Source organism: Arthrobacter cavernae, from assembly GCF_017368795.1.
GTDB classification, from domain to species: Bacteria; Actinomycetota; Actinomycetes; order Actinomycetales; family Micrococcaceae; genus Arthrobacter; species Arthrobacter cavernae.
The window spans coordinates 55,708-112,320 of the sequence record NZ_JAFNLL010000012.1; the positions used below are offsets into that span (position 1 = coordinate 55,708).

54 protein-coding genes and 5 pseudogenes (2 of these 59 cut by a window edge) are annotated in these 56,613 nt (G+C 66.2%); 38 read left to right on the forward strand and 21 right to left on the reverse strand.

Annotation, left to right across the window (positions count from 1 at the left end; translation table 11 throughout):
* The 3 genes in view from J1902_RS06615 to J1902_RS06625 are tightly spaced (at most 60 nt apart) and all read right to left on the reverse strand, a layout consistent with a single transcriptional unit that may run on beyond the window.
* Positions 1-312 carry the 5' portion of an AMP-binding protein gene (locus J1902_RS06615; RefSeq protein ID WP_207615458.1) on the reverse strand. The gene continues 819 nt to the left of window position 1, outside the view, so 312 of the gene's 1,131 nt are visible here — the first part of the coding sequence; its start codon is at positions 310-312; the stop codon falls past the left edge of the window.
* Between the two features lie 9 nt (positions 313-321).
* Positions 322-1,275: a 1,4-dihydroxy-2-naphthoyl-CoA synthase gene (locus J1902_RS06620; RefSeq protein WP_207615459.1), complete on the reverse strand. Its 954-nt coding sequence runs from the start codon at positions 1,273-1,275 to the stop codon at positions 322-324.
* A 60-nt stretch (positions 1,276-1,335) separates the two neighbouring features.
* Positions 1,336-2,082, reverse strand: coding sequence for a CPBP family intramembrane glutamic endopeptidase (locus J1902_RS06625; protein WP_207615460.1), 747 nt, complete (start codon positions 2,080-2,082; stop codon positions 1,336-1,338).
* 51 nt (positions 2,083-2,133) lie between these two features.
* Between J1902_RS06625 and J1902_RS06630 the strand changes: the two genes are divergently transcribed.
* The 3 genes from J1902_RS06630 to J1902_RS06640 are packed head-to-tail and all read left to right on the forward strand — an operon-like array spanning position 2,134 to position 4,687.
* Positions 2,134-3,078 carry a metal ABC transporter substrate-binding protein gene (locus J1902_RS06630; RefSeq protein ID WP_207615461.1) on the forward strand — a complete coding sequence of 315 codons (945 nt, stop codon included), beginning with the start codon at positions 2,134-2,136 and terminating at the stop codon, positions 3,076-3,078.
* Positions 3,075-3,809: a metal ABC transporter ATP-binding protein gene (locus J1902_RS06635; protein ID WP_207615462.1), complete on the forward strand. Its 735-nt coding sequence runs from the start codon at positions 3,075-3,077 to the stop codon at positions 3,807-3,809. Before J1902_RS06630 ends, J1902_RS06635 begins: the two co-directional genes overlap by 4 nt.
* A gap of 5 nt (positions 3,810-3,814) precedes the next feature.
* Positions 3,815-4,687, forward strand: coding sequence for a metal ABC transporter permease (locus tag J1902_RS06640; protein WP_207615463.1), 873 nt, complete (start codon positions 3,815-3,817; stop codon positions 4,685-4,687).
* Positions 4,688-4,718: 31 nt separating this feature from the next.
* On the opposite strand, the gene J1902_RS06645 is transcribed toward J1902_RS06640, so the two are convergent.
* Genes J1902_RS06645 through J1902_RS06660 form a run of 4 tightly spaced genes read right to left on the reverse strand, consistent with a single transcriptional unit; the run spans position 4,719 to position 7,899 of the window.
* Entirely contained in the window at positions 4,719-5,507 is a 789-nt protein-coding gene (locus tag J1902_RS06645) for an ABC transporter permease (RefSeq protein WP_207615464.1), read from the reverse strand.
* Positions 5,504-6,466, reverse strand: a complete 963-nt coding sequence (locus J1902_RS06650) for an ATP-binding cassette domain-containing protein (protein WP_207615465.1) — start codon at positions 6,464-6,466, stop codon at positions 5,504-5,506. The genes J1902_RS06645 and J1902_RS06650 overlap by 4 nt, the downstream gene beginning before the upstream one ends.
* A 51-nt stretch (positions 6,467-6,517) precedes the next feature.
* Positions 6,518-7,381 carry a DUF4097 family beta strand repeat-containing protein gene (locus J1902_RS06655; RefSeq protein WP_207615466.1) on the reverse strand — a complete coding sequence of 288 codons (864 nt, stop codon included), beginning with the start codon at positions 7,379-7,381 and terminating at the stop codon, positions 6,518-6,520.
* On the reverse strand, positions 7,381-7,899 hold the full coding sequence (locus J1902_RS06660) for a histidine kinase (protein ID WP_207615467.1): 519 nt from the start codon (positions 7,897-7,899) through the stop codon (positions 7,381-7,383). The genes J1902_RS06655 and J1902_RS06660 overlap by 1 nt, the downstream gene beginning before the upstream one ends.
* Positions 7,900-8,133: 234 nt before the next feature.
* Between J1902_RS06660 and J1902_RS06665 the strand changes: the two genes are divergently transcribed.
* The 12 genes and pseudogenes from J1902_RS06665 (at position 8,134) to J1902_RS06720 (ending at position 20,245) form a co-directional block, all read left to right on the forward strand.
* Complete coding sequence (locus J1902_RS06665; RefSeq protein ID WP_207615468.1) at positions 8,134-8,481, forward strand: molybdopterin oxidoreductase; 348 nt, start codon at positions 8,134-8,136, stop codon at positions 8,479-8,481.
* A pseudogene (locus tag J1902_RS06670) lies at positions 8,481-9,410 on the forward strand (NAD(P)/FAD-dependent oxidoreductase); the annotation flags it as partial. The gene J1902_RS06665 and the pseudogene J1902_RS06670, both read left to right, overlap by 1 nt.
* Positions 9,411-9,614: 204 nt before the next feature.
* Positions 9,615-11,072, forward strand: a complete 1,458-nt coding sequence (locus tag J1902_RS06675; protein WP_207615469.1) for an amino acid permease — start codon at positions 9,615-9,617, stop codon at positions 11,070-11,072.
* Positions 11,073-11,222: 150 nt separating this feature from the next.
* Positions 11,223-11,681, forward strand: coding sequence for an SRPBCC family protein (locus J1902_RS06680; protein WP_207615470.1), 459 nt, complete (start codon positions 11,223-11,225; stop codon positions 11,679-11,681).
* A complete protein-coding gene (locus J1902_RS06685; protein WP_207615471.1) occupies positions 11,681-12,337 on the forward strand; it encodes a pentapeptide repeat-containing protein in 657 nt (218 codons plus the stop codon). Before J1902_RS06680 ends, J1902_RS06685 begins: the two co-directional genes overlap by 1 nt.
* Before the next feature lie 370 nt (positions 12,338-12,707).
* On the forward strand, positions 12,708-13,652 hold the full coding sequence (locus J1902_RS06690) for an AraC-like ligand-binding domain-containing protein (protein WP_207615472.1): 945 nt from the start codon (positions 12,708-12,710) through the stop codon (positions 13,650-13,652).
* A gap of 128 nt (positions 13,653-13,780) precedes the next feature.
* Positions 13,781-15,211, forward strand: coding sequence for an aldehyde dehydrogenase family protein (locus J1902_RS06695; RefSeq protein WP_207615473.1), 1,431 nt, complete (start codon positions 13,781-13,783; stop codon positions 15,209-15,211).
* Positions 15,212-15,280: 69 nt separating this feature from the next.
* Positions 15,281-16,847 (forward strand): annotated as a pseudogene (locus J1902_RS19985) (GMC family oxidoreductase).
* 100 nt (positions 16,848-16,947) lie between these two features.
* Positions 16,948-17,128: pseudogene (locus J1902_RS06705) on the forward strand (IS630 family transposase); the annotation flags it as partial.
* Between the two features lie 224 nt (positions 17,129-17,352).
* A complete protein-coding gene (locus tag J1902_RS06710) occupies positions 17,353-18,576 on the forward strand; it encodes a thiolase family protein (RefSeq protein ID WP_207615474.1) in 1,224 nt (407 codons plus the stop codon).
* The gene (locus J1902_RS06715) at positions 18,576-19,385 is read left to right on the forward strand and encodes an enoyl-CoA hydratase/isomerase family protein (RefSeq protein WP_207615475.1); all 810 of its coding nucleotides are present in this window, start codon (positions 18,576-18,578) and stop codon (positions 19,383-19,385) included. Before J1902_RS06710 ends, J1902_RS06715 begins: the two co-directional genes overlap by 1 nt.
* Positions 19,382-20,245: a 3-hydroxyacyl-CoA dehydrogenase family protein gene (locus J1902_RS06720; RefSeq protein ID WP_207615476.1), complete on the forward strand. Its 864-nt coding sequence runs from the start codon at positions 19,382-19,384 to the stop codon at positions 20,243-20,245. The genes J1902_RS06715 and J1902_RS06720 overlap by 4 nt, the downstream gene beginning before the upstream one ends.
* Positions 20,246-20,348: 103 nt before the next feature.
* Here J1902_RS06720 and J1902_RS06725 read toward each other — a convergent pair whose 3' ends face one another.
* Positions 20,349-21,179, reverse strand: a complete 831-nt coding sequence (locus tag J1902_RS06725; RefSeq protein ID WP_207615477.1) for an SGNH/GDSL hydrolase family protein — start codon at positions 21,177-21,179, stop codon at positions 20,349-20,351.
* Positions 21,180-21,277: 98 nt separating this feature from the next.
* The gene (locus J1902_RS06730; RefSeq protein WP_307794388.1) at positions 21,278-22,045 is read right to left on the reverse strand and encodes a nuclear transport factor 2 family protein; all 768 of its coding nucleotides are present in this window, start codon (positions 22,043-22,045) and stop codon (positions 21,278-21,280) included.
* A gap of 125 nt (positions 22,046-22,170) precedes the next feature.
* On the opposite strand from J1902_RS06730, the pseudogene J1902_RS06735 reads away from it, so the two are divergent.
* From J1902_RS06735 to paaZ, 3 genes and pseudogenes are all read left to right on the forward strand, one after another.
* Positions 22,171-22,754 (forward strand): annotated as a pseudogene (locus J1902_RS06735) (GNAT family N-acetyltransferase).
* A gap of 168 nt (positions 22,755-22,922) precedes the next feature.
* Positions 22,923-23,651, forward strand: coding sequence for a tyrosine-protein phosphatase (locus J1902_RS06740; RefSeq protein WP_207615479.1), 729 nt, complete (start codon positions 22,923-22,925; stop codon positions 23,649-23,651).
* A 171-nt stretch (positions 23,652-23,822) separates the two neighbouring features.
* Positions 23,823-25,922: a phenylacetic acid degradation bifunctional protein PaaZ gene (gene paaZ, locus J1902_RS06745; protein WP_207615480.1), complete on the forward strand. Its 2,100-nt coding sequence runs from the start codon at positions 23,823-23,825 to the stop codon at positions 25,920-25,922.
* 150 nt (positions 25,923-26,072) lie between these two features.
* Here the strand turns inward: paaZ and mscL are convergent, their stop codons facing one another.
* On the reverse strand, positions 26,073-26,546 hold the full coding sequence (mscL, locus tag J1902_RS06750; RefSeq protein WP_207615481.1) for a large conductance mechanosensitive channel protein MscL: 474 nt from the start codon (positions 26,544-26,546) through the stop codon (positions 26,073-26,075).
* A 119-nt stretch (positions 26,547-26,665) separates the two neighbouring features.
* Between mscL and J1902_RS06755 the strand changes: the two genes are divergently transcribed.
* The gene (locus J1902_RS06755) at positions 26,666-27,073 is read left to right on the forward strand and encodes a VOC family protein (protein ID WP_207615482.1); all 408 of its coding nucleotides are present in this window, start codon (positions 26,666-26,668) and stop codon (positions 27,071-27,073) included.
* Positions 27,074-27,196: 123 nt separating this feature from the next.
* Here the strand turns inward: J1902_RS06755 and J1902_RS06760 are convergent, their stop codons facing one another.
* The 3 genes from J1902_RS06760 to J1902_RS06770 all read right to left on the reverse strand — a co-directional run bounded on the left by J1902_RS06760 (position 27,197) and on the right by J1902_RS06770 (position 29,686).
* Positions 27,197-27,799: a TetR/AcrR family transcriptional regulator gene (locus J1902_RS06760; protein ID WP_207615483.1), complete on the reverse strand. Its 603-nt coding sequence runs from the start codon at positions 27,797-27,799 to the stop codon at positions 27,197-27,199.
* Positions 27,800-27,879: 80 nt separating this feature from the next.
* Complete coding sequence (gene paaK, locus J1902_RS06765; protein ID WP_207615484.1) at positions 27,880-29,217, reverse strand: phenylacetate--CoA ligase PaaK; 1,338 nt, start codon at positions 29,215-29,217, stop codon at positions 27,880-27,882.
* A 7-nt stretch (positions 29,218-29,224) separates the two neighbouring features.
* Complete coding sequence (locus J1902_RS06770; protein WP_207615485.1) at positions 29,225-29,686, reverse strand: hotdog fold thioesterase; 462 nt, start codon at positions 29,684-29,686, stop codon at positions 29,225-29,227.
* Positions 29,687-29,834: 148 nt separating this feature from the next.
* On the opposite strand from J1902_RS06770, the pseudogene J1902_RS06775 reads away from it, so the two are divergent.
* A pseudogene (locus J1902_RS06775) lies at positions 29,835-30,146 on the forward strand (GNAT family N-acetyltransferase); the annotation flags it as partial.
* A gap of 19 nt (positions 30,147-30,165) precedes the next feature.
* On the opposite strand, the gene J1902_RS06780 reads toward J1902_RS06775, so the two are convergent.
* The 3 genes from J1902_RS06780 to J1902_RS06790 form a co-directional block, all read right to left on the reverse strand.
* Positions 30,166-31,398 (reverse strand): S8 family peptidase, encoded by a 1,233-nt coding sequence (locus J1902_RS06780; RefSeq protein ID WP_207615486.1) that lies wholly within the window; start codon positions 31,396-31,398, stop codon positions 30,166-30,168.
* A gap of 261 nt (positions 31,399-31,659) precedes the next feature.
* Positions 31,660-33,849: a S9 family peptidase gene (locus J1902_RS06785; RefSeq protein WP_207615487.1), complete on the reverse strand. Its 2,190-nt coding sequence runs from the start codon at positions 33,847-33,849 to the stop codon at positions 31,660-31,662.
* 77 nt (positions 33,850-33,926) lie between these two features.
* Positions 33,927-35,048: an LCP family protein gene (locus J1902_RS06790; RefSeq protein WP_207615488.1), complete on the reverse strand. Its 1,122-nt coding sequence runs from the start codon at positions 35,046-35,048 to the stop codon at positions 33,927-33,929.
* 177 nt (positions 35,049-35,225) lie between these two features.
* On the opposite strand from J1902_RS06790, the gene J1902_RS06795 reads away from it, so the two are divergent.
* Positions 35,226-35,543 (forward strand): hypothetical protein, encoded by a 318-nt coding sequence (locus tag J1902_RS06795; RefSeq protein ID WP_207615489.1) that lies wholly within the window; start codon positions 35,226-35,228, stop codon positions 35,541-35,543.
* A gap of 11 nt (positions 35,544-35,554) precedes the next feature.
* Here the strand turns inward: J1902_RS06795 and J1902_RS06800 are convergent, their stop codons facing one another.
* Positions 35,555-36,157 carry an arsenate reductase/protein-tyrosine-phosphatase family protein gene (locus J1902_RS06800; protein WP_207615490.1) on the reverse strand — a complete coding sequence of 201 codons (603 nt, stop codon included), beginning with the start codon at positions 36,155-36,157 and terminating at the stop codon, positions 35,555-35,557.
* Between the two features lie 208 nt (positions 36,158-36,365).
* Between J1902_RS06800 and paaA the strand changes: the two genes are divergently transcribed.
* From paaA to galU, 7 genes are all read left to right on the forward strand, one after another.
* Entirely contained in the window at positions 36,366-37,361 is a 996-nt protein-coding gene (gene paaA, locus J1902_RS06805; protein ID WP_207615491.1) for a 1,2-phenylacetyl-CoA epoxidase subunit PaaA, read from the forward strand.
* On the forward strand, positions 37,358-37,711 hold the full coding sequence (gene paaB, locus J1902_RS06810; protein WP_207615492.1) for a 1,2-phenylacetyl-CoA epoxidase subunit PaaB: 354 nt from the start codon (positions 37,358-37,360) through the stop codon (positions 37,709-37,711). The genes paaA and paaB overlap by 4 nt, the downstream gene beginning before the upstream one ends.
* Complete coding sequence (gene paaC, locus J1902_RS06815; RefSeq protein ID WP_207615493.1) at positions 37,708-38,625, forward strand: 1,2-phenylacetyl-CoA epoxidase subunit PaaC; 918 nt, start codon at positions 37,708-37,710, stop codon at positions 38,623-38,625. Before paaB ends, paaC begins: the two co-directional genes overlap by 4 nt.
* On the forward strand, positions 38,622-39,170 hold the full coding sequence (gene paaD / locus J1902_RS06820; protein WP_207615494.1) for a 1,2-phenylacetyl-CoA epoxidase subunit PaaD: 549 nt from the start codon (positions 38,622-38,624) through the stop codon (positions 39,168-39,170). The genes paaC and paaD overlap by 4 nt, the downstream gene beginning before the upstream one ends.
* An 8-nt stretch (positions 39,171-39,178) precedes the next feature.
* Entirely contained in the window at positions 39,179-40,384 is a 1,206-nt protein-coding gene (gene paaE / locus J1902_RS06825; RefSeq protein ID WP_207615495.1) for a 1,2-phenylacetyl-CoA epoxidase subunit PaaE, read from the forward strand.
* 25 nt (positions 40,385-40,409) lie between these two features.
* Positions 40,410-41,189 carry an enoyl-CoA hydratase/isomerase family protein gene (locus tag J1902_RS06830; protein ID WP_207615496.1) on the forward strand — a complete coding sequence of 260 codons (780 nt, stop codon included), beginning with the start codon at positions 40,410-40,412 and terminating at the stop codon, positions 41,187-41,189.
* A 99-nt stretch (positions 41,190-41,288) separates the two neighbouring features.
* Positions 41,289-42,170, forward strand: a complete 882-nt coding sequence (gene galU / locus J1902_RS06835; RefSeq protein ID WP_242701701.1) for a UTP--glucose-1-phosphate uridylyltransferase GalU — start codon at positions 41,289-41,291, stop codon at positions 42,168-42,170.
* A 21-nt stretch (positions 42,171-42,191) separates the two neighbouring features.
* On the opposite strand, the gene J1902_RS06840 is transcribed toward galU, so the two are convergent.
* Positions 42,192-43,250, reverse strand: coding sequence for an LCP family protein (locus J1902_RS06840; RefSeq protein ID WP_207615498.1), 1,059 nt, complete (start codon positions 43,248-43,250; stop codon positions 42,192-42,194).
* A 37-nt stretch (positions 43,251-43,287) separates the two neighbouring features.
* Positions 43,288-43,722 (reverse strand): VanZ family protein, encoded by a 435-nt coding sequence (locus J1902_RS06845; RefSeq protein WP_207615499.1) that lies wholly within the window; start codon positions 43,720-43,722, stop codon positions 43,288-43,290.
* A gap of 596 nt (positions 43,723-44,318) precedes the next feature.
* Here J1902_RS06845 and J1902_RS06850 point away from each other — a divergent pair.
* Genes J1902_RS06850 through J1902_RS06895 form a run of 10 tightly spaced genes read left to right on the forward strand, consistent with a single transcriptional unit; the run spans position 44,319 to position 54,791 of the window.
* Positions 44,319-45,299 (forward strand): GDP-mannose 4,6-dehydratase, encoded by a 981-nt coding sequence (locus J1902_RS06850; RefSeq protein WP_207615500.1) that lies wholly within the window; start codon positions 44,319-44,321, stop codon positions 45,297-45,299.
* A 3-nt stretch (positions 45,300-45,302) separates the two neighbouring features.
* Positions 45,303-46,310 carry a GDP-mannose 4,6-dehydratase gene (locus J1902_RS06855; RefSeq protein WP_207615501.1) on the forward strand — a complete coding sequence of 336 codons (1,008 nt, stop codon included), beginning with the start codon at positions 45,303-45,305 and terminating at the stop codon, positions 46,308-46,310.
* Positions 46,311-46,323: 13 nt separating this feature from the next.
* Complete coding sequence (locus J1902_RS06860) at positions 46,324-47,466, forward strand: glycosyltransferase (protein ID WP_207615502.1); 1,143 nt, start codon at positions 46,324-46,326, stop codon at positions 47,464-47,466.
* 10 nt (positions 47,467-47,476) lie between these two features.
* Positions 47,477-48,013 (forward strand): acyltransferase, encoded by a 537-nt coding sequence (locus J1902_RS06865; protein ID WP_207615503.1) that lies wholly within the window; start codon positions 47,477-47,479, stop codon positions 48,011-48,013.
* Positions 48,014-48,064: 51 nt separating this feature from the next.
* On the forward strand, positions 48,065-48,598 hold the full coding sequence (locus J1902_RS19795; protein WP_207615504.1) for an acyltransferase: 534 nt from the start codon (positions 48,065-48,067) through the stop codon (positions 48,596-48,598).
* An 11-nt stretch (positions 48,599-48,609) separates the two neighbouring features.
* A complete protein-coding gene (locus J1902_RS06875; RefSeq protein ID WP_207615505.1) occupies positions 48,610-49,761 on the forward strand; it encodes a glycosyltransferase family protein in 1,152 nt (383 codons plus the stop codon).
* Entirely contained in the window at positions 49,758-50,966 is a 1,209-nt protein-coding gene (locus tag J1902_RS06880) for a polysaccharide biosynthesis C-terminal domain-containing protein (RefSeq protein WP_207615506.1), read from the forward strand. Before J1902_RS06875 ends, J1902_RS06880 begins: the two co-directional genes overlap by 4 nt.
* Positions 50,963-52,069, forward strand: a complete 1,107-nt coding sequence (locus J1902_RS06885; protein ID WP_207615507.1) for a glycosyltransferase — start codon at positions 50,963-50,965, stop codon at positions 52,067-52,069. Before J1902_RS06880 ends, J1902_RS06885 begins: the two co-directional genes overlap by 4 nt.
* A complete protein-coding gene (locus tag J1902_RS06890; RefSeq protein WP_207615508.1) occupies positions 52,066-53,460 on the forward strand; it encodes a hypothetical protein in 1,395 nt (464 codons plus the stop codon). Before J1902_RS06885 ends, J1902_RS06890 begins: the two co-directional genes overlap by 4 nt.
* Entirely contained in the window at positions 53,457-54,791 is a 1,335-nt protein-coding gene (locus J1902_RS06895; RefSeq protein WP_207615509.1) for an acyltransferase family protein, read from the forward strand. The genes J1902_RS06890 and J1902_RS06895 overlap by 4 nt, the downstream gene beginning before the upstream one ends.
* A 98-nt stretch (positions 54,792-54,889) precedes the next feature.
* Here J1902_RS06895 and J1902_RS06900 read toward each other — a convergent pair whose 3' ends face one another.
* Positions 54,890-55,294, reverse strand: coding sequence for an LPXTG cell wall anchor domain-containing protein (locus tag J1902_RS06900; RefSeq protein WP_207615510.1), 405 nt, complete (start codon positions 55,292-55,294; stop codon positions 54,890-54,892).
* Positions 55,295-55,638: 344 nt separating this feature from the next.
* A protein-coding gene (locus J1902_RS06905) for a DUF4012 domain-containing protein (RefSeq protein ID WP_207615511.1) crosses the window boundary here: on the reverse strand, positions 55,639-56,613 show its 3' portion. The gene runs 900 nt beyond the window's last position; the window shows 975 of its 1,875 coding nt (coding positions 901-1,875); its start codon lies off the right edge, out of view — the gene reads right to left on this strand; its stop codon occupies positions 55,639-55,641.

The window sequence follows — 56,613 nt, forward strand, 5'->3', positions numbered from 1 at the left end:
GCCGAAGAGGGAGCGCACCAGGACCTGGACGCCGGCCACGTACTGCAGGGGGAGTGCCAGCAGCCACTGGCCTTCGCCGCGCAGGGCCAGCGCCGTGGCCACGGAGGACGCCGCGAGGGCATCGACCGTGAGCACCGTCGCCTTGGGAGCGCCAGTGGAGCCGGACGTCCGGACCACGACGGCGGCATCCTCGACGCCGGTCTCAACAGGCACCGCGGTGGGCTGGCCGTCTGCACCCACCACGATTTCGACGGCGGGGCCCTCACCGTGGAGGGCGGCCGCAAGTGCCTTCAGTACGGGATCGATGTCCACGGGCGCGTCCTAGAAGTAGTACGGGAAGTTGGACCAGTCCGGATCGCGCTTCTCGAGGAAGGCTTCCTTGCCCTCCACGGCCTCGTCCGTCATGTAGGCCAGGCGCGTGGCTTCACCGGCGAAGACCTGCTGGCCGGCCAGGCCGTCGTCGGCCAGGTTGAAGGCGAACTTGAGCATGCGGATGGCCTGCGGCGACTGGCGGGCGATGTCCGCGGCGTATTCCAGGGCGACTTCCTCGAGCCGTTCGTGGTCCACGGCCTCGTTCACGGCACCCATGCGGACCATGTCCTCGGCGGAGTATTCACGGGCCAGGAAGAAGATCTCCCGGGCGGCCTTCTGGCCGATCTGGCGGGCCAGCAGCGCGGAGCCGTAGCCGGCGTCGAAACTTCCCACCGTGGCGTCCGTCTGCTTGAACTTGCCGTGCTCGCGCGAGGCGATGGTGAGGTCGGAGACCACATGCAGCGAGTGCCCGCCACCGGCCGCCCAGCCGTTCACGACGGCGATGACCACCTTGGGCATGGTGCGCATGAGCCGCTGGACTTCCAGGATGTGCAGGCGGCCGGCCCGGGCGGGGTCGATGCTTTCCTTGGTCTCGCTGTAGGCGTAGCGGTAGCCGTCGCGGCCGCGGATCCGCTGGTCGCCGCCGGAGCAGAAGCTGTGGCCGCCGTCCTTGGGGGAGGGGCCGTTGCCGGTCAGCAGCACTGTGGCGACGTCCGGGGTCATGCGGGCGTGGTCCATGGCCCGGTAGAGCTCGTCCACGGTGCCGGGGCGGAAGGCGTTGCGGACCTCCGGGCGGTTGAAGGCGATGCGGACCGTGGGGAGGTCCTTGACGATGGCGCCGCCTGCGTCCCGTTCCACTTGCCGGTGGTACGTCATGTCCTGGAAATCGTCGAAGCCGGAGACGGTGCGCCAGCGCGAAGGGTCGAAGACGTCGGATACCTGGGCAGGAAGGTGGTTGTTCACAGTCCGAGTCTAGTAATCGCCTCAGCTGATGCAGAACTCGTTTCCTTGTCGGGTGCGGGGTTACGGCTGGAGCTGCTGTATCTGGTCCATGAACTCCGGCGGCACGGCGTAAATCAGCACCACGGCCAGGAGGTTCTTGGCGGCATGCACGAAGTAGGAGAACATTAGGTTCTTCCCCGTCCAGACGTACACGGCGACCAGGACGATGGCCATGCCCAGGTACGGCGCCACGGCGGAGAGCACCAGTCCTTCCCTGCCCACCACGTGGATGGACGCGAAGACCAGCACGGACAGGGTGCAGCAGATCCAGATGTTCACGTGCCGGGACAGCTTGCCGATCAGCAGATGCCGGAAGAGGTACTCCTCCACGAACGGGCCAAGGACCACCAGGAGCGGGACCATGAGCCAGGGAGGCACCTGCTGCATGAGGCCCTGGATGTCCAGTTGGTTCTCCGCGCTCTGCACGGTGCCCGTTGCGGCCACCAGGATGGCCGTGAACACCAGCATGGCCACCAGGGACGCCGGCACCATGGCGGCGGTGAACCACGGCCGTGTGCCGAGGATGCGGACGTCGCGGGCCACCACGTGCCGGGCCGAGGCCACGGCGAACACTCCGACGCACGTATAGAACACGAGATTGACCGCATATGACTCGCTGGCGGGATCCGGGAAAACGGGCCGCAGGAGGGGCTCCAGCAGTTCGCTGGCCACGGCGAAAAGCGCCGTGAATGCAAGGTAGATGGCGGCCGCGGTGGCATCCAGGCCGTTGAAGCGGTACAGCGTGGCCGGCTCTCGAATGGTGCCCATGTGCCCAGCCTAACTTTGCGCGGCGGCGTGCGCCTGGCTAAAATGTTCGGCATGCCTAACTTATTGTTTCGGTGCGCCAAAGACGTCCACCGAGCCGCCGCTGTCCTTGCCGTTCTGGGGCTCTCCCTGGGACTGGCAGCCTGCGGCGGCACCCCTGCCTCCAGCGCTGATGATCGCCCCGTTGTCCTGACCACGTTCACCGTCCTCGCCGACGTCGCCAAGAACGTTGCAGGCGACAAACTCCGCGTCGAATCCATCACCAAGGCCGGTGCCGAGATCCACGGCTACGAGCCCACGCCCGGAGACATCCGCAAAGCGGCGCAGGCCGACCTCATCCTCGACAACGGACTGAACCTGGAAGCCTGGTTCGCCCAGTTCGTGGAGGGCCTGGACGTGCCCCACGCCGTGGTCAGCGATGGTGTCAAGGTCATGCCGATCGGCGAGGATTCCTATCAGGGCAAGCCGAACCCGCACGCCTGGATGTCGCCCAGCAACGTGCAGATCTATGCCAACAACATGGCCAAGGCCTTCGCCACCCTGGATCCCGCCAACGCCGCCGTTTTCGAAGCCAACGCCAAGGCCTACAACGCCCAACTCCAGTCCGTCCAGGACGAGATGGTGGCCAAGCTGTCCGTGCTGCCCGAAAACCACCGTGCGCTGGTGACCTGCGAAGGCGCCTTCTCCTACCTGGCCCGCGACGCCGGGCTCAAGGAGGTCTACATCTGGGCCGTCAACGCCGAGCAGCAGGCCACGCCCCAGCAGATCACCCGGGCCATCGAGTTCGTCAAGAGCAAGCAGGTGCCCGCGGTGTTCTGCGAATCCACCGTCTCGGACGCTCCTATGCAGCAGGTGGTCGGCGCCACCGGCGCGAAATTCGGCGGCGTGCTCTACGTTGACTCCCTGTCCGAGGCCGACGGCCCCGTGCCGACGTACCTGGACCTGATGCGGCACGACGCCAAGACCATCACCACGGCCCTGTCGGGCGGCACCCCGTGAGCCACCCCGCAATCGTGGTCGACAACGTCACCGTCCACTACGGCGACGTCCTGGCGTTGGATGGCGCCTCGTTGTCCTTGGACCACTCGCGCATCTGCGGCCTGGTGGGGATGAACGGCTCCGGCAAGTCCACCCTGTTCAAAACCATCATGGGCATGGTCAAGCCGGATTCCGGCCGTGTCCTGATCAACGGCCACGCGCCCGTGAAATCCCGCAAGGAAGCCGGAATCGGCTACGTGCCGCAGAGCGAGGACGTGGACTGGGCCTTCCCGCTGTCCGTGCGCGATGTGGTGATGATGGGCCGCTACGGGCAGCTCGGGTTCACCCGCCGCCCCCGCAAGGCGGACCGCGACGCCGTCGGACAGGCCCTGGAACGCGTCGAGCTGAGCGACTTCGCCGACCGGCAGATCGGCCAGCTGTCCGGCGGACAGAAGAAGCGCGCCTTCGTGGCGCGCGGCATCGCGCAGGGCGCCACCATGATGCTGCTGGACGAACCGTTCGCCGGCGTGGACAAGCGCTCCGAAGCCACCATCACCCGGCTGCTGCGCGAGCTCGCCGCCGACGGCGCCACCATCCTGGTCTCCACGCACGACCTCCATGCCCTGCCGCAGCTATGCGACGAAGCGGTGCTCCTGATGCGCAGGGTCCTCATGCACGGCAGCCCCGACATGGTGCTGCGGCCGGAAAACCTTGCCATGGCCTTCGGCCTCGACGTCATGAACAGGGACTAGCCGCCATGGACATCCTCAATTTCCTGCTGGAACCGCTCAGCTACGACTTCATGGTTCGGGCGCTCGCGACGACGGCCATTGCCGCCGTGGTCTGCGCGGTGCTGAGCTGCTGGCTCGTCCTGATCGGCTGGTCCCTCATGGGCGACGCTGTCTCGCACGCGGTGCTGCCCGGCGTCGTACTCGCCTACATCGTGGGCGCGCCGTTTGCGCTCGGCGCGCTGGTTTTCGCGCTGATCGCGGTGACCATGATCGGCGTCGTGCGGAACACCAGCCGGGTCAAGGAAGACGCCGCGATCGGCATCGTCTTCACCTCGCTGTTCGCGCTGGGCCTGGTGCTGATCTCCGTCACGCCGAGCCAGACGGACCTGAACCACATCATCTTCGGCAACCTGCTCGGCGTGAGCATCCCGGACCTCATCCAGGTGGTGGTCCTGGGCGTGGTGGCCTTCGCCATCCTCATCTTCAAGCGCCGGGACCTCACGCTGTACGCCTTTGACCCCACCCATGCCCACGCCATCGGCCTTTCGCCCAAGAGGCTCGGTGCGCTCCTGCTGGGCCTGCTGGCCCTCACGTCCGTGGTGGCGCTGCAGACCGTGGGCGTGGTGCTGGTGGTGGCCATGCTGATCATCCCCGGCGCCACGGCCTACCTGCTGACGGACCGCTTCTCCAGGATGCTGGTCATTGCGCCGGTTATCTCAGTGGTGTGCTCCATGGCGGGCATCTACCTGAGCTACTACCTGGACACGGCCTCGGGCGCCATGGTGGTGGTGACACAGGGTGCCGTGTTCGCCGTCGTCTATCTCTTCAGCCCCCGGCAGGGGCTCATCGGCACCCGCATGGCGAGGGCCCGCCGGAAGCGGGCCCTGGCCACTGCCTAAGGCCTACGCCCTAAGGCCTACGCCCTAAGTCCTACGCCCGGACGGACTTGCGGTTGTACAGCCACAGCGCCCAGGCGTAGCCGCCCACACTGAGGACCGCGCACCAGATGAACGTGGCGGGCATCGTCCCGGCCTCCACCGGCGTGCCCATCAGGAGGCCCCTGACGGCTTCAATGAACGGGGTGAAGGGCTGGATGTCGGCGAACCAGCGCAGCACGTCCGGCATGGAACCGGTGGGCACGAACCCGCTGCCCAGGAACGGCAGCAGCAAGAAGATCATGGGCTGGTTGCTGGCCGTTTCGATGCTCTTGGCGTTCATGCCCATGGCCACGGACAACCACGTCACGGAGAATGCGATGAGGGTGAGCACGCCCAGGGCTCCGAGCCAGCCCGCAGGTGAACCGGTGGGCCGGAAGCCGATCAGCACAGCCACGGCGGCCACGAGCAACATGGCGGCCATGGTCTGGATGAGACTGCCCAGGACGTGGCCGGTCAGCACGGCACCCCGGGAGATCGCCATGGTGCGGAAGCGTGCAACGATGCCCTCCGTCATGTCCGTGGCCACCGAGATTGCGGTGCCCGTGGCACCCCCGGTGAGGGTCAGCATCAGGACGCCCGGCACGATGTAGGCGAGGTAGTCGTCCCTGTCGCCGCCCAGTCCCGAACCCAGCGTCCCGCCGAGCACGTAGACAAAGAGCAACAGGAAAACGATCGGCGTCCCGGCAACGAACAGCGGGATCGAGGGGTAGCGCTGCACATGCTTGAGGTTCCGGCGCAACATGGTGGTCGCGTCGGCCGCTGCAAAGCTGAGACTGCTCATCGTACTGTCTCCTTCTGGCTGGCGGAATCCTTCTGGCCGGTGAGGGCGAGGAAGACATCGTCCAGGTTCGGTGTTTGGACGGAGAGGTCGCTGACCTCGATCGAGGCGCGCTCCAGGCGGTCCAGCACGTCCTTCAGGGACCTGACGCCGTCGTCGCCGGCGACCTCCAAAGTGAGGGCGTCGTCGTCGCGGGCGTCTGAGTCGAGAACGACGGCGGCCCGCTCCAACGCGGACAGGTCACCGAACGTGAGGCGGATGTGCCCGCCCGGGACCAGCCGCTTCAGCTCGGCAGGCGTGCCCTCGGCGACGATCCGGCCCTGGTCCAGCACGGCGATCCTGTCCGCCAGGTGGTCGGCTTCGTCCAGGTACTGGGTGGTCAGGAAGATGGTGACGCCGCGGGCCGCGAGGCCCTGGATGATCTCCCACATGGTGCGGCGGCTGCGCGGGTCCAGGCCCGTGGTGGGCTCGTCCAGGAAGATGATCTCCGGATCGCCCATCAGGGTCATGGCGAGGTCGAGCCGGCGCCGCATGCCGCCAGAGTACGTGGCGAGCGGCTTCCTGGCGGCTTCCACGAGGTCGAAGCGCTCCAGGAGTTCGGCCGTGCGGCGCTTGAGCTCGGCCGCGGGGAGGTGCCGGAGCCTGCCCATCAGGGCCAGGTTTTCCTCGCCGGTGAGCAGGGCGTCCACGGCCGAGAACTGCCCGGTGAGGCCGATCCTGCCGCGCACCTGCTCGGCCTCATGCCCGACGTCGAAACCTCCCACCGCGATCTCCCCGCCATCGGCACGGATCAGGGTGGAGAGGATGTGGACGATCGTCGTCTTGCCGGCGCCGTTGGGGCCGAGGAGGGCGAAGATGGTTCCCGCCGGAACGGTGAGGTCAACGCCGTCGAGGACTTGTTTGCTGCCGTATGCCTTGCGCAGCCCGGCCACCGTGATGGCCGCAGGGGTGGTGCTTGCCATGACTCTTCCTTTGCTTGGATCGTGCGTGGGTCTTACCGGGTTCCTTGGGTCTTACAGTGCGGGGGCAGGGGAGCGCCGCACGGTGATGTCGCCGTAGGCGCTGCGGGCCCGGATCTCCACTTTGGCGTCCGTCTCGCCCGGCCCGGACGTGGCGTCGAGTCCGTTGCGGACGCGCCCGTACTTGGTGCTGAGGTCCAGCCACGCGGCGCTGCCTTCGCGGATGCCGATGGCCAGTGATCCGGCTGCGGTCTGGAGGGTGAGGGTTCCGCGGGCCACCTCGCCGATGGTGATGTCGCCGTTGGAGGCCTTGATGGTTGTATTGGCGCCGGCCCGTTCCAGGACGACGTCTCCATTGGCGGCACTGACGTGGAGTTCGCCGGCGGCATCCACGATGTGCGTGCTGCCGTTGCCGTTCTTGACGCTGGCAATTCCGTCGATGTCCCGGACCCGGATCTTGCCCGAGCCAGTCTTGATCTCGGCCCGGCCCGCGACGCGTTCCACGGTCACGTCGCCCATGCCCGTGTGGACCCGGAGGTCGGTGCAATGGTCGATCCGGACGTGGCCCATGTCCGTCTTGAGATCGGCGGAGCTGAACTCGCCCTCGCAGCGGAGGTCGCCCATGCCGGACTTCAGGTCCAGGCCGCAGCCGATGGGCACTTCTACGGTGATGTCCACCGCTCCGCCGTCGCTGAACCAGGTGTGGCGGAGCGCGGGACGAAGCCTGACCTGCAGGCGGCCGTCCGAATAGTCCACCGTGGTCTGCTCGGCCATTTTGATGTCCAGGGCGCGGCTTGCGGTGCGCGGCTGAACGTTGACCACAGTGTCGCTGCGGTTGCCGGCGACGATCCAGATATCGGCACGGACAGAAACGTCCACGACCACGGCGATCGGCTGGGGGGTCTCGAAGGTTGTCATCAGCGTGCCCATCCTGTGAAGTTCTGCTCGCCGGGGTCCCGACGTGCCGTCCGTTGCGATTGTTGGCTGCCCTTGAGGGCATCCGCCACAGCCCGGATCAACCAGGAGTTGACGGACAGGCCTTCGAGGCCCGCGGCCTCTTCGACCTGCTGCTTGAGGAGGTCCGGGAGGCGGAGCGTGGTACGGGAGGTGCTGCCGCCGTCGGGCTCCTCCGCGGAAAAGGCGCGCGTCGGCTGGCTCGATCGCTCGCTGACGGCCTCGAAGTCGGCTGCGGCCGGCTGGTTGGTGACCACGAACTCCGGATCGCGGCCCCGCAGCCGGACCTCCACCGAGGCCGGGGCGAGCTCCAGGGTGATTTCGCTGGCGGCGTCGGAGAGGGCTTCCAGCAGGACGAGGCGGACGGTGGATTCAAGGGCGGCGGTGAGGCGTTCGCTCAGGGCAAGCGCGTCCGGTCCGCCGGCCTCCGCGGCCACGTCCAACTGGTGTTGGACTGAGGTGACGTATTGGTTGAGTTGCATGACACCATCCTGACGTCATAATGGTGTCATGTCAAGAACTTGGTGGGGAAAAATGGTGTCATATGTGGTGTCGGGTGGCAGCTCGCGCGGCGCCTGGGGCGGTGATGAGTCCCGGGTGGGGTCCCTGCAAACGGATCGTTACACCTTGTCCTGTGGGCGGAAACATGCCGCGGCGTGTCCGGAAACAACGGCGGACCACCATGGAAGAGTCAGCCGGCCGAAAGGACTTGCCCCGTGATCGCCAAGAATCTCTTCCTGCAGGGCATCTACCCTTTCGAGGGTTCCGGGCTGGACAAGCCGGTTCCCATCCATGCTGAGCTCTCCCACTTCGTCCCGGACGGCGTCATCAACCAGACCCTCTACTTCCGAGGCGGCAATTCGAGCCCGGAACTCATCACCGTGGTCCTCATGCGCGACGGCGTCCCCATGCGGTACTTCCCGATCGGCGCCAAGAGTGACGTCCATGTGCCCCTCCGGGTGGTGGAAGACACCGACGGCGGGTCGGTGATCGAAGTCTTCATCGTGGCACCGGTGGGCGTCAGGGGTTCCGTGGTGGTGGACCTGGGCATGGTGGAACACTGATGACCAGCGTTCTGGACCGGCCGCAGGCCGCAACGGATGGGGCCGCGTCACGGCGGCGGCTGGTGGTGATCGGCAACGGAATGGCAGGCGCCCGTGCCGTCGAGGAGGTCCTCGCCCGCGGCGGCGGGGGCCAACTCGACATCACCATGTTCGGTGACGAGCCCTACGGGAACTACAACCGGATCATGCTCAGCCACGTTCTCTCCGGCGAGGCAAGCGATGCGGACATCTTCCTCAACGCCCTGCCGTGGTACCGGGAGAACAACATCACGCTTCATGCCGGGGTCCGGGTGGAACGCGTGGACAAGTTCAGCAAGCACGTCTTCGCCGGCGACGGCCGCGTGGTGCCGTATGACGTCCTGATCATCGCGACCGGGAGCCGTTCATTCCTGCCACCGATGGACGGCCTCTACACGCCCAGCGGATCGGTGCGGCATGGCGTCTTCACGTTCCGGACCTTGGACGATACCCGCAGGATGGTCCAGTTCGCCCGGCAGGAGCACCACCGCCGCGCCGTGGTGATCGGCGGCGGATCGCCCGGCCTGGAAGCAGCCCGGGGGCTGCAGGCCCGCGGCATCGACGTCGCCGTGGTGCACTCCGGAAGCCACGCCACGGCGATCCTGGGCAAGGACCGGATCACCGGCGTCCGGCTGCGGGACAAACCGGACCTCGACCGCGACATGGTGGTGGTTGCCGCCGGCATCAGGCCGAACGTTGATGTCGCCGTCGTGAGTGCTTTGGCCGTGGAGCGGGCCATCGTGGTGGACGACCAGCTGCGTGTCATGGACGAAGAGGACATCTACGCCGTGGGCGAGTGCGTGCAGCACAGGGGCGAGGTCTACGGACTGGTGGCTCCGCTGTGGGAGCAGGCCGCCGTCCTGGCGGACCACATCACTGGCGCGGACAGGACCGCCGCTTATCTCGGTTCCGGGCGTTCTTTGTTGCCTGCGTCACTGGCTGCCCCGGGGATCCCGTAAGATAGACGAGTTGCGCGAACCTTCGACGTTTCGCGGTCTTTGGCTCACAGTCAGGCTCCCAACCGGGAAAACCTCGAATTATGTATGCCAAAACTGCCTGTGTTCCGGCACTGGCACGACTCCCTACAGCAAGGCCCCAACCCACAAGGAACAGCTGTGCAAAGTACCCCCACAGATCTCCAGAGCCCCACGGCCGCACCCACCGCCGTCGGCTCCTCCCTCAGCGCCGAGGGCTACCAGAAAACCCTGAGCCGCCGCCACGTCACCATGATCGCGATGGGCGGCGCCATCGGCGTCGGCCTGTTCATGGGCGCGGGTGGCCGCCTGGCCTCCACCGGCCCGGCCCTGATCTTCTCCTACGCCATCGCGGGCGTCATCGCCTACCTGCTGATGCGCGCGCTCGGTGAACTCATCATGTACCGCCAGACGTCTGGCTCCTTCGTCAGCTATGCCGGCGAAATGTTCGGCAAGAAGGGCGCCTTCCTGTCCGGCTGGATGTACTTCATCAACTGGGCCATGACGGGCATCGCCGAGCTGATCGCGATCGGCCTGTACTTCCAGTTCTTCTTCCCGAACGTCCCCGTTGAACTGTCCGCCATCGCTGCCCTGGTGCTGCTGGTGGCCGTGAACCTGTTCAGCGTGAAGGCCTTCGGCGAAGTCGAATTCTGGGCCTCCTGCCTCAAGGTCGCCGCGATCGTCATCTTCCTGGCCGTGGGCACCTTCATGGTGGTCACCAACGCCCAGGTCGGCACCGGCCACGCTTCCGTGACCAACCTGTTCAACGGCGACGGCGGCATGTTCCCCAAGGGCGGCCTGGTGATGATCCTGGTCCTCAACGCCGTGATCTTCGCCTACAACGCCATCGAACTGGTCGGCATCACCGCCGGCGAAATGGAAAACCCGAAACGCGAAGTGCCCAAGGCGATCCGCGCCGTCGTCATCCGCATTGTGGTGTTCTACGTCGGTTCCGTCATGCTGCTCGCCATGCTGCTTCCCTCGGACCAGTACAAGGCCGGCACCTCGCCGTTCGTCACCGTCTTCGGCCAGATGGGCCTGGGCTGGATGGGCGACGTCATGAACATGATCGTCATCACCGCCGCCCTGTCCTCCTGCAACTCGGGCCTGTACTCGATCGGCCGCATCTTCCGCACCATGGCCAACAACGGCCATGCCCCGCAGTGGCTGACCAAAATGTCCACGCGCCACGTGCCGTACGCTGCCATCCTGGCCATCGGCGGTGTCTACCTCGTGGGCATCCTGCTGAACATCTGGCTGGGCGGCTCCCACGCCTTCGACCTCGCGCTGAACACCGCGTCCATCGGCGTCATCTTCACCTGGGGCTCCATCTTCGCCAGCCAGATCGCGCTGCGGAAGAAGCGCGGCAACGTCTCCAGCCTGCCGATGCCCGGTTCGCCGTGGACCAGCTGGCTGGGCCTGGTGGCTCTGCTGGCCATCACCGTGCTGATCGGCTTCGACACCATGACCAGCAAGTCCGGTGAGGTGTTCTACCTGGGCCTCTGGACCCTGGCCACCATCCCGTTCTTCGCCGTGGTCCTGTGGCTTGGCTGGCAGAAGGTCAAGAACAACGAGCCGAAGAGCGAGCTGTTCAGCTAGCCTTCCGCCTTTTCCGCCCAAGTCTTAGTACGCTGGGCCATACCGACGGCGGGTGCTTCCATCTGGGGGAGGCACCCGCCGTCGTGCTTTTTCCGATGCAGCCATTTTCCGGTGCAGCCATTTGTCGGTGCCCGGGGCTAGGCTCGGTCCATGGACCACAGCACCAGCCTCAGCCAGCACATCAACGCCGCCCCGGACAAGGTCTGGGCCGTCATCTCGGACATTCCCGGCTCCGCCGCCACCCTTTCCGGCATCGACTCCGTGCAGATGCTCAGCGACGGCCCCTACGGCGTGGGTACGCGATGGAAGGAGACCCGCACCATGATGGGCCGGCAGGAAACCGTGGAAATGTGGGTGTCCCAGACGGATCCGCCGCGCAGCACCACGGTCAAGGCCGTGCAGGGCGGCGCCGATTACACCACGCGCTTCACGCTGGAAGAGCGCGACGGCGGCACTGAGCTGACGCTTTCCTTCGGGGCCGAGATCCTCAAACCAAGCCTGCTGAGCAAGATCGCCATGGCCCTTTTCGGGAAAATCGGCATGAGCATGACGCGCAAGGCGCTTGCCAAGGACCTGGCGGAGATCGCCGCGAAGGCGGAGTCGCTTTAGTGGTCGCCGCGAAAGTCACCGCCCCGCGCCTTTCCCCCGTTCGCTTGGACGGGCTGCGGGACGACGCTGCCCCTGACTTCCAGCGCGGCGAGCGGTACGACGGCGTCCGGTACAGCCGCGCCTCGGCCGACGGCCTGGAGCTGAGCGGCGCCGACTTCATCGAATGCGAATTCGCGGGGGTCTCCTTCAACGAGACCCAGCTGCGCGGGGCGACGTTCCGGGACTGCATCCTGGCCGAACCCTCTGCGCCGGTCCTCATGGCGGCGCGGACGTCGTGGCAGGAGGTGGAGATCGGCAATCCGCGCTGGGGCTCCGCCGAACTGTATGAGGGCAGCTGGCGCTCGGTCAGGATCGACGGCGGCAAGCTGGACTATGTGAACCTGCGCGGTTCCAAGCTGGTGGACGTCCTGATCTCCGACTGCATCATCAACGAGCTCGATCTTGGCGCGTGCACGGCCAACCGGGTCGCGCTGAAGAACTGCACCATCGGCACTCTCGACGTCACCGGCGCCAAACTCAAGGACGTGGACCTCCGCGGCACGGACTTCCGGGCGGTCAACGGACTCGATGGCCTGGCCGGTGTGGTGATCGACGACTACCAGCTCAGCCTGCTGGCGCCCCTGCTGGCCGGGCATCTGGGCATCCGGGTGGTCTGAAGTGCCGCGCTCCTGAGTTTGTGTACAGATAGTCGCCCTTGAAACCCAATACCGTTCAGTTAACGGCCAAGATGAGGATTTGGGGTTCGTGGCCGGGCATCGGGCAGCCGGGTTTCAGTAGTCGGCTTCAACTGTCCGGAACGAGGCATGAAACCAGACTCCCATCAATCCTCACTGAACGGTATTGAGGCTAGTCAGGCTCACAGCGAGGGGTCTCGATGGGCGGGAGGACGCAGGAGATCAAAGACTTCTCCAGGATCGGTCCAAGCCTTCGTTGGCTGAGGCCGGCCCCGGGTCGGATCGTGTGGCTGCGGTACATTGGTTCTCATGTGGCACGCGGCACCTGGCGCCGCGTTGGAGAAGGGCAACGATGTACCGGATCGACCATGCGGACTCCTTTGCCGGTTGGCGCCGGCTGATCTCATCCTCGTTCGTGCCCCTTGGCGCCGAGCCCGTGCGTCGCGGGCCGTTCCGCGGGCAGGTCGGCGGGCGACGCCTGAACGAGGTCGGAATGATGCAGGTGGAAGCCTGCGCGCACACCGTGGTGCGGACCCCTGAACTGATCGCCGCCGGGGGAGTGGGACAGTACAAGCTCAGTCTCCAGCTCGGCGGGCACGGGCTGCTGCTGCAGGACGGGCGGGAAACCGTGCTGCGCCCCGGGGACCTGGCCATCTACGACACCCAGCGTCCCTACACCCTCACCTACGACGAGGACTTCCGCACGCTGGTGCTGATGTTCCCGCAGCACCTGCTCGGCCTCTCGCCGCAGGACGTTTCCGAGCTCACCGCAGTCCGGCTGGGCAATGGCCAGCGGCTCGGCGAGGCCGTGGCCCCGTTCGTCGCCCAGATCGGCCAGATGCTTCCCACGCTCGAGGGCCCCATCGGCTACCGGCTGGCCATGAACATCGTCGACTTGCTCTCCACCCTGCTGGCCGACGAGGTCTACTCCCGCCCCGGTCAGGCCGCCGACGGCCACGGCCGGCTCCTGCGCCGGATCCAGCATCACATCGACGCACACCTTGCCGACCCGCAGCTTGACCCGCCGGGCATCGCCGCTGCGCACTTTATCTCCACCCGGACCTTGCACCAGCTCTTCGCCGACGCCGGGCACACCGTCGCCGGATGGATCCGCGAACGCCGGCTGGAGCGCTGCCGCCGCGACCTGCTCGACCCGCTGCACGCCGACGTGCCGGTCGGCGCCATCGGGGCCCGCTGGGGACTGCCCGACGCCGCCCATTTCAGCCGCGTCTTCCGCGGCACCTTCGGCGCGTCACCCACCCAGTACCGCCGCGCGGCCCAGGCCGCCGTCTCCTGAACCCCGCACTGGATGACAAACTTCGCGCCGGGAAAGACAAAACGCCGCGCGGTGACCTGGGTCATAGTGGGATGAGAGGCATTCCCACGCGCCGCGGCCCGCCGGCCGCCCCACCACAGGAGACGATGATGTCGATCCAGCCAGACACCCAGCTGCACACTTGCCAGGAACTGCTCGCCGCGATCGCGCCGACGGGGGAGTCGCGCGTGATCACGGATCCGGCTACCGGCGAGGTTGTCGCCACCGCACCCGTGCACACCGCCGACGACCTGGACGCAGCGGTCGCCGCCGCCCGCGCAGCCCAGCCGGGGTGGGCTGCGCTCAGCCACGCCGAGCGCAGCGAATACCTGAACAAGGCCGCCGATGCAGTCGAAGCCTCCGCTGAGGCGCTGGCCGAACTGCTCTCGCGCGAGCAGGGCAAGCCGCTAAACGGTCCTAACGCGCGCTTCGAGGTCGGTGCGTGCGCCGCGTGGCTGCGCGCCACGGCGTCGTTCGAATTGGAGCCGGAAGTGGTGGTGGACGACGGCGAGACCCGCGCCGAGGTGCACTACCGGCCGCTGGGCGTGGTGGGCGCGATCGGGCCGTGGAACTGGCCGATGATGATCTCCGTCTGGCAGATCGCCCCGTCGCTGCGCATGGGCAACACGGTGGTCGTCAAGCCCAGCGAGTACACGCCGCTGAGCGTGCTGGCCCTCGGCGCGGTGCTGAACCAGGTGCTGCCGAAGGACCTGCTGCACGTGGTTTCCGGCGGGCGCGATGTGGGCGAACGCATCTCCGCGCACCTGGGCATCGACAAGATCATGTTTACCGGCTCCACCGCCACCGGCAAGGCGATCATCCGCTCCTCCGCCGACACGGTGAAGCGGCTGACCCTGGAACTCGGCGGCAACGACGCGGGCATCCTGCTCGACGACGTGGACCCGAAAGCGATCGCGCAGGACCTGTTCTGGGGTGCGTTCATCAACACCGGCCAGACCTGCGCCGCGCTCAAGCGCCTCTACGTCCCGGACTCGATCTACGACCAAGTCTGCGATGCGCTGGTCGAGGTCGCGGAGCAGATGCCGATGGGCGTGGGGCTGGACGAGAACAACGTGCTCGGCCCGCTGCAGAACAAGGCGCAGTTCAACATCGTCGCGAGACTCGTCGAGGCAGCCAAGGCCTCTGGCGCCCGCGTGCTCATCGGCGGCAACCCGGACGAAAGCCAGCCGGGCTACTTCTACCCGACCACGCTGGTTGCTGACATCGACAACGACAACCCTCTGGTGGCCGAGGAACAGTTCGGCCCGGCGCTGCCGATCATCCGCTACTCCACCGTGGACGAGGCGGTGCAGATGGCCAACGGGCTGGACGTAGGACTCGGCGCCTCGGTGTGGTCCGCCGACCCGGCGAAGGCCCGGCAGGTTGCCGCCCGGATCGAGGCGGGCACCGTGTGGATCAACAAACACGGTGCCGTGGACCCGCGCATCCCGTTCGGCGGGGCGAAGCAGTCAGGCTACGGCCTGGAGTTCGGCGTCGCCGGTCTCAAGGGGCTCGGCACCCCGCAGGTCATCAACGGCTAAAGCGCCCCCAACATACCAGGCTCCCGCACCGTGGCGGAGCCACGCCCAACAACCGGAGAAAGGCCTCCCATGAAAGAACTCGACTACATCGTCGTCGGCGCAGGATCGGCCGGCAACGTCATCGCCCGCCGCCTGCTCGACGCCGGCAAACGCATCGCCGTCCTCGAGGCCGGGGACGACGACACCAACCCCAACATCGAGCGGCTCTACACCCTCGGCGCGCTCTGGCACAGCCCGCAGGACTGGGACTACTACACCACCGAACAGGAAGGCTGCACCGGCCGCCGCCTCCACCTGCCCCGCGGCAAGGTCATGGGCGGTTCCCACGCACTCAATGCCACCATCTGGGTCCGCGGCGCCCGGCAGGACTACGACACCTGGGCGTACCTCGGCTGCCCCGGCTGGTCCTGGGAGGACGTGCTGCCGGTCTTCAAGGCCATCGAAAAGTACGACGGCGGGGCCTCGCCCACGCGCGGAGCGGACGGCCTGCTGGACGTCACCGCGGAATTTGAGCGCAACCCGATCCAGGAAGCCATGCTCGAGGGCGCCGTCGAGGCTGGATTCCCGCTCAACGACGACTACAACTCCGGGGACCCCGAGGGCGTCTCGCGCATGCAGCTCAACGTGCGCGACGGCAAACGCTTCAACACCTGGCACGCCTACCTCAAGCCGGTGGCGGACCACCCGAACCTCACCCTGCTCACCGGGGCACATGTGCGCCGGCTGATCATCGAGAACAGCACCGTCGCGGGCGTGGAATTTGAGCACGACGGCGAAACGAAGGTATTGCGGGCGACGGAAACGGTCCTTTCGGCCGGGGCGATCAACTCCCCGGAGCTGCTGCTGCGCTCGGGGATCGGCCCGGCCACCGAACTGCGCGAGGCCGGTGGAACCGATGCTCGATCTGCCCGGCGTGGGCAAGAACCTGCAGGACCACCTGCTCTCCCCGGTCATCTTCACCACCAGAGCCCAGCCCGTCCCCGCCCCGGAGGTTGCCCCGGCGGAGGTGCACCTGTTCGCGAAGAGCCGGGAGGACCTGCCGGTGCCGGACACCCAGCCGATCTTCTTCTCCGTGCCGATGTACTCGCAGGACTACGCCCCGGCAGAGATGATCGGACCGGACAACGGGTTCTCGATGCTCGGCGGCCTGGTCCGCCCGCAGAGCCGCGGCGAGATCACGCTCACCGGGCCGGATGCGTCCGATCCGATCAGCATCGACCTGCGCGCGCTCTCCGAGCAGGCCGACGCGGACGCGCTGGTCGCCTCCGTGCGGCACTGCCGCCGGATCGGCCGCACGGCGGCGTTGGCCGAATGGGGTGCCGAGGAGATTTACCCCGGCCCGTCCGTGTCCGACAGTGACGAGGACCTGGAAAAGTATGTGCGTGATTCGGTGGTGACCTACCACCATCAGGTCGGCACCTGCCGCATGGGCCTGGATGCCGGCGCCGTAGTGGACCCGCGGACGCTGAAGGTCCACGGGCTGGACGGCGTTCGTGTGGCCGACGCCTCGATCATGCCGCTGGTGACCACCGGCAACACCAACGCCCCGTCCATCATGATCGCCGAACGCGCCGCTGCCATGCTGCTCGGCGATGCCGCCTCGTTCGAATTGGACGCCGAGCCCGCATCGGTCTAGCCCCAATGCCGTTCAGTTAGGGAGGTTGACGGTGTATTCGAAGGCGTGGGCGGCGTACCAGGCCGACTCGGACGCGGTAGAGGAATGGAAGGAACGCGAGTATCCGCAGATCGCCGCCGAGGCCAGAAGGCCGGGGCCGAGATCTATTTCGCCGACGAGGCCTCGGTGCGTTCGGACTACCATGCCGGCACGTGGGCCCCGGTCGGGCAGACCCCGGTCATCACCGCCACCGGGCCAGGTTCTCCGTGAGCATGATCTCGGCCGTCACGCCCCGCGGGAAGCTATGAGGATTGCCGGATCCCCGGGTTTATGTACAGATAACGCCCTTAAGCGCTTCGCTTAGGGGCATTATCTGTGCATAAACTCGCTCGTGGGGAAGGGAAAAGGGGAAGGGGATGGTGGCTTCATGTGTTGACCGCATGGCGGCAGCGTGTAATCTTTATAGAACGAACGGTCGGTAATTTATTCCCGGACCGGCCCTTTTCCCTTCGCGAAGGATGTTCTCATGGTTGAGGCTTTTCTTGTTGGCGGTGCCCGCACACCTGTAGGCCGGTACGGCGGCGCGCTGTCCGCCGTCCGCGCCGATGACCTTGCCGCCCTGGTGGTCCGGGAGGCCGTGGCCCGGGCCGGCGTGGACCCGGACGCCATCGACGAGGTCATTCTGGGGAACGCGAACGGCGCCGGCGAGGAAAACCGCAACGTGGCCCGCATGGCCACGATCCTTGCAGGCCTGCCGCTCCACATCCCTGGCATCACCGTCAACCGCCTCTGCGCCTCCGGGCTGAGCGCCATCATCATGGCGAGCCAGATGATCAAATCCGGCGCCGCGGACATCGTGGTGGCCGGCGGTGTCGAATCCATGAGCCGCGCCCCCTGGGTCCAGGAGAAGCCCGCCACGGCCTTCGCCAAGCCGGGACAGATCTTCGATACCTCCATCGGCTGGCGCTTCGCCAACCCGCTCTTCACCAAGGGCGAGCTGTCCCGCGGCGGCAAAATGACGTACTCCATGCCCGAAACCGCGGAGGAAGTGGGCCGCGTGGACGGCATCAGCCGCGAGGACGCCGATGCCTTCGCTGTCCGCTCCCACGAGCGTGCCCTGGCCGCCATCGCGGGCGGCCGCTTCAAGGACGAAATCGTCCCCGTCACCGTCAAGACCCGCAAGGGCGAGACCGTGGTGGACACCGACGAAGGCCCGCGCGAGGGCACCACCATGGACGTCCTCTCCGGGCTCCGGCCCGTGGTGGCCGGCGGGTCCATCGTCACGGCAGGCAACTCCTCCACGCTCAACGACGGCGCCTCGGCCATCATCGTTGCCTCGGAAGCGGCCATCAAGAAGTTCGGCCTCACCCCGCGGGCCCGCATCATCGACGGCGCTTCAGCCGGCTGCGAGCCCGAGATCATGGGCATCGGCCCGGTGCCGGCAACGCAGAAGGTCCTGGCCCGCACCGGACTCTCCGTGAACGACATCTCCGCCGTGGAACTCAACGAAGCCTTCGCCACCCAGTCACTCGCGAGCATGCGCCGCCTGGGCCTGGACCAGGAAATCGTAAACCTCGACGGCGGTGCGATCTCCCTGGGGCACCCGCTGGGTTCCAGCGGCTCGCGTATCGCCATCACCCTCCTGGGCCGCATGGAGCGCGAGCTGGCCGGCACGGAACGCAAGATCGGCCTCGCCACGATGTGCATCGGCGTCGGGCAGGGGACCGCGATGTTGTTGGAAGGCGTCTAATGGCACTGAACCCCGAAGACTTCAGCACGCTCCTGGTCGAGGAACGCGAAGACCGCCTCATCGTGCTGCTCAACCGGCCCGAGGTCCGCAACGCGATCGACCAGCAGATGGTGGACGAACTCCACGCCGTCTGCGCCCATCTTGAGCGCGAACCGAAAATCCTTATCGTCGCCGGCGTCGAGGGCGTGTTTGCCTCCGGCGCGGACATCGGACAGCTGCGCGAACGCCGCCGCGACGACGCCCTGCAGGGCATCAACTCCACCATCTTCGTGCGGATCGCCAAACTGCCCATGCCCGTCATCGCGGCCCTGGACGGCTACTGCCTGGGCGGCGGCGCGGAGCTCGCCTACGCCGCCGACTTCCGCATCGGCACGCCGAGCGTGCGCATCGGCAACCCCGAAACCGGCCTGGGCATCCTTGCCGCAGCAGGTGCCTCGTGGCGGCTCAAGGAGCTCGTGGGGGAGCCCGTCGCCAAGGAAATCCTCCTGGCTGGCTTGGTTCTCCGGGCCGAGGATGCCCTGCGGGTGAACCTGGTCACCGAAATCCACGAGGCCCCGGTGCTGATGGAGGCTGCCCATAAACTGGCGGACCGCATCTCCCGCCAGGACCCCTTGGCCGTCCGCATCACCAAGTCCGTTTTCCACGCCCCGGCGGAGGCCCATCCGCTGATCGATACGCTCGCCCAGGGCATCCTCTTCGAATCGCAGGCGAAGTTCGACCGCATGCAGGCGTTCCTGGACAAGAAGAGCACGGACAAGAAGAGCACCACCGCAGACGCGGGCACCACCGCAGACAGGACCGAGAAATGACAGCCGTTCCCCCCATCCCGCACGTCGTCGGAGTCCTCGGCGGCGGCCGCATGGGCGCCGGCATCGCCCATGCCTTCCTCATCAAGGGCGCCACGGTGGTGGTTGTGGAGCGCGACCACGAATCAGCCGCCGGCGCACAGGGCCGCGTGGCCGAAGCCGTGGCCAAGTCCGCGGACCGCGGCACGCTCAGCGAAACAGCGGAAGAGGCGCTGTCCCGTTTCAGCACCTCCACCGACTACGAATCCTTCATCCACTGCGGGCTCGTGGTGGAAGCCGTGCCGGAAGACTATGAGCTCAAGGTCGCAGCACTGAAAGCCGTCGAAGAGCACCTCTCCGGGGACGCCTACCTGGCCTCCAACACCTCTTCGCTCTCGGTCACGGGCCTGGCAAGTGCTCTGCGCCGTCCGGCCAACTTCGTGGGCCTGCACTTCTTCAACCCGGTGCCTGCCTCGACGCTGATCGAAGTCGTCCTGGCCAAGGAGACCTCGCCAGAGCTCGCCGCCGCCGCCAAGGACTGGACCGAAGCACTCGGCAAGACCGCGGTCGTCGTGAACGACGCGCCGGGCTTCGCGTCCTCGCGCCTTGGTGTGGCCATCGCGCTGGAGGCCATGCGCATGGTGGAGGAGGGTGTTGCCTCCGCCGAGGACATCGACGCCGCCATGGTGCTCGGCTACAAGCACCCCACCGGCCCGCTGAAGACCACGGACATCGTGGGCCTGGACGTTCGGCTAGGCATCGCCGAATACCTGCATTCCACGCTGGGAGACCGCTTCGCCCCGCCGCAGATCCTGCGCGACAAGGTGGCCCGCGGGGAGCTCGGCCGCAAGACCGGCAAGGGCTTCTTCGACTGGAACGACTGACGACGGCGGACCGCCGCCTGACGCAGTAAAGCCGCGCGGCGGACCCCCAAGGGCTCCGCCGCACGGCTTACCATTCGCGGCCGCTTTGCAGGCCGGGCCGTTCCTACTTCTTGAGGGCGGCGTTCACCGCCGTGCGGTAGCCGTTGTTGTAGCCGGCGGCGTTCGGGTGGAAGTTGTCCGTGTTCAACGGGTTGCCGTCGAAGTTGATCCACGGCGCGTCCGAACCGATGCCATGCCCGTTGAAGCGGCTGGTCACGTCCACGAAGGGCACGCCAGCCTGAGCGGCTCCGGCCTTGACGGCGGCATTGAGCTTGTCTGCCATGTCGTTGAGCTGGGTGGCGAGGGGCTGCAGCGAGGGGTCCATGCCGCTGACGGTGAAGAGCCGCGGATAGCCCGTCACCACGACGTCGGCATTCGGTGCCAAGGTCTGGACGTAGTCCACCAAGTCGGCCACATTCGTTTGCACGTCCGGCAACGTGCCCGGCACGGCGGCAATGGCCCCGGCACAGGCCGGGCTGAACGGAGCGGCAACGCAGAAGGCGGTAACAGCGCCAACTCCGGCATCGTTACCGCCCGCGGTGATGGTCACTTCCGTGGCCTGGCCCAGAACAGCTGCCGACAACGTGGCAATGCCTGCGACTTGGCCGGTGGTGGCACCGAAGCAGCCGAGGTTGGTGCCATCCAGCAAGGCGGGGTAGGCCTGGGAAGTCTGCTTGCAGTCAAGTGGGGGGAGGGGGCTCGGAACAGCGGTGCCGCCGCCGGTGCCGGCAGCATAGGAATCACCGAGGGCAACGTAGACCTCCGGCTGCTTTTCGGCGAGAGGGGAAACCGGGGCGGCCTGGGCCGGCGCGCCGGACAGGCCGAAAGCGAGGGCCACGGTGGCGACGCTGGCCGCCAAGGCGAGCGGCCGGCGTCGGGCATTAAGGACTTTCATGGAACTTCCCTTCAGTCGCACTGACATGGTGATTGGCACACTACGTCATGGGGTTTTGGAAGTCGGGGAAGTCGGTGCGCGTTTTTTCGGAGGGGCGCCTAGAACAGCCCGTTGCCGTGCGGCAGCTCGGCCGGGATCGGTGCTATGACATCCCAGTGCTCCACGATCTTGCCGTCGGACACGCGGAAGAGATCGTAGAAGGCCACCGGAACCCCGAACTCACCCTCGGACTGCAGAAGCACGAACTCGCCGTCGGCTATGACCTTGTGCACCGTGTCGTATTTGAGGAGCTTGCCCTCCTCGGCCCACTTGGCAGCGGCCGCGCCGAACCCATCGAGGCCGTCGGCGGCCTCGGGATTGTGCTGTTGGTAGCTCTCGGCGGAGATGTAGTCAGTCAGTACCGCGTAATCGGCGCCTTTCAGGACCTTTTCCGCAAACTCGGTCACCAGGGCACGGTTCGCTTCGGTTGACTCCGGCTCGGCCACAGCCGTGGGGCCGTCCGTCTGGCTGCGGCCGCTGGCTGTCTGGGCAACCACGGGCTGCAGCGCATCCCAGTGTTCCGCCAGTTTCCCGTCTTCCACCCGGAAGACGTCGAACGCCGCCAGCGGGTCCGGGCCGAAGCCATGGTACGTGCCGTGCAGCGCCACCAGGTTCCCGTCAACGAGGAACCTGGCCGGCTCGTAACGGAACCCTTCTGGCAGATTGGCCACCAGGCCCCGCAGGGCCTCCGGTCCGTCGGCAATGAGGGCGCTGTGTTGGCGGTAGCTGGCTGAAACCAAGCGGTCCACGGCTGATGCGTCTCTGTTCTCGAACAATTCGGTCGCGGCGGCGGCAACTACGTCTCTGGCGTCCATCTCAATGCACATCGCTTTCGTCGTTGAAGTATTGCGGGCGAGCTGCGCTCAGCTGAAACCCAGTGTAGGGAGGGGCACCTCCGCCCGCCAGAGATTCCAAGGGCGCCGGTGGTTACGGCGCTACTATGCTAAACCGGGTGACTTCAATCGAGCCCATCACCCTGACCGGCCAGTTCGTGACCCTGGAGCCCTTGGGCCCGGAGCACCACGACGGACTCGTGGACGCCGTCAACGACGGCGAACTATGGAAACTTTGGTACACCTCCGTCCCGGAACCCGAGGGCATGGCGGCGGAGATCGGGCCCTGCAAGCAGCGGGATCCATGGTGCCCTTCGCCACCCGGCTGAATGCCACCGGCAAGATCATCGGCATGACGACATACATGAACATCGACGCCGCAACGCCCCGGGTGGAGATCGGCTCCACCTGGAACGCAGCCTCGGCCCATGGCAGCGGCAGCAACCCGGATTCCAAGCTCCTGCTCCTCCGCCATGCCTTCGAGACCCTGGGCTGCCCCGCCGTGGAGTTCCGCACGCACTGGCTGAACCACCAATCGCGGGAAGCCATTGCCCGGCTCGGGGCCAAGCAGGACGGCGTGCTGCGCAACCACTCCCGCACTAGCGACGGCGTGCTGCGGGACACCGTGGTGTTCTCCATCCTGGAACACGAATGGCCCGCCGTCCGCAACGGACTCGAGTTCAGGCTGGCGAAGCATCGCTAGTCCGTCGGCGCCACAACGTCCGACCACTTTTGGCGCCATCCTGGGGGATGTCCCTTGGATCCACGAGGGCCAGGTGCCAATTGAATGCGCAAACATGGTCGGATGTGGTGGGCCAGCGTCCTGAAAACGTGCCTGTGCCTGCGCCCACCATGTGCTTAGCTGTCCGGTATGGAGGGGATTGCGGCAGCGGCACAGCATTTTGGCGTCCGCTGGGACGGCGCCGTCAACGCCTGGCTGATCGCCGGCGGCGTGTACCGGATGGGGCGCCGCGAATGGCTCAGCGAGGCCGGGTGGCGCCAGATGTACGACGACGGCGTCCGCACCGTGATCGATCTGCGGAGCCTTGCGGAGGGGCAGCGCCGGGAGACGGACCCGTTGGTGGGTGCCGAAGCCATGGCCGGCATCGACGTCGTGCATTGCCCCACGGAAGACCCTGTCAACGGGGAGTTTACGGCGCTCGTGGGCCCCTACCTCAAGGATCCCGCGCACTATGCCGACTATGTGCGGCTGTTCCCGGAGAAGCTGGCGGCCGTGTTCGCGGCGATTGCGGCGGCCCGGGGCAAGGTGGTGGTGCACTGTTCGGCGGGGCGGGACCGCAGCGGGATCATCGCCGTGATGCTGCAGGATCTGGCCGGTGCCACCGATGAGGACGTGCTCCGTGGCTATGAACTGGGCGCCCGCGGCATCAATGACCGCCACCGCGTCCACCCTGCCCCGCATACCCATGATCCCTACCTTGACGAGCCCGCGCTGGAAGCCCTGCTGGAGTCGCGCCGCGCCAGCCTCCTGGCGTTCAGGCATTCCCTGGACACGGCCGAATTTCTGCAGGCCAACGGCCTTTCCGCCGGTGGGCTTGCGGCGCTCCGGGCGAAGCTGGGCGGCAGCGCCACGCCGTGACAGGGCAGCGCCACGCCGTGACGGGGCCGGTCCGGTGAAATTGCTGCTGTGCACCGGGGCGACTTCATGTACCCTGTATATATTACCGAACGGCCGGTCAGTAATACCCTCCTGATGCCGCGCCGGTCAGCCATGCCATGATCGCCACCGTCTTGGAAGGACCCGTCGACGATGACCAGTACCGCAGTCGCTCCGGAAACCACAGCTGTTGCCACCGTCCCCAGTTACATCAAGGATGCCTGGTGGACGCCTGCCGCCGAAGCGGCCGGTGTCCCGGTCCGTGACGCCAGCACCGGCGAACTCCTCGCCACGGTCAGCACCGACGGCCTGGACCTCGCCGCCGTCGTGAACCACGGGCGCACTACCGGCCAGGCCGAACTCGGCAAACTGACCTTCCACCAACGCGCCCTCAAGCTCAAGGAACTCGCGCAGTACCTCAACGGCCGCCGCGAAGAGCTCTACGCCTCCTCCGCCAAGACCGGCGCCACCAAGATCGACTCGATGATCGACATCGACGGCGGCATCGGCGTGCTGTTCACCTTCGGCTCCAAGGGCCGCCGCGAGCTGCCGAACTCGCAGGTGGTGGTGGATGGCCCCATGGAGGTCCTGTCCAAGGATGGTTCCTTCGTTGGCGAGCACATCTACACCCGCATCCCGGGCGTCGCCGTGCAGATCAACGCGTTCAACTTCCCGGTCTGGGGCATGCTGGAGAAGTTCGCCCCTGCCTTCCTGGCCGGCGTCCCGACCATCGTGAAGCCGGCCACGCCCACGGGCTACGTGGCCGCCGCAGCCGTCAAGGCCATGGTGGAATCCAACATCCTGCCTGCCGGCTCGCTGCAGCTGATCTCCGGCTCGGCACGCACCCTCATGGACGAACTCGACTACCGCGACCTCATGGCCTTCACCGGCTCGGCCTCCACCGCCAACTCGCTCAAGTCGCACCGCAACGTCATCGAGGGCGGCGTCCGCTTCACCTCGGAAACCGACTCCCTCAACGCCGCGATCCTCGGCCCGGACGCCGTCCCCGGCACCCCGGAGTTCGACGCCTTCGTCAAGGCCGTCGTCACGGAGATGACCGTCAAGGCCGGCCAGAAGTGCACCTCCATCCGCCGCATCATCGTGCCTCAGGAGCTCACGTCCGAGGTCTCCGCCGCCATCGGCGCCCGCATCAGCGAGCGCGTCGTGGTCGGGGACCCGCGCGCCGAGGGCGTCACCATGGGTGCGCTCGCATCCCTTGAGCAGCTGGCCGACGTCCGTGCCGCTGTCCAGGCCATGCTCGACGCCGGCGGTGAGCTCGCGTACGGGACGCTCGATTCGCCGTCGGTCACCTCCGTCGGCGGCACCGTGGGCGTCGTGGAAGACGGCGCCTTCATGTCCCCCGTGCTGCTCAGCTGGGCCGACGCCGAAGCCGAGGAAGTCCACTCGCTCGAGGCCTTCGGCCCGGTGTCCTCGGTGATCGGCTACACGGACCTGGCCGACGCCACCCGCCTCGCGGCCCGCGGTGCCGGCTCCCTGGTGGCCTCCGTGTGCACCAATGATCCTTCCGTTGCCCGCGAGCTCGTGACCGGCATCGCTGCCCACCACGGCCGCGTCCACATGCTCAACCGTGAGGATGCCCGTTCGTCCACCGGCCACGGTTCACCGGTTCCGCACCTGGTCCACGGCGGCCCCGGCCGCGCCGGTGGCGGCGAGGAGCTGGGCGGCATCCGCTCGGTCATGCACCACATGCAGCGCACCGCCATCCAGGGCTCGCCGAACATGCTCACCGCCGTGACCGGCGTCTGGCACGCCGGCGCGGACCGCAACTTCACCGTGGAGACCGAGGGAACGCACCCGTTCCGCAAGTCCCTGGCGACCCTGCACATCGGCGACGCCGTCCGTTCGGAGCTGCGCCAAGTCACCCTCGAGGACATCACCGCCTTCGCCAACTCCACGGGTGACACCTTCTACGCCCACACCAACCAGGAAGCCGCGGCGGCCAACCCGTTCTTCCCGGGCATCGTGGCCCACGGCTACTTGCTCCTGAGCTGGGCCGCAGGCCTGTTCGTGGAGCCGGCTCCGGGCCCCGTCCTGGCCAACTACGGCCTGGAGGGCCTGCGCTTCATCACCCCCGTGGCGGCCGGCGATTCCATCCGCGTCACGCTCACCGCGAAGAAGATCACACCGCGTGAAACCGACGAATACGGCGAGGTCGCCTGGGACGCCGCCCTGACCAATCAGAACGACGAAATCGTGGCCACGTACGACGTCCTGACCCTCGTAGAGAAGTAGGCCCCGCCCCCGAACAGCAGCCCCCGACGCTCTCTCACCTTTGGGCTGTTTGGGCCCAACGCTCTCTCACCTTTGGGCCCAAAAACAGAAACCCTCCTTCACCACGTGACCAGTTCACGGACGGTGGGGGAGGGTTTCTGTTCTTCCGGGTCAGGCGATGCCGTCGTTGGGGTTCTGCCAGCCTTCGCGCTTCTTGAGTAGTTCGACGTCCTCTTCCTCAAGCTGCCCGGGCTCGATGTCGGCGGTGCAGAACTTGCACTTGATGGCATCGATGGCCACGAATTCCTTGCAGTACGGGCATTCCTGCTGGCCCTGGGCCCGGAAGTTGCCCATGCCGAAGCGCTTGAGGAGCTTGACGATTCCGAAGAGCACGAGCGCCAGCAGCAGGAACTGGATCAGCACGGTGAGGAAGCTGCCATACCTGATCTCGGCGTCGTTGAGAGTGAAGCTCAGCGCCGTGAAGTCCGGGGTGCCAAAGATTGCTGCCACGAGCTGCAGCAGGATGTCGTTGGCGAGGCTCTCCACAAGGGCAGCAAATGCAATTCCGATGATGAAGCCAAGGGCCAGATCAAACATGTTGCCGCCCATGGCAAAGGCTTTGAATTCTTTCCACATATTCGACATGGCTCGATGCTAGACCTGCCGGGCTCCCATCGGGCAGGGGTGCGGAGCCTGTGGTTTCTCCCTGGAAGGATCTTTCAGAGCCCGCCCGGCGTAAAATTTTCAAGGTAGGAGGTGGCCACATGACCCTAGCACCCAGCACAGCCACAACCATCCTGCCAGTCGACGATGCATCCCGGGCCCGCACGTTCTATGCGGAAAAGCTCGGCCTCCGGCACCGCGGCACCACGTGGGATGGAAACGATCTATTTGGCACCGACGGCGGCCCCATGCTGCAGCTGATGCCCGTCACGGACGGTATGCACTCCGAGCACACTGCCGTGAGCTTTGAGATCCGTGATATTGAACGGACAGTCGCGGAAATGGAGGCAAGCGGTGTCACGTTCCAGGATTACGACCTTCCGGAACTGAAGACCGAAAACCACATCTGTACCACCGACGCCGACAAGTGCGCCTGGTTCATGGATACAGAGAACAACATCCTGTGCATCCATGAAACCTTGGGCACTCAGGCCGAGTACCAGCTGTAAGCGACGGCCCGCTTCGCCATCAACGACGAAACGCTTCCCAGCACCGCTGGGAAGCGTTTCGGCGTTTGGCAGACCCGGATGTGAGAGAGCGTTCCTGGAAACTGGCCCGGATGTGAGAGAGCGTCAGGCCGCGGCGTGGAGGCCGTCGAACGCCATGGTGATGACGTCGTCGGCGAGCTTCTCGGGGGAGAGCGAACCGCCTGGCTTGTACCACTCGACGATCGAGTTGATGGTGCCGAACAGCAGCCGGGTGACGGTGCGCGGGTCAATGTCCTGGCGCAGCGAGCCGTCCTCACGGGCCGCTGAAATCAGCGCAGCCACCTTGTGGTCGAAGGCGCGCCGCCGCTCAAGGGCGTCGCGCTCGATCTCCGTGTTGCCGCGCAGCCGCAGCAGCAGGGTCACGAACGGGAGCCTGTCCACCAGCACGGCAATGGTCTGTCGCAGCACGAATTCCAGGCGGGCATCGGCTGGCCCGGACATGGCCGCGGGCTGCTCCAGAATCGCCTCCAGGCCGCCCAAGGCGTGCTCCAAGGCGAGCTTCAGCAGCTCGCCCTTGGACGGCACGTGGTGGTAGATGGCCGACTTGGAGATCCCGAGGTTCTCGGCCAGGATGCCCATGGACGTGGCGTCGTAGCCGTGGCGGTTGAAGACGTCGACGGCGATCCGCAGCACCGACTGCTGGTCGTAGCCGGGGCGGCCCCGCTTGGTGGTTGTCTCAGTAGGCATGGTGGCATTTTCTCACGATCTCTTGGCGGGCGGCCGTTCAGCGACGCCGCATGTCAGTGACACGCGGCGTCGCCAAACGCTCAGCCCTTGGGGCGCAGGTCGTAGATGCGGCGCAGCTTGCCGCTGGACCGCTCAAGCGAGCCCGGCTCCACCACGTCCACCACGCAGGAGGACCCCACGTGGATCTTGATCTGCTCGCGCAGGGCCAGGGCCGCCGTCGAGCTTGCCTCGCCCGTGACGTTCTCGCGGCGTTCGATCTTGACCGTGAGGGAGTCCATGCGCTTGCCCTCGGGGCGGGTGATTTCGAGCTGGAAGTGCGGGCTCAGCTCCGGGATGCGCAGGGCGATTTCCTCGATCTGCGAGGGGAAGATGTTCACGCCGCGCAGGATGATCATGTCGTCGCTGCGGCCCGTGATGCGGCCGATGCGGCGGTGCGCCGGGCGGGCGGTGCCGGGCAGCAGGCGCGTGAGGTCCTTGGTGCGGTACCGGATGATCGGCAGCGCTTCCTTGGTCAGCGAGGTGAAGACGAGCTCGCCCGGTTCGCCGTCGGCCAGGACCGTGGTGTGGTCGAACGGGTCGATGATCTCGGGGCGGAAGTGGTCCTCCCAGATGTGGCAGCCGTCCTGGGTTTCCACGGCTTCGCCGGCCACGCCTGGGCCCATGACCTCGGACAGGCCGTAGATGTCGGAGGCCTTGATGTTCATGGTGGTCTCGAGCTCGTGGCGCATTTCCTCGGTCCACGGCTCGGCGCCCAGCACGGCGTACTTGAGCGAGGTGGAGGCCGGATCGATGCCCATGTGCGCCATGGCGTCGGCGATGGTCAGCAGGTAGCTGGGCGTGGCCAGGATGGCGTCCGGCTGGAAGTCCTGGATGAGCTGGATCTGGCGTTCGGTCTGGCCGCCGGACATGGGGATGACGGTGCAGCCGAGGGCCTCGGCGCCTGCGTGAGCGCCCAGGCCGCCGGTGAACAGGCCGTAGCCGTAGGCGTTGTGGACCTTCATGCCGGGACGGATACCCGAGGCGCGGAAGCAACGGGCAACCAGGGTGGCCCAGTTGGCGAGGTCGTTCTTGGTGTAGCCCACCACGGTGGGGCGGCCGGTGGTGCCGGAGCTGGCGTGGATCCGGGCCACCTCGTTCTGGGGCACGGCGAACATGCCGAAGGGGTACTCCAGGCGGAGGTCTTCCTTGGTGGTGTACGGGAACTTGCCGAGATCGCCCAGCTCGCGGAGGTCCGAGGGGTGGACGCCGGTCTCGTCGAACTTGCGCTTGTACAGCGGCACGCGCTCGTAGGCGTAGGCCACGGTGTGCTGGAGGCGGCTGAGCTGCAGCGCCTCAAGCTCGTCCCGGGACATGGTTTCTTCGCGGTCCAGCACGGGGGCGTCCGGGGCGGACACTGCGGCGGCGGTGTTCTGGGTCATGGGATTCCTACTTCTTGGAGATGGTGCGGCTGCGGCCGCGGAACTCGGCGATGAGTTCGCCTGGTGTCGCCGGATCGGTGGTGGTGCCGGCGTCCGCTGCGTAGATCTGGATGTCGTAGAGCCCGCTGCGGCCGGTGTGGGCGCGGCGGTTCGCGACGGCGGTGATCACCTGGCCCTGGTATGCGGGCTTGAGGAAATTGATGTCGACGCCGGACGCCACCGTGATCTTGTGTGCTTCAGCCGGCGTGGGGTTGGCCGGGTTGCAGGCGAGGGCGAAGGCGGAGTCCGCGAAGGCGAAGATCATTCCACCGTGCGCCATGCCGAAACCGTTGAGCATCTCCTGCCGGAGTGACATGCGGATGGTGGCGTGGCCGTGCGCCAGTTTGAGGACTTCGATGCCCATCCATTCGGAGGCGTGGTCGTTCGCCAGGATGTGGTGCGTTGCACCGGAAAGGGTTGCTTCAACCATGCGTCATTGCCTCCAGCTTTATTTACCGAATGTTCATTAGGTAATCCCAGATCGCTTGAACTGTCAAGAGCGGGCCCTTAATGGGCGGAGCTCGGGAAGGGGTAGCCTCGATGCCATGCCCGAGATTGAACCCCCATCACCACCGAACGGCGAACTGGTGCTGAAACGGCTACCGGGGGCCGGGCGGGGCGAGCTGGGCTGGATCCTGGCGCCCGAAGGCCGCGGCCAGGGCATCGCCACCGAGGCAGCGGAGGCCGTGATGCGCATGGCGTTTGAAGAGCTGGGCTTCCACCGGATCGACGCCAAGCTGGACCTCCTCAGCACGGCTTCGGCAGCGATCTGCCGGCGCCTGGGCATGCGCCTGTAGGCCACGCTGGTGGACAACTGGCACTACAAGGGCCAGTGGGCCTCCGAGGCCATCTACGCCATCCTCGACTCGGAATGGCGCGCCCGTCAGTAAGCGCGCCCCCGCGCCGGAATCAGTTGGCAGCCGTGGGCGCCTGGACCAGGCCGGCCCCGACGTCGACGGGATCAGTCCCCGCCTTGAGCGGCGTGAACGTTCCGGAACCGATCAGTTTGGACTGCAGCAGGGTGGGGCTCAAGGGGCCCTGCGCCAGCAGCCGTTCGGCCCAGAGTGCGGTCACGCCGGCCACGTGCGGCGTTGCCATGCTGGTGCCGCTGATGGTCTTGGTCCCGCCGTTGAGCCACGCGCTGGTGACGGCGACGCCGGGGCCCGCAACGGTGGCCATGGTGTTCGAGAAAGGCGCCACGGTGTGGCCGTTTGCGCCCTCCGCGAGGGCCGCCACGGATGTGATGCCGTAGGCCGCCGCGGGAGGGGCCACGTTGATCTCGTACGCCGGGTTGCTGGCGCGCTCGCTTTCGTTGCCTGCCGCCGCCACCACCAGGGTGGTCTGGGCCACCGCGGCGCGGGCGTTGAGCAGGCTTGCCAGTTGCTCAAACAGCCGGATGTTGGCCCGGTAGCCATCCAGGGCAATCGATGTGGCAGCGGGGATGGGCAGCCCGTTGACCTGGACCAGCTCGTCCACCAGCCCCGGGAAGTCCATGCCCAGGGACATGGAGATGACGTTGGCGCCGTTGTCCGCCGCCCACAGCATGGCCGCCGCGAGCGTGTCGCTGCGGCCGCCGTCGGGTCCACCCAGGACCTTGCCGATGAGCGCCCGCTGGACACCGCGGGCCACGCCGATGCGTTGGCCCGCCAGGTCGCGGCCGAAGATGGTGCCCGCGCAGTGCGTGCCGTGGCCGTTGTCGTCCTCGGCGCTTCCCGCGCCCGTGAAGTCCTTGGTGACCAGGTCGACGCCGGTGAACGCCGGATGGTCGGCGTCGATTCCGGTGTCCAGGACGGACACCGTGACGCCGGCCCCGGTGTAGGGGGAGGTGTCCGCGCCCACGGCCTTGACACCCCAGGTTACGGCTGCGGCTGCGGCCGGCTCGGGGGCCGCGAGCGGCTCGATGAGTTTGATGGGCATGAACGGTGCGTAGCCCAGGACAGTGGGGTCCCGGTGCAGGGCATCGATCGTGGCGCTGCTGGGATTTTCCGCTGTCTCTGCCTTGAGGGCAACGGCCCGTTCCGCCTGGGCGCCGTTGGGGTCGCCGAGACCCCTGGCGCCCAGGCCGTCAAAAGGGTCGCGGGTGGCCCGCAGGGCGGGCGCACGCAGGATGAGGATGTTTTGCTTGACTGTTGTTGCGGGCATGGGGTGCTCCTTGGCCGCCTGCGCCGCCGGGCCGGCCCGTCAGGCCGGGGCGGCGGTATGTGGATGTGCAGGCGCCGGGCCTGCACGCCCGGCGCGGAACGGAGTACTGGCCCCAGCCGCGGAACTCCATGGCGGACGGCTGCGAATCCCGTTGGATGAGCCGGACGCTGGGTTATTCAAATGAATGCACTAAAAGGCTAGTGGCGGCCCAAGAGGCTGTCAATGGGATTCTGAAAGGCAGCCGCGGCCCGGCCCGCGGGCCTACTTCAGGCCCGCGCCCGGCAGCAGCAGGACTGCGCCCAGGGCGTCGGCCACGAAGGCGTAGTCCCAGGCCCGCTCGCGCCACTGCACGTACCGGCCGGAGGCCCCACCGTGGCCACCGTCCATCTCGATCTTCATGACGATCGGTTCCGAACCGGTGGTCAGGGACCGCAGTTTCTGCACCCACTTGGCGGGTTCCACATAGAGCACGCGCGTGTCATTGAACGAGGTCACGGCCGCAATCCGCGGGTAATCCACTGCACGCACATTCTCGTACGGAGTGTAGGCCTTCATGTAGCGGTAGACCTCCGGATCCGTGATCGGGTTGCCCCATTCCTCCCACTCGAGGGCGGACAGCGGCAGCTCGGGATCCAATATGGTGTTCAGCGCATCCACGAACGGCACCTGCGCCACCACGGCGGCATACTTCTCCGGGGCCAGGTTGGCGATGGCGCCCATGAGGAGCCCGCCGGCCGATCCACCCATGGCCGCGATCCGGCCCGGCGCCACCCAGCCGGACTGCGCCAGCCAGTCGGTGGCGGCCACGAAGTCCGTGAACGTGTTCATCTTGCTGAGCTTCTTGCCGTCCTCGTACCACTGCCGGCCAAGTTCGCCGCCGCCACGGATGTGCGCGATCACCATGACGATGCCCCGGTCCAGCAAGGAGAGCCGGGGCACGCCGAAGCCCGGGTCCATGCTCACCTCGTAGGAACCGTAGCCGTACACCAGGCCGGCGGCGGTGGAGTCCTGCGGCACCGAGGCATGGCGCAGTACGGACAGGGGCACGCGGGTGCCGTCGGCGGCAACGGCCCACTCGCGGGTGGCCACATAGTCGGCGGCGGAGTAGCCGCCCAGTACGGGGCTTTCCTTGCGGAGCAGCAGCTCGCCCGCGGGCTGTTCCGCGGTCGGCAGGACGAAGTCGTAAACCCGCGACGGCGTGAAGTAGGAGGTGTAGCCCATGCGGACCACGGGCGCTTCGTAGTCCGAGCCGGAAACGCCGGCCGTATAGAGCTCCTCGTCGAAGGCCGGCTCCACCGCGGCGCCCTGCTCCGGCGTCCCCAGGCCGGCGAGCGGCAGGACCTGGACGCGCTCAATCGTGTCCTCGCGGACGGAGAGCAGCAGATGCGTTGAGGTGACACCCGCGCCGTTGACGCGGACGGCGTCGGAATGCTCGACGACGGTGCGCCAGTGCTGCTCGCCGAGCGGCTTGGCGAGCTCGGACGGGTCCACCAGGCTCACCATCGAGTTGACGGCATTCTTGTTGTGCGTGATCAGCAGGGTCTCGCTGCCATCCAGCAAGAAGGGCTCAGCCTCGTACAGCAGGTGCTCGTCGCGGGAGATCACGGTGGACAGGCCCGCGTCGTAGTCGTCGAAGCGCAGCAGGCGCGTTTCGCTGAACTCCGAGCAACCGATGCCCACCACGAGGTGGCGGCGGTCCGCGGACTGCTCGAAGCCCAGCCACATGGCGACGTCGTCCTCTTGGTAAAGCACCTCGTCCTCGCTGACGGGCGTGCCCAGGACGTGCGACTTGACCTGGTACGGGCGCCAGGAATCGTCCACCACGGTGTAGAAAATCCGGGTGCCGTCGGGGGTGAAGGCCAGCCCGTAGAAGACGTCCTCGATGACGTCCGGGAGCAGTTCGCCAGTGCGCAGGTCCTTGAACCGCACGGTGAAGCGTTCCTCGCCGGTGTTGTCCACGGCGTAGGCGTACAGGTTCCCGTCGATGGTCACCGCGGCACTGCCGACGGAGAAGAACGGCTTGCCTTCGGCCTCCACGTTGCCGTCCAGCAGGATTTCCTCACCGGGGATTGCGACGCCGGCCTCCACCACCGGGGGAGTCCAGTCGGCCACCGGATCGCCGGAATCGACGGCCCGGACGCGGCACTGGATGCTGTATTCCTTGCCTTCGACCGAGCGCGAGTAGTACCACCAGGCGTCCTTGCGGTTGGGCACGGACAGGTCCGTTTCCTGGGTGCGTCCCTTGATCTCCTGGAACATGGCCTCGCGCAGGGGTTCCTGGTGCGCCGTGACGGCTTCCTGGTAGGCATTCTCGGCCTTCAGATGCGCCACAACCTCCGCGGAGTCCTTCTCCCGCAGCCACTCGTAGTTGTCCACAAAGACGTCGCCGTGGTGTTCGCGGGAGGTGGGGACGCGCTTGGCGACGGGCGGCTGTGCTGGGGACTGGCTCATGGGGCAAGTCTAGGGACCGCCCCTGACAGGCGGCCAACGATTTCGCTCAGAGCGGGGTGAGTGCCCCAAGAGGGGGACTACGGGCCGTATTCGGCCAGTCTCCCTTCGGCCAGGGCGGCCGAGACGGCTGCAATCCCGGCGTAGTCGGGGAACAAGATCGACTGCCCCGTCGACGAGAAGCCGGTTCCCGCCGTCGGGAGCGTGAAGAACACCGCTGCGCCGGGGTCGACGCCGCGCAGCCCGTATGCCAGGCCTGCCAGGTTCAGGACATCGAAGCCCTGGTCCACCACGAGGTACGGAGCCACGCTGGTGATGAACCCCAGCGTGCGGGCCGGGTCGTTCAGGGTGCCGGAGTTCACCAGGGTGGCCATGATTGCCCGGACGAAGGTCTGCTGGTTGCGGACCCGCTGGTAGTCGCCGTCGATGAACGCATACCTCTCGCGCACGAACTCAAGGGCGGCCTGCCCGTCGAGTTTGTTCACACCGGCCGGGAAATAGTGGTGCGTGTCGTGCGTGGAGGTGAACGGTACCGTGACGTTGACGTCCACCCCGCCGAGGAAGTCCGTCAGCGTCTTGAGGCCGTTGAAGTCCAGCATGACGGTGTGGTCGATGCGGGTGTTCAGCAGCGAGCCCACGGCCTGCGCCACGAGCGGCACGCCCCCGACCTCCAAGGAGGCGTTGATTTTGGATGCGCCGTACCCCGGAATGTCCACCCACAAGTCGCGCATGATGGAAATCCCGTAGATCCGTTGGTGGTCGGCCGGAATGTGGATGAGTATCAGGCTGTCCGAGCGGTGGTCGGACGGCTGGCCCGTGGTTGCCGTGTATTCCGCTGCCGCCCGGGCATCCCCGCGCATATCGCTGCCGATCAGCAGGATGTTCATGGGCGTAGTGGGCAGTCCGGGCAGGACCGGAGGCAGCGGGACAGCGGGGGCAGCCGGTGCCGGCGGGGCCGGCGGCTCCGAGACGCTGGGAGTGGCTGTGTGTGTGGAGTTGGCTTGGGCGCTGGTGCCCGACGGCGGGCTGCCCGGCACCGCTGTCCGGTTGACGTTGACGATGATCCCTGCAATGACGATGCCGAACGCCAGCACCATGGCGAGTACCGCGCCTACCCGGAGGCGCCGTAGCCGTTCGCTGGACTTGCCGGCCGGTGGCGGAGGTTCCGTAGCGGCTCCGCCCGGATCAGACTGAGGTTCCATGCACGGAACGTACCACCGGCCCACTCCGAAAACACGAGCGCCAATGACTCAATATGGCAACAGATTCTGCGCAGCTGTTTAGACCCTCAATGCGCTCAAACTGTTGCGCACGTCACATTTCGCGCTAAAGTGATGAGCGGTCGCAGCGTCGCGGCCTTGCATGACGGGAGAACCATTTTGAACGAGAAGCTCCGTGTCCTGGTCCGGGTGGATCTTGATTGCAGTGAGGCGCAGGTCGCCGCCCAGGGTTATGTGAATTCCCGAAACCTTCAGGCCCTCTACGTCGTCATGAGGCGCGCCAACCACCTCAGGCAGGGCATCAAGCTCGTGGTCGATGTCAGCCATGCCCGCGTGGAACCCTCCGCCCTTGAGCAGCTCCGCGAATGCAGCGAATCCCACCACCTGCCCGCCTCCATCGACCCGCTGCAGGCCGACTACCAGCTCAGCATCCTGGAACCCCGCGAGCACGCGGCGCCGGTGGCGCTCGCGGCCTGAGCCCGCGAGCCCTACAGTCCGGCGCTGACCCGGGCGAAGCGCAGGATGGTCAGGATGGCCGGTGCCAGCTGGTCCTCCATCTGCGCGTACACTTCCGGCCCCCGGCGGTAGGGGTCCACGACGTCGTTGTCCCCGGAGTCGGCGGCCAGCGTCAGGTGCCGCACGGCGGCGGCGCGCTTGGGCAGCTCCCGCCAGAACGCGGCGGTTTCAGCGCCCGACGCCGGGGCCCCGCCGTCGCGGTCCTGAAGAACCTCAAGCATCCGGGCAAATTCGCGGATGGTGAACGTGCGCTTGAGCAGGGAAGCGTCCAGCTGGAGGACTTCGCCGCGGTGCTTGGTGGTCATGGTGAGGACAATGTCCGTCTGGCGCAGGATCCGCTCCGTGAGCTGCCGTGCGGCAAAGTGGTCAGGGGTGCCGCCGAAGGCTCGGATGATGGCGGCCGACGGCGGCTGGATCGGCTCGCCGACCATGGCCCGCGTTCCCGCGCTGCGCACCTCGAAGGCGCCCGGCAGCACCTGGTCGAGCCCGGCCTGCAGCAGTCTTTCCGCCACGGGGGAGCGGCAGATGTTGCCTGTGCAGACGGTGAGGATCCGGACGGGTGCAGACGATTCCACGAATAGGGCTCTTTCCAAGGGGCGTGCGGCAAAAGCTAAGGATCGGGCAGATCCTTCCCCAAGTTAACACGCGGGCGCGCGGCGGTCTTGTCACACGGCCCTTTCGAGAATCGCGCAGCATTTCTTCTCCTGTAGTCCTTGACGCTTGACGGAAATCACGGCTTCCGCATATTCTGAACGAACGGTCGGTAATTTATTAGGAGCAACCATGGCATCGCAGAACCTGCAGTCTGTGCCCGCTGAGCTGTCCCCGGAAGAGCAAGAGCGGGAGGCGGCCGGTCAGGCGTACTTTGACCGCATCATTTCGGAGGACTCGCGCATCGAACCGCGCGACTGGATGCCGGAGGCCTACCGCAAGACGCTTCTGCGCCAGATCTCCCAGCACGCCCACTCGGAAATCATCGGCATGCAGCCGGAAGCGAACTGGATCACCCGCGCTCCCAGCCTGAAGCGCAAGTCCATCCTCATGGCGAAGGTCCAGGACGAGGCCGGCCACGGCCTCTACCTGTACTCGGCGGCGGAGACCCTTGGCCAGAGCCGGGACAAGATGATGGATGACCTCATCGCCGGCAAGGCGCGGTACTCGTCCATCTTCAACTACCCCGCGATTTCCTGGGCAGACATGGGCGCGATCGGCTGGCTGGTTGACGGCGCCGCCATCTGCAACCAGGTTCCGCTCTGCCGCGCCTCCTACGGTCCCTACGGCCGCGCGATGGTGCGCGTCTGCAAGGAAGAATCGTTCCACCAGCGCCAGGGTTTCGAAATCCTCCTCGAGCTCTCCAATGGCACGCCTGAGCAGAAGCAGATGGCCCAGGAGGCCGTGAACCGCTGGTACGCGCCGTCGCTGATGATGTTCGGTCCGCCGGATGACGATTCCCCCAACTCCAAGCAGTCCATGGCCTGGAACATCAAGCGCTTCAGCAACGACGAACTGCGCCACCGCTTCGTCGGAATGATGGTGGAGCAGGTCCGTGTCCTCGGGCTCACGCTTCCGGACAAGGACATCCGCTTCAACGAAGAAACCAAGAAGTGGGAACACGGCCCCCTGGACTGGAACGAGTTCAAGGAAGTTCTGGCCGGCCGCGGCCCCTGCAACTCGCAGCGCATCGAGCGCCGCCGCGAGGCACACGAAAACGGTGCCTGGGTGCGCGAAGCCGCCGCAGCGTACGCCCGCAAGCAAGCACAGAAGGAATCCGCAGCATGATCCCCAACGACTCCCCAACCTCGCAAGCTCGGCCAGGGACCCCGGTCGTCGTGGCCCCAACGCCAGAAGAAACCCCCTGGTCCCTTTGGGAAGTCTTCGTCCGCTCCAGCCGCGGCCTGTCCCATGTCCACGCCGGCTCCCTGCACGCCCCGGATGCCGCGATGGCCCTGCGCAACGCCCGTGACCTGTACACGCGCCGCAACGAGGGCGTCTCCATCTGGGTTGTCCCGGCCGAGGCGATCTCCTCCAGCGATCCCGACTCCAAGGGATCCTTCTTCGAGTCCCCGCAGGGCAAGGACTACCGCCACGCCACGTACTACACCAAGAGCGAAGGCGTGAAGCACCTGTGACTGACAAAGCAACCGACTTCGCGATCGAGGGCCACGGCGATATCTCCGTGGGCGTCTCCGGCGCCGGCGCTTCCGGCGATGGTTCGGCCAGCGCCACGCGCATCACGCCGGGCAACGCCCTCCGTCCCGAGGACATCGCCCTCGAGATCCGCCGCGGCCAGGTCAAGCCGAGCGACGACGTCGCCGAATTTGCGCTGCGTATCGGCGACGACGCCCTCATCCTGGCCCAGCGCCTGGGCCACTGGATTTCGCGTGCACCGGAGCTTGAGGAGGACGTGGCCCTCGGCAACATCGCCCTGGACCAGCTGGGCCATGCCCGTTCCTTCCTCACGTACGCTGGTGCGGCCTGGGGGAAGTCCGAGGACGATCTTGCCTACTTCCGCAGCGAGCCGGAGTTCCGGTCCGCGCACCTCGTCGAGCAGCCCAACGGCGACTTCGCGGTCACCATTGCCCGGCAGTTCGTGGTGAGCTACTACCAGTACGAGCTGTACCGCAGGCTGACGGAGTCCACCGACGCCACCCTCGCCGCCATTTCGGCCAAGGCCGTCAAGGAAGTGGACTACCACCGCGACCACAGTGCCCAGTGGGTGCTGCGCCTGGCCGGCGGCACGGAGGAATCCCGCGCCCGCATGATCCAGGGCTTCCAGCTGATCTGGCCCTATGTCGACGAGCTCTTCGAGGATGACGAGCTCACAACCCGCCTGGCTGAAAGCGGCGCCGCTGTGGAGCCTTCCAGCCTGCGCGGAGACTTTGACCGCCTCACCGGCGAGGTCCTCGCCGAGGCTGGCCTGGACATCCCGAAGGTTCCGCAGGCCCTGGGCGGTGGCCGCCGCGGCAAGCACTCCGAGTTCCTCGGCTACGTGCTGGCGGAAATGCAGGTCCTGGCCCGCGAACACCCCGGCGCAAGCTGGTGAGCAGCGTGGACACGCAGGCAAGAACGGCCGAGCAGCAGGCCTGGGACATCGCGTCCACGGTCTGCGATCCGGAGATTCCGGTCCTCACCATCGCGGACCTGGGGATCCTCCGGGACGTGCGGCTGTCCGGAAACGGTGAAACGCCCGACGACGGCGGGTCCCGTCCCGCCGTCGAGGTCACCATCACGCCCACGTACTCGGGCTGCCCGGCGATGGACGCGATCGGCGACGACCTGCGCACCGCGTTCAAGGACGCCGGCTACCCGAGCGTGCACATCAACCTGGTGCTCGCACCGGCCTGGACCACGGACTGGATGACCGAGTCCGGCAAGGCCAAACTGGAGGAGTACGGCATCGCCCCGCCTACGGGCCGGGCCGCGGCCGGTGGGCACTCGGGCCCTGTGCGCCTGAGCCTGGCCGTGAAATGCCCCCAATGTTCCTCGCTGAACACGAAGGAACTCACCCGCTTTGCTTCCACGTCCTGCAAGGCGCTGTTCGTCTGCCAGGACTGCAAGGAACCGTTCGACTACTTCAAAGTCATCTAAGGAACAGCATGACCACCGAAACCCAGACGGCCAGCCGCCGTCGTGCGTCTTTCCATAAGCTCACCGTCGCGGAAGTCCGGCGCCTGACGGATGACGCCATCGAGGTCACCTTCGGTGTTCCCGCCGAGCTGGCCGGGCAATACGACTACCTCCCCGGCCAATACGTCGCCCTGCGCACCACGCTGCCGGACGAAGACGGCGAGCCGCACGAGATCCGCCGCAGCTACTCCATCTGCGCAGAGCCGCGCAGCTTCGAGGACGGCAGCAGCGAGATCCGGGTGGCCATCAAGAAGGACCTGGGCGGCCTCTTCTCCACCTGGGCCAACGCCGAGCTCAAGGCCGGCGACACCCTGGACGTCATGAGCCCGCAGGGTGCGTTCATCTCCCGGCACGGCAGGGACGGCGCCCCAACGCAGTACAACGTCATGAACTCTATGAACAATCCGGAACAGCTTGCTGGCGACGCGGGTTCTTTCGTGGCCATCGCCGCCGGCTCCGGCATCACCCCGGTGATCGCGATCGCGCGGACGCTCCTGGCAGCGAACCCGGAGACCCGCTTCGACCTCATCTACGCCAACAAGGCCGCCATGGACGTCATGTTCCTCGAGGAACTCGCGGACCTGAAGGACAAGTACCCCTCGCGCCTGGCGCTGCATCACGTGCTGTCCCGTGAACAGCGGATCGCGCCGCTGATGACCGGCCGCATCGATTCCGAGAAGCTGCAGGCCCTGCTCGGCAGCGCCATCCATGCCGAAGACGTGGACGAATGGTTCCTCTGCGGGCCGTTCGAGCTGGTCCAGCTCTGCCGGGACACGCTGGCTGCCCGCGGCGTGGAGCCCGAGCACATCCGCTTCGAGTTGTTCACCACCGGACGCCCGGACCGCCCCGAGGGCAACGCCGGCCGCCCCGTGGTCGAGGACGAGTCGCAGGACACCTTCAAGATCACCTTCAAGCTGGACGGCCTCAGCGGCGAGGTGGCCAGCCCCACGCACGCCCGCGAGTCCATCCTGAACGCGGCCCTGCGCGTCCGCCCGGATGTGCCCTTCGCTTGTGCCGGCGGCGTGTGCGGCACCTGCCGCGCCAAGCTGGTCACCGGTACCGTGACGATGGACGAGAACTACGCGCTGGAGCAGGATGAGCTGGACAAGGGCTATGTGCTCACGTGCCAGGCCCACCCCACCAGCGAAGCCGTCACCGTCGACTTCGACGTCTAATCCCCGACGACAACGAGGAGCACGCATGATCGAGCTGACCATAGCCGGCGGCATTGCCGAAATTGTCCTGAACGCCCCGGAAAAGCTGAACTCGCTTGACGAGGCGGCGCTTGCCGAACTGGATACAGCGTACGACGACGCCGCTGCCGCTGCCGGCCGCGGGGAGGTGCGGGCGCTGCTGCTCCGCGGAGAGGGCCGCGCCTTCTGCGCGGGCCGAGACATCGCGGGCGTGACCCCGGAAACCGATGACGCGCAGGCCTACCTGGGCGGCATCGTGGAGCCGCTGCTCAAAAAGATGGCCGCCTTCCCGGCGCCCACCTTCGCTGCCGCGCATGGGGCGTGCCTCGGCGTCGGGCTCGGCCTGCTGCTGGCCACGGACGTTGTCTATGTGGCGGACAACGCCAAGTTCGGTTCGCCGTTCGCCAAGCTGGGAGCAACCCTGGACTCCGGCGGCCACTGGTACTTCGCCGAGCGCCTGGGCATGCACCGCACCCTGGACCTCATCTACACCGCCGAGCTCATGAGCGGCACCGAAGCCGTGGCGCAGGGCATGTTCAGCCGTGCCATGCCTTCCGATGTGTTGCTCGCGGAGACGCGCGCCATTGTGGAGCGCGTGGCCGTAGGAGCCACCGGCGCTTTCAACGCCAGCAAGGAGCTCGTGGCCCACATCCGCGACCAGCGCCTGGGCCTGTGGGCCTCCATGGCCGAGGAAAACACGGAGCAGGCCCGCCTGTGCAAGACCGACGACTATGCCGAAGGCTTCCGCGCCTTCCAGGAGAAGCGGGCGCCGGTTTTCAAGGGGTAGCTTCAAGGGCCATCTCCGAGACCCGCCCTCACACTCCCGTCGCACGTATCGGCTAGGATTCGCTTCATATGTCTTTTTGATCTATGAATGGGGACGCAGATGCGCAAGGCAGTTATTCCGGTTGCGGGGCTTGGGACGCGGTTCCTGCCGGCCACGAAGGCCACGCCGAAGGAAATGTTGCCGGTGGTGGACAAGCCGGCCATCCAGTATGTGGTGGAAGAGGCAGTCCGTGCCGGTATCGGCGATGTCCTGATGATCACGGGCCGCAACAAGCGTCCGCTGGAGGACCATTTTGACCGTGTCCCGTTCATCGAGCAGACGCTCGAGGCGAAGGGGGACCACGAGAAGCTGGCTGCCGTGCGGGAGGCGTCCTCGCTGGCGGACATCCACTTCGTCCGCCAGGGCGACCCGAAGGGCCTGGGGCATGCTGTCCTGCGGGCCAGGAGCCACGTCGGGAATGAGCCGTTTGCGGTTCTGCTGGGCGATGACCTGATCCATGAGAAGGACGAGGTCCTGCGGGCCATGATGAAGGTCCAGGAGGAAACGGGCGGTTCCGTCGTCGCGCTTCTTGAAGTGGATCCTGCGGACATCAGTGCCTACGGCTGCGCAGAGGTGGTCCCGGCAGGCAACGGCGACTACGTGAAGGTCAACGGCCTGGTGGAGAAGCCGGCCGCGGACGAAGCGCCGTCGAACCTGGCCGTGATCGGCCGGTATGTCCTGCATCCGCGCGTCTTCGATGTCCTCGAGGTCACGCCTGCGGGCCGTGGCGGAGAGATCCAGCTGACCGACGCCCTGCAGGCCCTGGCTACGGCAGAGGGCGAAGGGGCCGGCGTTTACGGCGTCATCTTCCGGGGCCGCCGCTTCGACACCGGCGACAAGCTGAGCTACCTCAAGGCCGTGTTCACCATCGCCTCCGAACGCGAGGATCTCGGCCCCGCCCTGAACGAATGGCTGGACTCCCTCAGGACGCCCGCGCGGTAAATGCCTCAGCGGCCTGTCGCGTCAGTTTCCGGATTCGAGGGAGTTGGAGGCCACGTAGTCGCCCAGCTTGTCCGCAGCCAGGGCAGCGGCGATATCGGCGATGGCCACCGGGTCTGCGAGGACAATGGATTGCCCGTCGGTGGACGTACCAGTGCCCAGGGTCGGCAATGTGAACAAGACGACGTCCTTTTGGCCGATGTCCCTTAGCCCAAGCCCCAGTCCAGCCAGGGTGGCGGCGTCCAAGCCTTTGTCCACGCTGATGAAGGGGGACACCGAACCCACCAAGTTGCTGATGGTTACGGGGTTGGTCAGGGTCTCGGCGCTGATCGTCTTGCCGATGACGGCCTTGAGGTACGCCTGCTGGTTACGGACCCGCTGGTAGTCGCCGTCCGTGAAAGCGTACCGCTCACGGACAAAGGCCAAGGCCTGCTCGCCGCCGAGGGTGTTCCTGCCCGCTGCGAAGTAGTGCCCATTGCGCCCGGACGACGTGAACGGCTCCTTGACGGTCACGTCCACGCCACCGAGCGCATCGGTCAGGCCCTTGAATCCTTCAAAGTCCACCATGGCTACGTGGTCGATCCGCTGCTGGAAAACGGATTCGATCGTCTGGACCATCAGCGGGACCCCGCCCTGGGCAAGCGCAGCGTTGATCTTAGCCTCACCGTGTCCGGGGATTTCCACCCAAAGATCCCGCATGACGGAAATCGTGTACACATGCCGGCGATCGGCCGGGATGTGCATCAGCATCAGCGTGTCCGCACGTTGATCCGTCGCGGCACCGTTGACCGCGTCGACTTCCGTGGCCCCGCGGCTGTCGCTGCCCATCACCAGGATGTTCATGGCGGCCGTGCCGGTCTTCTGCGGTCGCAACGCCTCTTCAGGGAACGCGGACTCGATCTTGGTGGTTCCGGTGTTGAACGTCTGGGCCAGGTGGAACAAATATCCGCCGCCCACAAGAGCCGTGACAACCACAAAGGCAACGACGCCGATCAGTACGTTCCGCCTCCTTTTCCTGGAGCTCTTCCGGCGCCGCAGCCCGGATTCGGCGGTGGGTTCATCGGTGTCGAACGGGAGCGTCATGTCTTCCTTGAGGTCGGGATCGGCTTCCTGGATAGTATCAACGCGCCCTGTGGGACCGCTGCGGCCGGCGTCGCCAGAGCCGGACGCCAGCCACGCCAAGAATGGTGCCCAAAGTGTTGGCGGCGACATCAAACCAGCTCGGATAGCGGGCTTCGAGGAAGAGCATCTGGCCGAGTTCAATGCACAGGGAGGCAAGCATCCCGATGCCTGCGTTGTGCCACCAACGGCTGCCCGGGAATGACAGCGCAGCAAGGATGCCCACAGGCACGAACAGCATGGCGTTGGCGCTGGACTCCAACAAGTTGTACCCGAACCAGTCCGGGAAGCCGCGCCGGTGCAAGAACCTGAAGAGGCTGTCGAGTGTTCCCTGGGCCGGTTTGTCCACTGGCGTCGGCCAGAAGCCCACGAAGGCCAGGAGCAGGGAATAGAGAGTCAGCAGCCGCCGTGAAAGGCGCGAAGGAGCCAGTGTCACGTCCGGATCAGGTCGTTTTCGCGATGGCCAGTGCCGCCACTCCGAAGGACGCGGCAGCCAGAAGCGCAAGAAGGATGTATGGCCTCCAGCTTTGTGGGATCTCGGGGATGTCCAGCCCGAAGCTCAGTCTTCGTCGTCGCCAGTGTCGCCCCATGTCTCTTAAGGTACCGCAAGGCGCCCTCGAATCTCCTGTGGCACCCGTTGCGAAAGCCAATGCGCGTCCATGCTCAGGTCCGCTGGAATCTTGAGTTCCTCTGTCTGCGAGACCGACCTTCGAAGCCGTGAAAACCATGTGACTTTTCTGTTTCCCGCAATTGTGATATTCCATCTCTGGAATGTGACATCTCGTTTACTGCTTTCTGAAAAGTGACATCTCGTTTACTTCTTTCTAGAATGTGACTTGTAGGTTACAGCGGCATTAAAACTTCACACGTACTTCTTACGGTCACAGTCATATTGTCAACGAGCATGGAAGTTTGGCTCTATTATTTGACTAGCTTTTATTCACATCATCTGAATGAAGCTCGCACCATAATTTCCCCGTCGCTTATCACTCGGGTCCGCACCTATGCAGTAGCTGCCCATCAAGGAGAACAATGCCTCGCGCGCTTATCACTGGCATCACAGGCCAGGACGGCCTGTACCTCGCCGAACTGCTGGTTTCCAAGGGGTACGAGGTGTACGGGCTTGTCCGTGGACAGAACAATCCGAAGATCGAGCTTGTCCACCAGACTGTGCCCGAGGTCAAGATCCTCACCGGTGACCTCTCGGACATGGCCGGCCTGACCCGTGTTTTCGCCGAGGCCCAGCCGGACGAGGTCTACAACCTCGGGGCCATCTCCTTTGTGGCCTACTCCTGGGAAAACGCTGCACTGACCAGCGAAGTCACAGGCAAGGGCGTGCTCAACGTCCTGGAGGCAACCCGCCTGTATGCGGGTTCAGACCTTGACAAGGTCAAGTTCTACCAGGCGTCGTCCTCGGAGATGTTCGGCAAGGTCCAGGACGTGCCCCAGCGTGAGTCCACTCTGCTCTGGCCACGTTCGCCGTACGGTGTTGCCAAGGTGTTTGGTCACTACATGACCATCAACTACCGGGAGTCCTACGGAATGCACGCGTCCAGCGGCATCCTGTTCAACCACGAGTCGCCGCGCCGCGGCCCCGAATTCGTCACCCGCAAGGTCACCCGCGCAGCGGCACGCATCAAGCTCGGGCTGCAGGATGAGCTGGTGCTCGGAAACCTGGACGCCCAGCGGGACTGGGGCTTCGCCGGCGACTACGTTGAGGCCATGTGGCGCATGCTGCAGCAGCCCGAAGCTGATGACTACGTCATTGCCACGGGTGAAACCCACTCCATCCGGGACCTTCTGGACTCAGCCTTTGCCGCCGTCGAGATTGATGACTGGAGCCGCTACGTGCGCCAGGATCCGGCCTTCATGCGGCCTGCAGAGGTGGATCTGCTGATCGGCGATCCGTCCAAGGCACGCGAAAAGCTCGGATGGAAGCCCACGGTGACCTTCCCCGAACTCGTTTCCATGATGGTCGAGCATGACCTCAAGGAACAGAGGGGTCTGGCCTAGGCCGTGCCGGAGAACAGCCCACGGGCTTTTGTTACGGGAATAACGGGGCAGGACGGCAGCTACTTGTCCGAGCAGTTGCTCGGCGCCGGCTGGGACGTGCACGCCCTGGTCCGGCGGGAGCAGGGCTCCGAGCCCGCAACACCCGCAGCCCCGGTGCTGTTGGATCAACGCATCCGGCAGCACCGGGGTGACTTGGCCGATCCGTCACAGCTGGCCGCCTTGATTCAGGACATCCAGCCCGGCGTCGTCTTCAACCTCGGGGGCATCAGCTCGGTGGCCCGCTCGTGGGAGGAACCCGCACTCACGGCCCAGGTAAGCGGTGTTGCTGTCACCGCAATGCTGGAAGCCGCATGGCGGTTCCAGGAGAACAGTGGCAAGCCCGTGAAGTTCGTGCAGGCATCCAGCGCTGAGATCTTCGGCAGCGCCACGCACAGTCCGCAAACGGAGGAAACCGCCATCCGACCGGTGTCTCCGTACGGTGCGGCCAAGGCGTACGCCCACAGCATGGTGGACATCTACCGGGAGCGCGGGCTCGCGGCGTCGTCGGCCATTCTGTACAACCATGAGTCGCCGCGGCGTCCCCTGGATTTCGTCACCCGCAAGATCACCTCCCAAGTGGCCGCAATTGCCGCGGGCTCCGGCGAACGCTTGGGGCTGGGCAATCTGGAGGCCCGGCGGGACTGGGGCTGGGCCCCGGACTTCGTGGATGCCATGCTCCGGATGGCAGCCGCTGAGACGGCCGATGACTACATCATCGCGACCGGCACGGCGCATTCAGTCAGTGACTTCGTGGCCGCCTCATTCGCGGCAGTCGGGATCGAAGACTGGGAAGAGCACGTGTTCATTGACCAGCGATTCGTCCGACCGGCGGATGCTTCGGAAATGCGGGGCGACGCCTCCAAGGCCCGTCGCCAGCTGGGTTGGGAACCCACCGTGGAATTCAAGGAAATTGTGGCCAGAATGACCAGGCACGACGTCTCGCTGCTTGAGAAAGATGGCCTGCACGAATGAGGAAGTCGGCAAGATGTCCGGAATGATCGTCCACGAATGGCTGGAACCGCATGGGGGAGCGGAAAAGGTCATGGAAGAAATCGCAGCGGTTTTCCCGGATGCCCCCATCAGATGCCTGTGGGACGACGCCCCGGGGCGTTTTGCACGCGAACGCGTGTCCGAGACCTGGCTGGCGCGCACCCCGCTCAGGAAATCCAAGAGCCTGGCGCTGCCGTTTATGCCCGCCACGTGGCGGAACCTGGGAAAGAGCGACGCCGATTGGCTGCTGTGCAGCTCGCACCTGTTTGCCCACCACGCCCGCTTCTCCGGCCTGGCCAGGGATGTGCCCAAGTTCGTGTACGCCTACACCCCGGCCCGCTACATCTGGACGCCGGAACTGGACCCGCGTGGGTTGTCCCTCCCCGTGCGCCTGGCTGCTCTTCCGCTGAAGGGTCTGGACCGCAAGCGCGCCCAGGAGCCCGTGGCCATCGCCGGCATCAGCAAGTTTGTGGTCAGCCGGATCCGGGAGACCTGGCAGCGCGAAAGCGATGTCATCTACCCCCCCGTCAACGTGGGGGACTTCGACACGGAGGAACTCGGGGACTTCACCCCGGAAGAAGAGCGGATCCTGCAGGACCTGCCGGAATCCTTCATTCTGGGTGCGTCCCGGTTCATCCCGTACAAGCGGCTGGACCTGGTGATCGCTGCCGGTGCAGCGGCCGGGATCCAGGTGGTGCTCGCAGGAAGCGGCCCCAGCCTGCCGGCCCTGAAGGCCCAGGCGGCCAACCATCCGGGGCTCGTGACCTTCGTGGACCGTCCATCCCACGCGTTGCTGCGCGAGCTCTACCGCCGCGCCCTCGTCTTCGTTTTCCCGCCTGTGGAGGACTTCGGCATCATGCCCGTGGAGGCGATGGCCACCGGCACGCCCGTGGTGGCGGCCGCCGTCGGGGGTGCGTCCGAAACAGTGCTCGACGGCGGGACCGGACGGCTGCTGGAAGCCTTCGGTGACCGTGAACTTAAGACGGCCATCGAGCAGGCGGCGGGCATGGATCCGGCAGCGTGCAAGAAGCAGGCCTGGACGTTCGACCGCCAGGTCTTCCGGGACAACATCCGGTCCTGGATCGAAGAATCCGGCCACGTTGGCGAGGAGCCAGCGGCCGCAGTGACAGCCGGTTAAGGGGAACACAGTGAAGCTGAAAAACGTACTCGACCATGCAGGGGTTGTCCTGTACAACTTCGTGGTCACCCAGGTGCCCTCGCACAACGTCCGGGTGGGCTTCCTGCGCGCCTTCGGAGCCGAAATCGGCGCGGACTCGGCCGTCTTCCGCGGCACCACGGTGCTGGGCATCCGGCAGCTGAAGATCGGCGAGGCCTGCGTGGTCAGTTTCCGCTGCCTCCTGGACGCGCGCGGCGGGCTGACCATCGGCAACAACGTGGTGATTGCCAGCGACACCCAGTTCATCACCGCCCACCATGAACCGAACTCGGACGATTTCGCCGCCGTCACCACCCCCACGGTGATCGAGGACTCCGTCTGGATCGCCAGCCGCTCCACCATCCTTGGCGGCATCACGGTGGGCAAGGGTGCGGTGGTGGGAGCCTGTTCCCTGGTCCGCAAGAGCGTGGAGGCCATGGACATCGTGGCCGGCGTTCCTGCCGAGGTCAGGGGCCAGCGGACGTCCTCGCTCGACTACCGCCCCAAATACCGCCCGCTGTTCTTCTGAGCCTTTCCGGCTGAGCCGTTCTGCTGATTCACAACGCATAGGAGCCTTCACGTGCTACTCAAGGCCTGGGACCGACTCGGGGTCATCTTCTACAACTTCTTTGCCACCCATGTGCCCTCCCATGCCTTTCGGCTGGCCGTCCTGAGGCTCTGGGGCGCCACCATCGGCACGGGCAGCAGCGTGTTCCGCGGCACCACCGTGCTGGGCATCCGCAACATCACCATCGGGGACAGCGTGGGCATCGGCTTCCGCTGCCTGCTGGACGCCCGCGGCGGGCTCAGCATCGGCAGCAATGTGGTGATCGCCAGCGACGTCCATTTCATCACGGGAACCCACCTGCCGGACTCGGACACCTTCGACTACGTCCTGCTGCCCATCACGGTGGGGGATTTCGCCTGGATCGCCAGCCGCGCCACGGTGCTGCCGGACGTCACCATCGGCAGGGGCGCCGTGGTGGGCGCCGGTTCGCTGGTCCGCAAGGACGTCGAAGAGATGAGCATCGTGGCGGGCATCCCCGCCAAGGTCCGCGGCACCCGCGAATCCGCGCTCAGCTACGATCCCTCCTACCGCCCCCTCTTCTTCTGATGGCGGACCACATGGCGGACTTCTCCGGCCACCGGCTCATCTACCTGGCCCCGCACACCGGAACCAGCGGTGTAGGCGACTACGCCGATGACTTCATTGCCGCCGTCGGGCCCCATTTCGCACAGGTGCGCGAATACCGGCACGGCGCCCCGGGCGCTGACAGCGTGCTGGACATCCTGCGGCACCGCCGTGAGCTGCGCCGCATCATCGCGGAGGCGCCGGACATCCCCACGATCGTCCATTCGGAGCAGAGCGGCGGCGCGGTGGTCCCGTTCTGGGCCACGCTGGGGCTCCGCAACGTCACAGTCACCGCCACGGTGCACGATCCCCCCTACCCGGTCTGGTGGCCGTTCCGCACGCGCCTCGTGGCGGCCTCGCGGGTGCTCAACCACGGCATCCACCTGCCGCTGAGCAGGATCACGCCGTGGCTGGAGGCATGGGCCGGCAAGTCCCGCACGCTCTTCACCCTCAGCTCGCTGGGCGCCCGCAGGCTCCAGTCGGTCATGAAGGGTTCCACGGTCATCCCCACGGCCTTGTTCGTTCCCGAACGCCCTGCGCTGGCTCCCGTTGCCGAGCGGCCGCTGGCCGTCGGCCTGTTCGGTTATGTGTACCGCGGCAAGGGCTTCGACGGCCTCGCGGCGCTGCGTGAAGCGCTCGACGACGACATCACCATCCGGATCGCCGGCCGCGGCACCGAGGTGCTCGAGTCGATGCCGGGCGTTGAGGTGCTCGGCGAAGTCAATGGCCCGGAGGAGGACGCGTTCTTCAACTCCATCCGGATGCTCATGGTGCCCTACAACGGCCGCACCTCCTACGGCCGCGAGGCCTTCCCCGCCGCCAGCACGGTCACGCGGTCCATCGCCTACCAAACGCCGGTGCTCGCCCGCGCCTACGGTTCCCTGCGGGAACTCGAAGCTGAAGGTGGCTCCGTAGTGGTCGACGGCGGCGCGGAGGAGATCTGTGCTGCCGCCAATGCGCTGCTGCGGGATGACGCGAAACTGGCTGAGCTGCAGGAGAGTGCCCTGCAGCTCAAGGAGAAGTGGTCCGTGGCCAATGTGACGTCCACCTTCCTGGCAGGCTGGGCCGCTGCCGCGGGCCTCGCCCCGGCTCCGAACGCCGCGTCCCTGGTCGGCGCCGGCGGCAAGAGCGGGAACCCCGCATGATCCGCCGCCTGCTCAAGGAAAACCTGATCAGCCAGAATCTGCTCAAGGCGGGGATGGCGGCCTCGTGGATCGTGGCCGGCAGGGTCATGGGGCTGGCCTGGACCACCGCGATGATCGTCTCGCTCGGCATTTCCGATTACGGCCGCTACGCCATGGCATTGTCCTTTGCCGCGATCATCGCGGCACCCCTGGACAATCCCTTCCTGGTCCGTTCGCTGCGCAGCAGCGATGCACTGTTCCGTGCGGAGCGAACCGGCCGCGCACTCCTGGGCATCGGCCTGTTCCTTGCCGGGCTCCTCGCCTACGGCCAGTTCTTTGTGGCTGGCTTCGCCCTCATGGTGGCTGGCGGGGAGATCGCCTTCAACGCGTTCAAGAGCGAGGCCCTGCGTAACGGCCATCCGAACATCATCATGCGTTGGGACGTGGTGCGCCAGGCGGCGTCCGTGGCCGGGGCCGCCGCCGTGGTGTATCTGGTGCCCGGACGCAACCTTGAGCTCGTGTGCCTGGCCTACCTGGCGCCCTATCTGGTGGTGGTGGCCCTGGCCGGCTTCTCGGCCAGGCAGTCGCGCCCCGGTTTCCCGGGCAGGTTCAAGGAATGGGCGCTCCTGTGGTCGGATGCGCTGATCGTGGCCCTCCACATCCAGGGGGACATTCTGCTGCTGGGCCTGCTGACCGACAGCACGGTTGCCGGATACTACTCGGTGGCATCCGTGGTGGTGATGGCGGTGGCCTCCTTCGGCCAGATGTACGCGCACACCTTCCACGAGCCGCTGAGAATGGCAGGCGGCCACCCCGCCGCCGGCCCGCGGGCACGGAGCATCGTCATTCTGTCCGGGCTCTTCGGACTCATGGTCCTGCTGGCAGGGCTGGCCCTCCTGGCCACGGGCATTGCCCCGGACGTAGCCACTGCGTTGATCATCCTGAGTGCCTTCACGGTGCTGCGCTGCGTCACCCTGGTGATGACCACCGTCCTGTACGTCCAGAACCGTGACGGCCACCGAGTGGTGGGCGGCGGTTTGGCGGCCTTCGTGAAGCTGGGCCTCATTGCCGCCCTGGCACCCCTGGGTGCCGCGGGGGCCTCGCTGGCAGCGGTGGCCGGGGAAGCGGTCCTCGCCGCATGGTTTGGCTGGGCAGCAAACAAGGACCTCGAAAGATTGACGCCGCTAGAAGTCGAGTTGGAAACAGTGAAGGAAAGTACTCCGTGAAGAAGGCAACATTTCTGCTCTCCAAGGATCCCAGCACCACACACGGCGGTGACCTGACGTTGTCCCGCCTGCTGGTGGACCTCGCCCGCGAATCGGCTGAAGTGGATCTGCTGTGCTTGTCCTACGAGCCCTCTTCCACCACGGACGGCCTGCGCCGGGTGCAGAAGCCGGACGTCAGCCTGGCCCGCATCGCCGCGCGGAGCCTGCGGGACAACATGAGCCTGGTCCACACCCGCTTCAACGTGGACGCCTACGCCGAGGCCCTCGATGAGATCGACTCGGACATCTTCATCGCGGACCACAGCTACATGGCCGAGCCCTACCTGCGCTCGCGCCACCATGGCTCCGATGCCAAGCTCCTGGTCAACACGGTGATCTCCGAATCCCTGGTGTGGACCGCCACCCGCGGCATCGTGGGCAAGCTGGACGCCCCCCGCATCCGCCGCGATGAGTTGCGCGTGGCCCTGGCCGCGCATGCCGTGGGCACGTACGACGAGGAAGAGGCCCAGGACTACCGGCAGAACGGCGTGGAAAGCGTCCACTGGCTGGATGTCACCCTGCCGCCCAACACCAAGATCGACGTCGCGTCCACGGGCCGCCGGCTCGTGTTCCTGGGCGACCGCACATGGCCGCCCAACCAGGAGGCCTTCAAGATCCTCATTGACTGGTGGCCGTCCATTGCGGAAGGCATCCCGGGCGCCGAGCTTCTGGTGGTTGGCAAGCGTTCCCCGGAGAAGCTCAAGGTGGATCTGCCCCAGGGCATGGTGGACGTCGGCTTCGCGGATGACCTCATTGCCACCCTCGGCTCCTGCCGCGCGCTGATTGCCCCGGTGATCACCGGCGGCGGCGTGCGCGTCAAGATCCTGGACTCTGTCAGCCGCGGTTTGCCCCTGGTTGGCACTACGCCGGCGGTCGGTTCGCTGGCCCCCGTGTTCCAGCTCCCCACCTTCGACGCCAAGGACGACTTCGTGGCCCGGTGCCGCGAGTTCCTGCTGGACGCTTCCACCGCGGCTGCCGAAGGCGAGCGGCTGTACGAACTGAATGCGCACCGCTGGAACAGCGGCGCACCGCAGTCCACGGTGCAGAACTGGCTGAACGCTTGAACAAAATGCTCGTTCTGGCGGCAGCCCTGGCCGCGCTGCTGGCGGGTTTCCTGGTGGGGGACCCGTTCAGCGGCGGCCGGATCCTGGCCGCCGTGATGGTGGGGCTGCCGTGGCTTGTCTACATTGCGGCGACACGGCCCAGGATCATCTATGGCGCCCTGGCCCTGGCCTTGTCCATGCTGCCCTTCGGCGTGGTTCCCGGAACCCCGCTGCCACTGGTGCTGCTGTTGGCCGTCAGCGCCGCCTTGGCCGCAGTCCTGCGACCGCGAAGGCCCGGGGCACGGATCCCCGCCATGGCGTGGTGCATCATCGTGCTGATGACGGTCGGCGGCATTTCCATGGCCGTCACGTACGTGGGCAGTTTTGACCTGGCGGAATTCGCCAAGTGGCTGATTGCGACGTCGGCGGGGCTTTCAGTTTTGCGGCTGGACCGGCCGGAGCGGGCCGCCTTTGGCCGGCTCTTTGTGTATGGCTCGGTGGCCGCTGCCGTGTTTGGCCTCTTTGGTGTGCTGGTGGACAAGTCCGGGCAGGCCATGAGGCTGCTCAGCATTTTCGGGTACCAGTCAGGCGAGTCCACGCTGCGGTTTGTGTTCGGCTCCACGGAACAGTCAACGCGGCTCACGGGCACGTATGTGGACCCCAACGCGGGGGGACTGTTCCTGTATGTGGCGCTGTTCCTGGCCCTGGCAATGTTGCGGGGGCCGCGGCTTGTCATTGCTGGCGGAATCCTGGCCACCGCCCTGACCCTGACCCTGAGCCGTGCGGCCATCTTTTCCGCCGTCGTGGCTCTCCTCGTGTTCTTCGCCTTCCAGAGCATGCGGCTGAGCGGACGCATCAAGACGCTCGGCGTGGGCGCCGCGGCTTCCGCCGCGCTGTTCGCCGTCCCCGAGGTCCAGAACCGGATCTTTGACTCATTCGGCAATTCCGACGCCGGTTCGTCCGCCCGCTCTGAGGCCTTGGCCAACTTCCCGGGGCACATGGAGGGGCATTGGCTGTTCGGACTGGGCTGGGGCCGCATTGAGTTCCGCGACGCCGAGGCCGGCTTCCTGGTGAACCACGTGGCCAATGCTCCGCTGCTGTCCATCTACCGCGGCGGGCTGGTGACCGGCCTGGTCTTCTGCACGCTGCTGATCGTGGGCCTGGTGCTGGCCGTGAAGGGTCTTCGCGGGGCCGACACCGCAGCCGGCTACGTGGGCGCAGCCTTCATTGGCCTCGTGTTGGTGGCACTGCAGCTCGACTTCCCCGTGGTCACCATTCCGCCGGTGGCCACCCTCTTCGCCGTACTTCTGGGCTTCCTTCCGAGGTCCGAGGACTTTCCCATTAAGGACAAAGTGAGCATGGAACTTACAATCGTGCCGGCGCCCCGGCGCCTGGTGAAGGTGCCTGCGTGAGCCGGCAGCTGGCCCGTTCCCAGGGGCCCAACGCCGCAACGGCCAAAACCGCCGGCGCGGCCTCAGGCCGCCTGCCTGGGCTGGAAGGCACCCGCGGGCTCCTGGCGCTCATGGTGGTCCTTGTGCACACGGCGGCATTGCTCACGCCGGGAGTCACGGAAGCCACCAAGGTGGGTTACCTGGGCAACCTCATCGTTTTCTTCCACGTGCTTTCCGCGTTTTTCATCTACATGCCGTTTCTCTCGGCCTTGGTGGACGGGAAGAAATTCCCCAGCGTCAGTGTCTACGCCGTAAACCGCGGGCTCCGTGTTTTTCCGGCGTACATCGTGGCATTTGCCGTGGCCAACTTTATTTTCCGATCCGTGTACGTGACCAACGCGTACGAAACATCCGCTCCGCGCACGGACCAGGGCAGCGGAATGATCACCGATCCCATCACGATTCTGTTGCACCTGACGTTGCTGCAGAACTATCTGCCATCCGGGCTGCAGACGGGGATCAATCCCTCGTGGACCCTCACCATGGAGATCGCTTTCTATTTGGTGCTGCCGCTCCTTTCACTGGGATGTTTTGCCCTGCGAAAGCGGACCACCTGGAGTCCTTGGCTAATAGCCCTCCTTCCCGCCGCCATTTTCCTGGTGGTGGGCGTTGCTTGCCGCATCATCGCGGGATTGTCCCTGGCCTGGTTGCCCGGGCTCAGTCCGTTGCAGGCCGAGTGGGGCGCCAACTGGCATGCGGTCTTCGCCAGGAGCCTGTTCCTGTGGTCGGACAACTTTGCCTTCGGCCTGGCCGCGGCGGTGCTGTACGTGGCCTTCAAGCGCGGCCTCGTGCAGCGACTGCCTGCCCTGCGGCTGCTGTTGGCGGCTGCTTTGGTGCTTGGACTGATCGCCTCGGCCGCCACGCTCCTGCTGCAGCCGCGCTACCTGCCCACGGTGCTCTCGGCGGCGTCCGCCGTGGCCGTACTGCTGCTGGTTCTCCCCAACCGGGGCGGAAATGCTCCCTTTGCGGCCTTGGCCTTGGACATCAAGCCGCTCAAGTATCTGGGCGACATTTCGCTCAGCATCTACTTGTGGCACTATCCGGTCCTGCTGTTGGTCACTCGCTGGGGGACAGTCGGCGGTGACACCCTTGCCGGTGCCGCCTGGAACTATGGGCTGGTCACCGTAATCACGGTTGCGCTGGCGGCCTTGTCCTACCACCTCGTGGAGATGCCCGCCATGAAGCTCAGGCCAAGGCTGATCAAGAAGCCGGCGGCTTCCGCGGAGGCCTCGACGCCGGTGGAGACGCCCGTAGCTGAGCAGCCGGTGGCCGAACCCGCCGAATCCCGGTAATTGGCCGAACAGGTAATTTGGCCGAACAAATAAGAATGTCCCGGAGAATTCTCTCCGGGACATTCTTATTTACGGAACCTGTTTCCTTGCGCTGGCTTTTAGGCCTCGGAGCGCTGGCGGCGGCGGGCAGCCACCACGGTAGCGGCACCTGCCAGCAATGCGCCGCCGCCCACGAGGGACCAGATCAGGATGTTGGAGTCGATGCCGGTTTCGGCGAGCGCGCCGGACCCCGAGGCCGAACCGTTGCCATTACCGCCGGAACTCGCCGCAGTTGCGGAAACGGAGGCGCTTCCGTTGATGCTCTGGTCGGCGTTGACTGCGGTGATGAGGTAGGAGCCTGCCGTCGGGAGGAGGATGGACGCGGAGAGCTTGCCGCTGCCGTCAGCCGTTACGGAGGAAGTCACAGGGGCTGTGGGAACGATGCCCCGGGCCGCGCCAACGGAGCCGGCTCCGCCGCCGCCGAATGCCTGCGCAGCTCCCGTCTGGGTGTTGGTGATGGTCACTGCGTCAAAGGCCTTGAAGCCAGAGCAGCTGAAGGTAACAGAACTGGCTGCCGGGACGCTGGCGGCATCCACCACGCAGGGCGCTTGAGCTGCAGGGTAAGGCGCCGCAGTAGCAGCAGCGCCGGATACGAGAGCGACTGAACCGGCAAGGACGATTGTCGCGATGGTCTTTTTCATCATTGACTCCCCAAATATAATGTAAGGAATATCGCGCTATCAATTAATTCTCTGCCGCGATTGGATCCGACCGCGGTCCGCGATTCCTCTAAAAACTATCATGTGTCATCGGCCACAACCAATTTGACTGTGAACTTTACCTATAATTCACAAAGTTTACAAACATGTCAAGCGCATGGCCTGGACCGCATGGCCTGGACAACCTCCGCACGGTCCTGGATGGTTGGCGTCACAGTCAATTGCGGGGCTTCAAACCGGGAGACCTGGTCGAAGCTGACTTCCGTTGTGGCGGATTCGCCGGGCGCCAGCTGGACCGTCATGGTGCCAACGGGTCGCTCCAGTTGCCTGAAAGAGCCCACAGGCGCCGGCTGGCCGTTTAGGCTCGCCTCGGACAGCTCTGACTCTGCCGGTCCGTAGACGGCCACCACTGTGCGCACGTTGCCCGGTTTGACACCCCAGTTTCCGTCGCCCGTCACGTATTTTGGCAGGGACGTACCCGCATCCAACGGCGCACTATTGGTTAGTGTGACTTTTGCTGTGTAACCGGAAGCTCCATCGGGGGTGCACGTCTGAATTAATTGCACGCTTCGCTTGACGTAATAGTCCATTTTGGCGCCGGTGCCGTCATTGAAATAGACGCCAAAGGCCGCACCCGGGACGCTCGGTCCCGAAATCGCCCCGCCGATGGGAAGCTGCTGGATGATCCCCTGTTCCTGGCTGCGCCCGGACCACATCAGCAAGCGGCCGTCGGCGGCGCTGGCGGAGACCGACTTGATCAATTCTTCCGCTGACCCTTGGCCCCCGGCCACGGCATTGAAGACGTTCCGGGCCACGGCGTCGAAGTAGTCGTCTTGTTCCTCCGGGTCAGGAAGCTGGGCATAGGCATCCGAGAGCAGGGTCTTCATGAGGTTGTCATGGGCCAGCCGCGTGGCCAGGGCTCCGCTGGACGTTGCCGAAACCGTGCCGGCGGGGATTTCCACGGGCCCCGTTGCCAGCAGGAGCCGGGCCATTGCCATGGTGTCCACCGCCAGGACGCCGTCGATCACTTGGCCGGGATGGCGCGTCTCCCACATCGTCTTGGCTGTTGCCGCGGCGGTGGGGAAGTCGGGGGTGGTGTTGACGTCCTGCATGTACGTTCCGAG

Bases quoted from the DNA above. Each gene is read 5' to 3' on its own strand.
- paaK (WP_207615484.1), bottom strand. From the start codon at position 29,217: ATGACCCAGAACACCGCCGCCGCAGTGTCCGCCCCGGACGCCCCCGTG.
- J1902_RS06695 (WP_207615473.1), top strand. From the start codon at position 13,781: ATGTCGATCCAGCCAGACACCCAGCTGCACACTTGCCAGGAACTGCTC.
- J1902_RS06830 (WP_207615496.1), top strand. From the start codon at position 40,410: ATGATCGAGCTGACCATAGCCGGCGGCATTGCCGAAATTGTCCTGAAC.
- paaB (WP_207615492.1), top strand. From the start codon at position 37,358: ATGATCCCCAACGACTCCCCAACCTCGCAAGCTCGGCCAGGGACCCCG.
- J1902_RS06725 (WP_207615477.1), bottom strand. From the start codon at position 21,179: ATGAAAGTCCTTAATGCCCGACGCCGGCCGCTCGCCTTGGCGGCCAGC.
- J1902_RS06860 (WP_207615502.1), top strand. From the start codon at position 46,324: ATGTCCGGAATGATCGTCCACGAATGGCTGGAACCGCATGGGGGAGCG.
- J1902_RS06730 (WP_307794388.1), bottom strand. From the start codon at position 22,045: ATGTGCATTGAGATGGACGCCAGAGACGTAGTTGCCGCCGCCGCGACC.
- J1902_RS06785 (WP_207615487.1), bottom strand. From the start codon at position 33,849: ATGAGCCAGTCCCCAGCACAGCCGCCCGTCGCCAAGCGCGTCCCCACC.
- paaZ (WP_207615480.1), top strand. From the start codon at position 23,823: ATGACCAGTACCGCAGTCGCTCCGGAAACCACAGCTGTTGCCACCGTC.
- J1902_RS06645 (WP_207615464.1), bottom strand. From the start codon at position 5,507: ATGAGCAGTCTCAGCTTTGCAGCGGCCGACGCGACCACCATGTTGCGC.
- J1902_RS06625 (WP_207615460.1), bottom strand. From the start codon at position 2,082: ATGGGCACCATTCGAGAGCCGGCCACGCTGTACCGCTTCAACGGCCTG.
- mscL (WP_207615481.1), bottom strand. From the start codon at position 26,546: ATGTCGAATATGTGGAAAGAATTCAAAGCCTTTGCCATGGGCGGCAAC.
- J1902_RS06715 (WP_207615475.1), top strand. From the start codon at position 18,576: ATGGCACTGAACCCCGAAGACTTCAGCACGCTCCTGGTCGAGGAACGC.
- paaA (WP_207615491.1), top strand. From the start codon at position 36,366: ATGGCATCGCAGAACCTGCAGTCTGTGCCCGCTGAGCTGTCCCCGGAA.
- paaE (WP_207615495.1), top strand. From the start codon at position 39,179: ATGACCACCGAAACCCAGACGGCCAGCCGCCGTCGTGCGTCTTTCCAT.
- J1902_RS06655 (WP_207615466.1), bottom strand. From the start codon at position 7,381: ATGACAACCTTCGAGACCCCCCAGCCGATCGCCGTGGTCGTGGACGTT.
- J1902_RS06840 (WP_207615498.1), bottom strand. From the start codon at position 43,250: ATGACGCTCCCGTTCGACACCGATGAACCCACCGCCGAATCCGGGCTG.
- J1902_RS06640 (WP_207615463.1), top strand. From the start codon at position 3,815: ATGGACATCCTCAATTTCCTGCTGGAACCGCTCAGCTACGACTTCATG.
- J1902_RS06710 (WP_207615474.1), top strand. From the start codon at position 17,353: ATGGTTGAGGCTTTTCTTGTTGGCGGTGCCCGCACACCTGTAGGCCGG.
- J1902_RS06755 (WP_207615482.1), top strand. From the start codon at position 26,666: ATGACCCTAGCACCCAGCACAGCCACAACCATCCTGCCAGTCGACGAT.
- J1902_RS06680 (WP_207615470.1), top strand. From the start codon at position 11,223: ATGGACCACAGCACCAGCCTCAGCCAGCACATCAACGCCGCCCCGGAC.
- J1902_RS06760 (WP_207615483.1), bottom strand. From the start codon at position 27,799: ATGCCTACTGAGACAACCACCAAGCGGGGCCGCCCCGGCTACGACCAG.
- J1902_RS06875 (WP_207615505.1), top strand. From the start codon at position 48,610: ATGGCGGACTTCTCCGGCCACCGGCTCATCTACCTGGCCCCGCACACC.
- J1902_RS06650 (WP_207615465.1), bottom strand. From the start codon at position 6,466: ATGGCAAGCACCACCCCTGCGGCCATCACGGTGGCCGGGCTGCGCAAG.
- J1902_RS06770 (WP_207615485.1), bottom strand. From the start codon at position 29,686: ATGGTTGAAGCAACCCTTTCCGGTGCAACGCACCACATCCTGGCGAAC.
- J1902_RS06660 (WP_207615467.1), bottom strand. From the start codon at position 7,899: ATGCAACTCAACCAATACGTCACCTCAGTCCAACACCAGTTGGACGTG.
- J1902_RS06630 (WP_207615461.1), top strand. From the start codon at position 2,134: ATGCCTAACTTATTGTTTCGGTGCGCCAAAGACGTCCACCGAGCCGCC.
- J1902_RS06690 (WP_207615472.1), top strand. From the start codon at position 12,708: ATGTACCGGATCGACCATGCGGACTCCTTTGCCGGTTGGCGCCGGCTG.
- J1902_RS06790 (WP_207615488.1), bottom strand. From the start codon at position 35,048: ATGGAACCTCAGTCTGATCCGGGCGGAGCCGCTACGGAACCTCCGCCA.
- J1902_RS06850 (WP_207615500.1), top strand. From the start codon at position 44,319: ATGCCTCGCGCGCTTATCACTGGCATCACAGGCCAGGACGGCCTGTAC.
- galU (WP_242701701.1), top strand. From the start codon at position 41,289: ATGCGCAAGGCAGTTATTCCGGTTGCGGGGCTTGGGACGCGGTTCCTG.
- J1902_RS06740 (WP_207615479.1), top strand. From the start codon at position 22,923: ATGGAGGGGATTGCGGCAGCGGCACAGCATTTTGGCGTCCGCTGGGAC.
- J1902_RS06780 (WP_207615486.1), bottom strand. From the start codon at position 31,398: ATGCCCGCAACAACAGTCAAGCAAAACATCCTCATCCTGCGTGCGCCC.
- J1902_RS06880 (WP_207615506.1), top strand. From the start codon at position 49,758: ATGATCCGCCGCCTGCTCAAGGAAAACCTGATCAGCCAGAATCTGCTC.
- J1902_RS06720 (WP_207615476.1), top strand. From the start codon at position 19,382: ATGACAGCCGTTCCCCCCATCCCGCACGTCGTCGGAGTCCTCGGCGGC.